Consider the following 57,671-nt stretch of genomic DNA (forward strand, 5'->3'; position numbering starts at 1 on the left):
GGCCCCATCACCGGAAACGCCGCCACGGGGACACCGCATGCCAAAGCTTCCAGCAGCACGTTGCCGAACGTGTCCGTCAGCGACGGGAAGACAAATACATCGGCATCGGAATAGTGTCGTGCCAGGTCTTCACCGGTTTTGGCTCCGGTGAAATGAACACCAGGATAGTCACGTCGCAATGTTTCCAGTTGCGGCCCACCCCCGACGACCACCTTGGACCCCGGCAAATTCAGGTCCAGAAAAGCCTTGATGTTCTTTTCAACCGAAACACGGCCGACATACATGAATACCGGCTGCGGCAGATCTGCTGGGAGGACTGTCCCCTCGTACGGCTTGAACAGATCCTCATCAACCCCGCGGGACCAACGCATCAGGTTTGCAAATCCGCGAGCCCGCAGGTCGTTTTCCAGCGACCCGGTCGCCACCATGCACCCGCATCCCGAATTGTGGAACCTGCGCAACCATCTGTAGGACCACGACAGGGGAACAGGAAGGCGTGCCGATACGTATTCCGGAAAGCGCGTGTGATAACTGGTCGTGAATGGCAGCCCTGCCTTGCACGCGACGCTGGCGGCCAAAATGCCAAGCGGGCCTTCTGTCGCGATGTGCAGGTGCTCGCAGTCGAATTCCCGGATCTTGCGCCGGACAATACCCCGATGTGTCAACGAAAGACGGATTTCCGGATAGGTCGGACATGGGAGCGTTCTGAAAGCTTGCGGCGACAGAACCTCGATCCTTGTGCCGATTGCCGCAAGCTCTTCCGCGGTACGCTCAAGAGACCTGACAACGCCATTGATTTGGGGATGCCAGGCATCCGTCACGATCAGGATGGAACTCATGCTGCGACCGGCGCTTCCTTGGCTTTGGCCGGTGCAATCCCGTCCTGGGTCTTGTCCACCCATCGGATCACCTCAAACGTCCCGTCGTGGTGTTCGGCGACAGCTGTACAGCTTTCCACCCAATCACCGGTATTGATGTAGTGAATACCATTCATATCCCGATTGGCAGCGTGGTGAATATGGCCGCATATGACGCCATCAACACCCTTCCGGCGCGCTTCACCGGAAAGCGCCTCCTCGAAACGGCCGATGAAACTGACGGCGTTCTTGACCTTGAGCTTCGCCCAAGCTGACAAGGACCAGTAGGTCAGGCCTATACGGCGGCGCAGGAAATTGATCCACGTATTGATTCCGAGCGCGGTCACATAGGCCTTGTCACCAAAAAAGGCGAGCCATTTGGCATGCCGGATGACGACATCGAACTGGTCACCGTGAATAACGAGGTAGCGTTTGCCGTTGGCGGCTTCATGCACAAAGCTGTCCGCCACTTCCACACCACCAAAGTGAGTTCCGATGAAGTTACGCAGGAATTCATCGTGATTGCCGGGAATGTAGTGAATCCGCGCACCCTTGCGGCCCTTGCGCAATATTTTCTGCACGACATCATTGTGAAGCTGCGGCCAGTACCAGGACCGTTTCAGGCGCCAGCCGTCGACAATGTCGCCGACCAGATAAATGGTCTCGGCGTCATGATCTTTCAGAAATCCCAGCAGCAATTCGGCCTGACAGCCGCGAGTGCCAAGGTGAACGTCTGAAATGAACAGGGCCCGGTAGTGACGCGACGTCTCTGCAGCAGACATGGTATTTCTCCACATTCCCTTCAGAAGCGCTATAGACGCGATTCAGGTATCAATATTATGACAGGTAAGATGACTTGCCGTGGAGTTCCCGAACTCCACACCCGATTGATCAATATTCCTGCCGGTCGGCGCACATCTGGTTCGACGGCAAAAGTGGAGACAAGCTATGGATCTGGGTCTGAACGGTAAAAAAGCGATCGTGTGTGCATCAAGCCGCGGCCTGGGCAGAGGCTGCGCCGAAGCCCTTGCCGAAGCCGGTTGTGACATAGTCCTCAACGGCCGCAACGAAGCGGTTCTGGAAGAAACGCGCACAGCCCTGACGGAAAAGTACGGCGTCTCCGTTGTGAGTGTGCCCGCGGATGTATCGACGCCGGAAGGACAACAGGCTCTCCTGTCAGCCTGTCCGGAGCCGGATATTCTCGTCAACAACAATGGTGGACCACCGAGACGCGACTACACGGAACTTGACCGCAAATCACTGCTGGAAGGTGCGGTCCAGAATTTCGTGACGCCGATCGAACTTATCCAGGCAGTCACACCTGCCATGAAGGCGCGCGGCTTCGGGCGGATTGTCAACATCACCTCGCTGTCGGTGAAAATGCCGATCGAAGGGCTGGACCTCTCGAGCGGAGCAAGGGCCGGCCTGACGGCATTTCTGGCCGGCGTCTGCCGCCAGCTTGCCCCATCCGGTATCACCATCAACAATCTCCTGCCGGGCAAGATGGATACGGATCGGCTGAAGGGTGGATTTGATCGTGCCGCCCAGCAAACCGGAACAAGCCTGGAGGAGATTCGCGCTCAGCAGGCAGCCGAAATTCCCGCGCAGCGCTTCGGCAATGCAGCCGAATTCGGACAGGCATGCGCATTCCTGTGCTCTCGGCATGCCGGTTATATCACCGGCCAGAACATCCTCATGGATGGCGGGCTCTACCCAGCCGCGTTTTGAACGTTGCCAGAAAAACAAAGAGGGCCGGGAAACTCCCGGCCCTTTTGCGTGTTTCATCACCGTATCAGAACTTGTAGCGAAGCGATGCGGAGAGAATGTTCACGTTGCTGTCGACATCGGCCTTGTAGGTGCCGAATGCAGCATTGAAGTCCTGATGGCTCGAGTCGATGTTGATACCCGTCGATTCCGTGATGATATGGGTAAAGCCAAGATCGAAAGCGATGTGCTTGCTGAAATTGTAGCTTGCACCCGCAGATAGCCACCATCGATTGTTGTCCGGCAGGCGGGTTGACCGAATGGCCTCGTCAATCGGCGAGATTTCATAACCCAGACCTGCACGGAATGTCAGTTTGTCGTTGTAGTCGTATTCGCCACCGACGGAGAAGAACCAGCCGTCATCATAGTTGAAATGAAGCGTGGTGAGCGTCGAACCGGTAATGGACGAGGTCGCGACAGGAGATTTCAGGCGGCTCCAGTTGGTCCACTCGACCGTGCCGAGCAGGCGAATCTTGTCGGTTATCTTCTGCTTGGCGGAAATGTTCACCATATCCGGCGTTACCACGCCAAGATTGATGCCCGCCCTCGTGCCGCCCGCGAAAAGCTGCCCACTCAGGTCATGCCCGACACCTGACCGGTAGCCGATACCGATCTCTGTGCCCTCGATCGGCTTGATTGTGACACCTGCCGTCACGCCGACACCGAACCCGTCTCCCGAGATTTCGTTGGATCTGGGAAAGCCTGCGCCGGACGTCGCGTCCGCCGACTTCAGGCTGACATCCAGATATTGGACCTGGAAACCGACCGCGACGGCAAACATGTCGTTGATCTTGTAGGCAACGTTGGGATTGACGTTGATCGAGAACACTCTTGAAGAGCGGGAATAGAACTGGGCCGCCCAGTTCTGGTTCGGTTTTGTCGTCAGTCCGAACGGTGAGTTGATACCGACACCGAAGACCCACTTGTCATCGGGTCTGTAGGAAATGTAGGTCGCCGGCACGAAGGCGTCCAAACCGATATCACCACTACCGATCGAGGATGTTCCGACCGCGCCGCCGGTCAGCGTGCCGTTGATTTCGGAATTCGGAATGATCAGCGATCCATGTGCCTCCATGCTCCAGCCCTGCTGAGCACCGATCAGTGAGGCCGGGTTCCAGTACATCGCCGAAATCGTCTCGCCCGACGTTCCGTATCCCGCGAAGGATGTCCCCTGAAAATATGCACTCTGCTCGCGGATCGCGAAGGCCCCCGCGTGTGCCCCACTTGCCGCTATGGAAAGAGCAATAGCAGTGGAAGCAAACAGAAACGTCTTTTTATTAGCCCATGTCATGGTGTTTTCTCCCATCCCCCTCCAAATGGAGGAAATCATTTTTCGAAGGATAGGATTTCCAAGACAGGGTTCAGTTGCAAGCTAAGAAATTACCGTCTTGAGGCGATGTGTTTTCATGTTGCAGTGCAAAATATTCTACTGTTTCGACAAACACGCTTCGGGAATTCGGTAAAAGTAGGTAAATAGGTCTTGTTCCAGGGGTCTATGTCATGGGAACGACACAGCCTCGCAAAAATGCACAAAAAATAGGCAAACGACAACGGGTTTCCTTTAACGTCACTAATTCCGTGAACGTTGCTGCATTGCCACACATACCCCAACGGCAGAGGCCCTGCCAGATCACACCTAGGCGCTGACACACTGTCAATTAATCGGACAGCCCGTTAAACTCGTGCCCCGGTGACCGGTGCAGACCGACAGGAATTATCGCTCGCTGTCTGACCCGCCGGGAACAAACAGGGCATGCCAGCAACGATGTTGACACACCGGTTGCGCGATCGGCGGCAAGAAATCCCGGATCAGGTGTTGCCATCACGTGCCGACATGAATCGGCGCATTGCGACATCGCTCCAGGGAGCCAGCCGCTGGCGGGCCGCAACATTGCTCTCGTAGATTCGCTTGCTGAGCGCGTCCTTTTCAGCAAATTCCAGAAGAACAGCCACCGAGGTCGTGCGCAAGGCCTGAAGAACGTCGTCGGGATAGGGTTTGATTGTGACGCCATCTTCGTCCTGAAGCAGTTTCAGGCTACCGGCGTTTTCCCAGTCGCTTTCAGCCAGGGCACGGCCGTTCTCCGCACGGCATGCTTCCAGAACAATTGCGCGCAACTCGTCCGGGAGACCATCAAGGGCAACCTTGTTGAAAAGCGCTTCCCCGGTCCCATTCGGTTCGTGAAAACCGGGCGAATAGTAGTTTTTGGCGACCTTGTGGAAACCCATGGCCCGGTCGGACCACGGCCCGAGGAACTCGGTGGCATCAAGCACACCGGACTGCAGTGCCTGAAACAGTTCGGCCGGCGGCAAGCCGACGGGTGTTGCGCCCAGGCGGCGCATCACCTCCCCGCCAAGACCAGGCATGCGGATCTTCAGACCGGTCAGGTCATCCAGTCCGTTGATGTCTTTCTTGTACCAGCCCCCCATCTGCACACCTGTATTGCCTGCCATGACAGGTTTCACACCAAAGGGCTCGTAAAGCTCGTCCCAGAGCGCCTGCCCGCCGCCTCTTTCGATCCAGGTGATATGTTCATGAGGCAGCAACCCGAACGGAATTGCGGTGAAGAACACGGACGCGGGGATCTTGCCTTGCCAGAAGAACGAGGCCGTATGCCCCATTTGGGCCGTGCCCGCTGAAACCGCATCAAACACGCCAAGCGCTGGCACAAGTTCACCGGCTGTGTAAAGACGAATGCGGAACCGGCCAGCGGACATTCTCGCCACCTGGTCCACAATCCTTTGCGCGGTCACGCCGGGCCCAGGCAGGTTCTTCGGCCAGGACGTCACCATCTTCCATTCGATCGTTGTCTTTTCCTGCGCAAGAGCCGGAGCTGTCAGCAAAGCCCCGCCGGCAACCGCAGATGCTCCCAGCAAGGTTCTCCGGCTCACGATCTTGTCGCTTTTCAGGCCCTTGTCAGACATCTCATTTGCTCCAGATTTGGTGGAAATGGTGAACAGGACCATGGCCGGCCCCGATATCAAGCCGGTCAGCAGCGGCAATAGCCCCGTGGACATATCGCTTGGCGCCGAAAATCGCGTCTTCAAGCTTGTTCCCTGTTGCAAGCCCTGCGGCAATCGCCGAGGACAATGTACAGCCGGTCCCGTGCGTGTTCTGCGTTGCGATCCTTTTCTCGCGCAGCCAGATCGCATTTCCGCCGGTATCCAGGAAAAGGTCCGTGCTGTCCTCGCCGGTCCCGTGTCCACCTTTCAAGAGAACCGATCTGGCACCAAGCCGCAAAAGCTGTTCGGCCTGCGACAACATCTCGGTCTCGCTGCCGGCAACGGGCGCTTCCAGCATGCACGCCGCTTCGTGCAGATTCGGCGTAATGACATCGGCGAGCGGAACCAGCACGGAAAGAAGGCTTGCAACGGCGCTTTCGGCAAGCAGAGGGTCGCCTGACGCCGCGACCATCACCGGGTCCAGCACGACGGGTCCTGTTGCATGGGCTCTCAGCCCGGCAGCCACAGCCTCAATGATCGCAGATCCGGAAAGCATGCCGATCTTCGTCGCATTGACCTTGAGGTCGGAATAGACCGCATCCATCTGCGCCCGAACAAACTCCGGCGGCACGTCCTGTATGGCACTGACGCCACGTGTGTTCTGTGCCGTCAGTGCGGTCAAGACGCTCGCACCATAAACACCGTTGGCGGAGAATGTCTTGAGATCTGCCTGAATTCCGGCGCCGCCACCGGAATCCGACCCTGCGATGGTTACCGCGATAGCAGTCATGGGATCCTCCTGAATTGAAACATCCATTAAAGACACGGCTCAGACCGACTTCAGCCTGATCTCGACATCGCGGGATGTCATCGTATAGAGCGCGTCCAGCAGCTCCGGCACGAGACTTCCCGGACCACCTGCCCGCTCCGCTGCCATTTCACCGGCAATATTGAAGACCGAAAGACCGGCGGCGGCGGCCAGGGCAATGTCACTTTCCAAACTCGCAAAGGCCGCCAGCACCGCACCACCGGCACAGCCCGTTGCTGTAACTCTTGCCAGCAGCGGATGGCCGTTTTGCAGGCGAAAGTCCTCACCCTGGCTTTCGATCTTGTCTTCAGCGCCGGTCACGGCGAGAACGGTACCGGATCCGATCAGTGCCTCGACATCCGACCGCTGCGGGCACAGCGCAGCCAATTCGGGTTCGTTCAGTCGCACAAGTTCGGGTTTGAATGCCATGAGCTCGCGCGCATAGGCGCATCGGACGGGAGACCGGTTGACAAAGACCGGATCGACACTGACGGGACGACCGGCGGCCCGGGCCGCCTCGATCGCGATCGGAATGGCCTCTCGCCTGGCTGAATCCAACGTGCCGAGATTGACAAGCAGCGCATCCGAACTCGACGCAAATCCGGCCACCTCCTCGCTGGAGATTGTCATTGAGGGAACGGCACCAATTGCCAGCAGCACATTCGCGGTAAATGTTTGCGCGACGGCATTGGTGATGGTGTGAACGCGCGGCGTTTTTTGGCGGACCCTTTGGAGAAGGTCGAAAACGACCTCTGCGGACAACGACTGCGTGGACGCGGCAACGGACAGGCTCATGCAACTCCTCCGAACTCGGAAGTTTCAATTCGAAGGGATGAAAGGAAGGTTTGAGGCCCTGCGCCTCTAAGATCTTCATCTCAAATCCCTCCGCCGGTACCAACCGGATCAGGTTCAAGGAGTTGGTCTTTTGCCTCTCAGCCCGATCGGTCTTCGTCGGGCACCCCCATGAGATAGTCTGACTGCTATCAAGCCCGGTTTCCGAATGCAAGTCCCGAACCGTCCCTAACTTGTTTCGGCAATTGACTGCGGCGGGAAGATGGGCGATGTCCTTGGGTATTCCTTTTACGAGCAAATCGCCGGAGTGACGCATGGTTCCGTTTTTCGTGATGATCAAATGTCAACTGGGCAAGACCTACCAGGTTGCCAATGCCATCGCAGACGCGGAAATTGCCTCCGAGGTCTATTCGACCAGTGGCGACTATGACCTGCTGGTAAAATTCTATGTCGACAACGACGCCGATATCGGTCATTTCGTCAATGAAAAGGTTCATCCGATCGGCGGAATCCAGGACACAAAAACCATTATTACCTTCAAGGCTTTCTAAGGCACCCCAATTCCTCTCCACACGGGAGCTGACAAATGCGATTTCTGACCTCATCAGCGCTTGCAGCAAGCTTGAGTATCATGACACTTTCCGTTTCCGGCCAGGCAACCGCGCAGGGCATGCCGCCCGAACAGATCAAGCAGATCCTTGATGTGACCAAGGCGAACTGGGTGGCATTCCGCGACTGGGAGGGCAAGCAGCTGATTTACTTCACCCATCTGGAATCGTGGAAATGCGGCATCGACTTTGTCTTTTATGGACTGAACGATGGACAGCTCGACCAGATGTGGGAGCTGGACGAGTGCGATCCCGACAATCCCAACGCCGTTCTGAAGGACAAGCCCTATATCGAGCTTCCTGCCGGATCGACCCAGTCAATCAGTGTCCAGCTGGTCTATCCTGATGGATCGAAAAGCTCCGTCGAGACCTACCAGTACAAGCCGTAGCAGATCATTCAATCCGACGCTTGTTCTCCCGGTTTGACATGGCCGGGACCCGGATCCGTCAAGTTGGATGATGCCTTGAAACACCAGGGTTGATGATCATCAGGCCCTGACCTTCAGATAAAATACAGAGGCTCGCGCTTGTTTGCAGTCTCGCTGTTCCCGCGTGAGCCGGGCACAAACAACAGCATTTGATGATCCCGGATCAGGTCCGGGAAAGCACCACGCGATTTTCGACGCCAGGGAAAACACCCGGGGCCGCTTGATTTCAAACCAGTCGGTGCAGACAACGGCCGAATTCGGCTCAGGATCGTGACGGCGTCGAGGCCCGCCGCGATTTGGTGCGGTCGAGACCGAGCTTGTGCTCTCGGTAGATGACGAAGACGCCCGCCGCGATAACGATCAGGGCGCCGGCGATCACCTGCGGAACCGGCACTTCGGAGAAGACCACCCAGCCGACAATGATCGCCCAGAGCATGTTGACGTAATCAAACGGCGCGATCGTCGAGGCATCGGCAAAGCGGTAGCTCTGTGTCAGCAGGATCTGTCCGACGCCTCCGGCGAGGCCGATCAGCAGCAGAAGACCAGCTGTTTTCAGGTCGGGCACGATCCACGCCTGACCGGGCAGCAGAAATCCGAGTGGTAGTGTCACCAAGGACAGGACCGTGGCAGACGCTGCAAACCAGGTGACGATGGTAGACGTCCTCTCCGTCTCGCACAATTTACGCACCGTAATCATCGCCAGCGCCGCACAGCCGGCTGCCATGATGCCCAACAGAGCCCCGTACGTCGACGCGCTGTCCAGTTCGTCTTCACCCAGATGCGGCGACAGGACGATCAATATGCCGAGAAATCCGACGCCGACCGCACTCCAGCGGTAGATCCTGACCTGCTCTCCGAGCAGAAAGAATGCCAGCACCACGACGAAGAGTGGCGTTGCAAAACCGATCGCCGTCGCATCCGGCAGTGGCAGCAGGTAAAGCGCGGTGAACGAACAGACCATGGCCGTGAGGCCGACGGCAGCCCGCGTCAGATGGCCTTTCGGATTTTTGGTTTGAAACGCAAGTCCGAGTTCACCCCGCAATCCGACCATGAGCAGCACCGGAAAGAGCCCGAAGAAATTCCGTGCGAAAACAAGTTGGCCGATCGGCACGTCTTCCGCGGCGATCTTCAAGGCTGTCGCCATGATAAAAAAAGTAAAAGTGGAGCTGAGTTTCAGCGCGATGCCCAAAAGGGGCGCGTGTCGTGTCATACCGACGGGCGCAGGCTTGCCGGGACTGCGGGAACTCAGGCTTTTGAACGCCATGACAAGGATCCGGGGCCGGCGCAAAAAGGCAATACTCTCCTGACGCACCGGACCGAAGGATCGGGAAGAGCTACAAAACACCCAGCCTGCAACCGGATACATCAATCGAACACGGTAAATCCGTCAGGGAGCGGAAAGCTTGGGGCTGGTCGAAATCACGATTGGGAAACGCAATATCTCGCGAAGCACGCGTTATTGCAATCCTGCACTCCGGATTTCTTACTCGCCAGCTCCCGTTTCTGCCGCCAATTCCCCTCGCATCATCATCGCTTCACGTTCCGCAATGGCCTGTTCGAAGCCTTTAAGACGCTTGTAGATGGACAACAGTTCAACGATCGTTGGCCAGGAATTGACAAGGAACTGGAATGAGTTGGACACTTGGCTGAAAGCTGTCAGAATTTGCTGGACAATCCCCCATGTCACCTTCTTTGCGACGTATGTCGGAATGAGAAGGAAATATGCAAAGACGTTGTCTGCCTGAAGGTAGAAACCCCTGAACAGGTTGAAATACATGTAATTGAAATACAGGCGGAAATAGTTCTTCCGGACGAAGCCGAACAGCTCGGTAAGCTTTACCGGGTCCGCCCTGTGTTCATGATCCTCGCCGTAGACAAGTTCCTTACGATAGGCAGCTTCGACGCGCTGATTGTGGAATTCAAGACCCGGTAGCTTTACACCGACTGCGGCGAGAACAACGGTTCCGGTGATTGACCAGAAAATGGCCGCACTCAACAACGGTGCCGGTATCTCGCCAATAAAGGGGAGTTCCACCACGTGCGACGACAATGCGAGCAGGATCGGCAGGAAGGCGATCAGGGTCATCAGGGAATCGATCAGGGCGACGCCCAAACCCTCCATGATTGCTGCAAACCGCATTGTATCTTCCTGGATACGCTGGGAGGCACCTTCGATTTGCCGGACGTTATTCCATTTGGCGACATAGTAGTCGTTCATCGCCGTGCGCCAGCGAAAAATGTAATGACTGATAAAGAACCGCTTCAAGATATAGAGGATGACCCAGACCGACGTGATCTGGAAGAAGATAAACAGCAGCGCGTAGAACTCGTCGGCTGAAACAACGCGAGCACTTTCGTCCAGTGCTGTTTGTACCGTATCAAAAAAAGGTCGGCGCCAGTTGTTGATCGCGACGGCAACCTGCACGTCGTAATAGGTCATGAATATGATCAGCGAAGATCCCCAAATGGACCAGACTTGCCAGGTATGCGCCTTCGAATACCACCACCAGAAAGCACCGAATGCGGCCGTAAACAGTCCATAATACACGTAAAACCATAAGAACTCGGGCGTGGTAAAATGCCCGAGACCAATAATTGGCTGCTGCCCTTCCGGTGTTGCGCCGAAGCCGAGCGAACCGCCGAGGTCTGAAGCAAATCCGTACCAGACAGCGACTGCCACTGCGGTCCAGGCAATCGCAGACAGGAAAAAGAGTTTCGGGTTGGGAAAAAATGACTGAAACAAGAGTTGAAACCTGCTGCCTGGAACGAATGAGTCGCGCGCTTTTAGCGTAATACGTCAATTTGGGGCAAGAAGATGCCAATTAAAACGATATTCTCAAACAAACCACAGACACGAATTTGCGAGGCAGCAAGGCTGCGCACAAAAAAGGCGTCCCGTTGGACGCCTTTTCCATTGGTGTGAATTTCCTACTTCGCGGCCTCAATCGCCTCCCAGACCCTGAGCGGCGTCGCCGGCATGTCGATCAGCTCGGTCACACCTGCGCCGTCCTCAAGCGCCTTCTGAACGGCATTCATCACTGCAGCACAGCCACCGATTGTCCCGGCTTCTCCGGCTCCCTTGATGCCCATGGCGTTGGTCGTTGAGGGAACGTTCCGGGTCTCGAAGTGAATGTCGGGCAGATCTGCGGCCCTCAGCAGACGGTAGTCCAGCAGCGAGGCCGTCAGAAGCTGACCGTCTTCATCATAGATCGTCTGCTCGCACAGTGCCTGGCTGACGGCATTGGCCGCACCGCCGATCACCTGACCTTCCAGCAGGAGCGGGTTCACGGTGACACCGAAATCATCGACGATGACATAATTGACCAGATCGACGTCGCCCGTTCCCGGATCAACCTCGACTTCGCAAATATGCGTGCCGTTGGGATAGGTTGCCTCGTCCTGGCGGACTTCTTCGCGCGCAGACAGTTTTTCGCCGGCGGCAACAACGATCTCGGACAGCGCGACCTGCTGGTCCGTTCCGACAACGCGCACGATACCGCTCTCAAGCTCCAGGTCGTCGACACCGGCCTCCAGCTTGTCCGCCGCCAGTTCCTTGACCTTCTTCACCAGGCTGTCACTGGCATCGCGAACAGACGGCAGGCCGAGGGGAATTGACCGGGAACCGCCGGTCCCGCCGCCGTTCTCAACGCGATCCGTGTCACCCTGGATAACCTCGACCTCGTCGATCGTCACTCCGAACTTCTCGGCGACAACCTGACTATAAGCGGTGGCATGGCCCTGGCCGTTGGTCTGCGTCCCGATCAGCAGCGTCAGATTGCCCTCCTGGTTGAGTTCAACAGTCGCTTCCTCGCCTCCAGGGAATGCACAGGCTTCAATGTAGGAGCACAGTCCGATCCCGCGGAACTTGCCGGCTTTTGCGCTTTCTTCCTGTCGGGACTTGAAGTCGGCCCAGCCGGCAACTTCCAGAGCCTTGTCGAGGTGGCCCGAATAATCACCGGTATCGTAGAGGCGCCCGGTTTGCGTGGTATAGGGCAGCTGCTCCGGTTTGATGAAATTCCGCTTCCGGATTTCGATCGGCCCAAGACCCGTCTCCTCACCGGCCTTGTCCATCAGCCTTTCGATCAGGTAGGCAGCCTCAGGACGCCCTGCCCCACGAAAGGCGTCGGTCGGTACGGTGTGCATGTAGACGCCCTCGGTCTTCGCAAACACCGCAGGGATGTCGTAAAGCCCCGAGGACATGGCCGTTCCAACCCAGGGAATGAACGGAGCGAACTGGCTGAGATACGCCCCCATGGCTGCCTTCACATGCACCCTTAGTCCAAGGATCCTGTTGTCCTTGTCCAACGCAAGATCTGCGCGGCTCAGATTGTCCCGGCCGTGTGCGTCGGTGATGAAATGTTCCATTCGCTCGCCCGCCCAGCGGACGGGCGTTCCGAGCTGCCTTGCCGCAATCATCAAGAGAGGGTATTCCCGGTAGCAGAATGCCTTAGTACCGAAACCGCCGCCGACTTCAGGCGTGATCACCTGGATCTTGTCCTTTTCCAGATCAAGCACCTTGCAGATAACATCGCGCATCCCGTGCCCGCCCTGCGTGCCCAGCGTCAACTTGTAGCGCTCCGCATCCGGACTGAATTCTGCGACGCAACCACGCAATTCCATGTAGTTGGCGACAATGCGGTTGTTGACGATTTCGATGGTGACGGTCTTGTCAGCAGCCGCGAAAGCCGCATCGGTCCTTGCTTCGCCTCCATGGCCGAAGGTGAACGCGACGTTGCTGCCATGCTCCGGCCAGACTTTCACCGCATCAGGCGCCAGGGCCTCTTCGATTCCGATCACGGCTTCGAGCGGTTCGTAGTCCACCTCAAGCATTTCGGCCGCATTTCTCGCCGTGTTGCTATCGTCGGCGACAATGAAGGCAATGGCATCGCCGACATGCCGCACTTCGTCCTTGCAAAGCAAGGGCTGCGGCGGCAGCCAGTGGTCGGTTCCGTCGATCTGCTTCAACCGGGCCATTGTCGGCAGCGTAAAGCCCTCGACATCACCGCCAGTCAGCACAAGATGAACGCCTTCCAGCGCACTGACGTCGGATGCGTTTTCGACACTTATCTTGGCGTGGGCCATTGCCGAATACACCATGACGCCGTGAAGACAGCCTTCAGGCCGATAATCGCCGGTGTAAATTCCCTGACCGGTGATGAGCGGTTGATCTTCCTTGCGGCGCAAAGGCGCGCCGACACCGAATTTCGGAGTGACCATCTTGTTCATAAATCTGGACCTGTGTTTTGGGAGGAGTTTCCCTGGAAATCAGAAGACCGAATGCAACGGATATGCATCCAAGTTGGCCCCGAAGACCACTGTAACCAGTGGATCTGTTGTGTTTTGTGCCTCGAAACCGCCGTGCTGCCAAGTGAAATATAACCGGTTCGGCGGATAAGGCAAACATTGCAGTGACAGCTTTCCTTCCGGTCAAAATGGGCATAGCCTATGCCGATTACCACCTATTGAATGACCGAACGGGCACGCGTGCGCACTCGTATCGTGTATCTGTCCCTGCAACCGTTCGTTCCGGGAAACAACATTGAAACCCGATTGAAAAACAGGCCCGGACCGGGGCGCCTGCCGCCAGAGGACTTCATTTGCTGAAACGTGTCGAGAAGAAAATTGTGGCCATGACGGTCGATCTTCCGTCCAACACCATTGGTGCGCTGTGGGTATTACTGGCGGCATTCGGATTTTCCATCATGGTGGCTTTGATCAAGTTCGTTGGCCGGGATCTGAGCGTCTTTCAGATCCTCTTCGTCCGACAGGCCGTCATGCTCGCCATTGTCGCCCCGACGATCATACGCGGCCTGCCGACCTCACTGGTCACGAAGCGGCCGGGGCTTCAACTCGCTCGTGTTCTCATCGCTGCAACGGCCATGTTGTGTGGTTTCACCGCCGTCATCGAGCTGCCGCTGGCCGATGCAACGGCGATCAGTTTCTCCCGCACCTTTTTCATCACGATTTTTGCCATCTGGTTTTTGAACGAAATCGTTGGTGTCCACCGCTGGGGCGCGACCATCGTCGGTTTTCTCGGTGTGGTACTCATGCTGCGCCCGGGTGCAGACGGCATCGTCGATCCCCACGCCCTGCTCGCGATTGCCGGCGCAGCCGGTGCCGGCATGGTCATGATCGTTGTCCGTATCCTGACGCGAACAGACCCGCCGGTGACCATCCTCACCTACCAGGCGTTCGGGGTCGGTCTGATCATGCTTGTGCCGGCGGTTCTGACCTGGCAGGCACCAAGCTTGCACCAGTGGCTGCTTCTCCTGCTGGTCGGCATTGTTTCCTGGGCAGCACAGCTTGCAAACATCAAGGGCTACAAGGCAGGCGAAGCAACCGCCATTGCCTCCCTGGACTACACCCGGCTTCTCTACGCGACCATATTGGGCGCGCTTGTCTTCGGCCACTGGCCGAGCGTGGAAACCCTCGCCGGCGCCACCATCATCATTGCTGCGTCAATCTATACTGTTCGCCGCGAAATCAAGCGCGGCCGCGAACTGGCGCGCGCCGCAGAAGGTCGCGGGGAATCCCACTGAGGCGCGGGATCCGAAAAGAACGACATCGTGTGTTGCGCACGTTGGAGAATGTTCAGGCGCTTTGCGCTTCGGATTGCGCGCGCTTCTGCGCCTCTTCCTCGACCAGTTCCTTCTTGGAAAGTTTGCCGACCATCGTCTTGGGAAGTTCATCCCGGAACTCGAATTCACGTGGCATTTCAATGGAAGACAGATGTTCTTTCAGGAATGTCTTCATGTCTTCACCTGTCATGGAATGGCCCTCCTTAAGCTTGATGAAAGCCTTGGGAGACTGACCGCGATATTCGTCCGGGATCGCGATGACGATCGTCTCGTCCACCGCTTCGTTCTGGTAGATCGCTTCCTCGATGACACGCGGATAGACGTTGTAACCCGAACACAGGATCAGGTCCTTGATCCGGTCGACCAGATAAATGAAGCCTTCGTCATCCTGATAGCCGACATCGCCCGTATGCAGATAGCCCTCGGCGGTAATCGTGTCCGCCGTGGCGTCATCCCGCTTCCAGTAACCCTTCATGATCTGCGGTCCGTGAAGCAGAAGTTCGCCCTTCTCGCCTGCGGCGACCTCGGTCGTCCGGTCTTCGATGCTGACAAACCGGGCGCTGGTGCCCGGCACAAGACGGCCGATGGAACCCGCGCGCCGGTTCTCGTCGAGCGGGTTGACCGCCGCGACCGGTGAGGATTCGGTAAGGCCATAGCCTTCAACCAACACGCAGCCCGTCAACTTCTCGAAACTCTGCTTGACCTCGACCGGCAACGGCGCACCACCTGAGAGACACAGCGAAATGCTCGACAGGTCGTAATTCGCAGTCATCGGAGAATTGTTGATCGCGGTATAAAGCGTTGGCACGCCCGGAAACAGTGTCACCTGCTTGCGCTTGACGGCTTCAAGCAGTGCTTTCAGTTCAAAGCGTGGCTGCAGGACCATTTCTGCACCCAAGATAATCGAAAGGTTCTGGGCAACGGTCATGGCGAAGACGTGAAAGAACGGCAACACGCACAGCATCTTTTCTTCACCGAGACGCGCTTTTTCGAAGACGCAGCGCATTTGCTCGATATTGGCCGACAGATTCTGATGCGTCAGCATTGCACCCTTGGGAACACCGGTCGTGCCACCGGTATACTGAAGCACGGCGATATCGTCATGGGGATCGATCTCGACCGGCTTCGGACTGTTCCCCCTGGTCTGTAGCTCATCGAACCACACATGCGCCTCATCGCGTGGAATGTCCGCCAGTTCCTTGCGCTTGAAGAGGCTGAAAAGCACCTTCTTGATCGTGGGAAGACAAAACGTCATCGGGCACACGATGATCTTGTCGAGGATCTTTTCCTTCCGGACTTCCTCGACCTTGTCGTAGATCACTTTCAGATCCATCGTCACCATGATGCGCACATCGGCATCGCGCGCCTGAAAGGCAATTTCACGTTCGACATAGAGCGGATTGAAGTTGGCGACCGTGCCGCCGATCTTCAAAATCGCGAAGTAGAAGATCGTGTAATAGGGCGTATTTGGAAGGCAAAGTCCTACATGCACGCCCGGTCCGACACCCATGGCCTGAAGGCCCGCGGCCGTGCTGTCCACAAGGGCACCGAGTTCGGAATAGGTCCAGACCTTGCCCATGAAATCGGCGGCCGGCCGGTCGCCGAACTGTGCGACGGTGCTTTCCAGATATTCGTGTACCGGACGGGCGTCAAATGCCGCGTTCCATTCCTCCGCAGTCGTCATAACGTTCTCCAACGCGTTATTTTCGCTTCAATCTCTGGCAGATGAAATCCGGTCTCGTGCGAACTCCCAATATGTCCGCCCGAAACGATTTCCTCCTCACCGGCACCAGGTAGATTGAATGCGCCACCTCTTCGGGTCCCTTCTGACATGACGCAACCTTCCGTTCACGTCAACTCGCGACGTAACGACATCTCTTCATTTTTTTGCAATCGCGAACCATAAGATGAAGATAAGTCCACAGCACCGGATAGCAATACCGGCGAGAAATCAGAAACTTATCAAGAGCCACGAAATTGATCTCCGATTTAGCGTTTCGGCCAGTTCCAACGAGGCAATTCTTCCGCATCGACAACCGTTTCCCCCAGTTCCTTGCGCAACTCGTAGCGCACGCAGCCGGAGAGTTTTGCAAGTGTGCCAACCAGATCATGCGCGTGGGACACCACAATGACCTGGGTCTTTTCCGCAGCTCTCGCAATCAGCCGGGCCAGAGGTTCCAGCAGGTCAGGATGGAGGCTGGTTTCGGGTTCGTTCAAGACGATCAGGGGAGCCGGACGCGGTGACAAAAGAGCTGCCGTCAGCAACAGATACCGCAACGTGCCATCCGAAAGCTCGCTCGACCGAAGCGGCCGCAACAACCCCCTTTGCGTCATGAACAGTTCGAAGTAACCCTCATTGACGGTCACGTTGATCGAGGCGCCGGGAAATGCATCGTCGATTGCTTCGCCCAGCGCGACTTCGTCACCGATTTCCAAAATGGTCTGCAGTGCAGCGGCAAGATCACCGCCATCAGCGCTCAAAACAGGTGTTCTTGTTCCTATTCTGGGAAAACGGGCGGGTGCATCCCGATCTGTCCGAAGATGATCGTAGAACCGCCAGGCACGCATGCGCTCACGCATTACAAGAAGTTCCAGTCCGTCCTTCGGATCTGCGGCATGGGTCATCATGCTGTCGAAACGGGCAAGATTCTGGTAGACGGGTATCCGTTGCCCCTGGCTGTTCAGGACCCTCGCCGTCGGTCCGTTTCTGCCGGCGATCTCGTTCGAGCGCGACAGGGCCTCGCCTGCCCACAGGGCTTCTGCCTTGATCTCCGGGTCCATCGAAAACAGCGAGCGTCCTGCATCCGCCGGCAGTCCAAGATCGATTGCATAGCCATAATCTTCATCCGCGAACCCGAGCTTCAGGCTTACCACGTTCTTGCGAATGGTACCCTGCACAGGCACCTCGCCACTCTTCATCCTTCTTGAAAAGGCTTCCGGCCCAGCCCACAAGGTGGACTGCAGTCCACCTTCGGCGGCCAGCGATGCAATCGCCTGCCCCTGCGCCACCTCCGCAAGCAGGCGGATCGAGCGGTAAAGACTGGATTTGCCGCTGCCGTTTGCACCGGTCACCAGCGTGATCCGATCCAACGGCAGAACAAGATCCCTCAAGGATCGGTATCCGGAGACGGCAAGGGTAAGGATCATCTGAACCGGTGGCTCCGTGAATGGATTTCAGCTACCATTGCGCGCATGTTCTGCAGTATCCTCCGATGGGTGACGGATAGATGTATAATCCCAGAGAAGCCACTGAAGACAGACATACACACAATCTGGCGATTCTGTGTTTTGCAGGCTTTGTGTGCCTTTTAGCGGTCTATTTCCATTATGACAGCGGATTGAAATACTGGCTGCTGGAATTCTTCGGCGAAAAGACCCCGGGAACGGTCCTGAGCATTCAGGATATGAACCACGAACAGCTGACCCTGAAAGAAGCTCTTCACAAGTCTCCGCGCAACACATTGAAAAACAGCACTCACAGGTTTACGCACGATGTGCTTGTTGTCGAAGTAACTCAGCCGGGAAACGCACCGCAAGTCCTGACTTTCTGGGTTCCCGGGCAGTGGTCGGCCGGTTTGCACTCAGATCAGACCTCGATCACTTACCTTCCCGTCAATCCCAGGATTGCCTATCCGACAGACCTGCTGGAGAACTTTTCCTTCGACGGAAAGCTGCTTGTCTGGTCATTGATCGCCGGAGCGGTGATCCTGTTTCTTGCCATGAGAACAGCGCAAAGCTGGAACAGGTTCAGAAACGGGATGCGCCACTACTGATTGATTTCAAGAGCACATCAGGAACCCTGATCAACAAGCTCGAACTTGTCGACGTCGAAGACGCCCAGATCGGTTATCTTCAGATGCGGAATGACCGGAAGTGGCAGGAACGCGACCTGAAGGAACGGTTCCTCGAGCGTACAGCCGAGCAACCTGGCAGCAGCACGCAGGGATTCAAGGTCGGATCTGACAGTCTCGAACGGCTCCAGGCTCATCAGCCCGGCGAGAGGCAATGCGAGTTCGGCCTTGACGCCCTCCGTGTCCGCGACTGCGAACCCGCCATTCATTGCTACAACCCGATTCACGGCATGAGACATTGCTGCATCATTGGCTCCGACAACACAAATATTGTGGCTGTCATGTCCAACAGAACTTGCGATTGCGCCGCTTGTCATGCCGAAACCATGGACAAAACCGCGGCCGACATGACCAAGCCCCCTGTGCCGTTCGACGACAGCAACTTTCAAAACATCCTGTTCCAGGTCGACCAGTGTCTTGCCCCCGGAGACGGGAAGTCTCTTCACCAGATGTTCGGTAATGATTTTTCCAGGCAGAACACCAATGACGGACGTGTCACTGTTGCGCGCCGGGACGTCGAAAGTACCGGGTGTGACCGGTTCAAGTTTGACGCTGTTCAGCCCGACCGGTGCAACAGACCCGCGGCTGGAAAAGGCGGCGTCGTTCGCAAGTACGCCACCGGCGAGCACCTGTTCGATGCCGCATCCCTCGAAATCGTTCAACAGAACGATATCGGCGCGTTTTCCAGGTGCGATTGCGCCGCGGTCCTTCAGACCGAAAGCGTTGGCCGCAGACCAGCTGGCGGCCCGATAGGCATCAAGAGGACGGATACCCTTTGCAATCAGGCGCCGGATCATGCTGTCGAGATGGCCTTCTTCTGCAATATCGAGCGGGTTGCGGTCGTCGGTACAAAGAGCGATGAACGCGGAAACATCCGGTGTCAGGATCGGAGCAAGGGCTTCCAGATCCTTTGATACCGAGCCCTCGCGCATCAGGATTGTCATGCCTTTGGAAAGCTTTTCCAACGCCTCTTCTGCAGTGGTCGCCTCATGGTCAGTCCGGATCCCCGCGGCGAGATAACCGTTCAGACCGAGGCCGGACAAAAGCGGCGCATGGCCATCGATATGTCCATCCTGGAATGCCGCAAGCTTCGCCAGAACCTTGGGATCGCGTGCCAGCACGCCCGGAAAATTCATGAATTCTGCAAGGCCGATCACATTCGGATGATCGCGGAATGGCAAGAGATCATCAACTTCAAGGCAGGCTCCGGCCGTTTCAAAGGACGTTGCCGGGACGCACGAAGACAGGTTGATCCTGAGATCCATGACGGTTTCAAGAGAAGCATCAAGGAAATACCGGATCCCTTCCGCACCAAGCACATTGGCGATTTCGTGGGGATCGCAAATGGCGGTGGTAACACCGTGCGGCAAAACACAACGGTCGAATTCCAGGGGCGTGACCAGTGACGATTCAACATGCAGGTGTGTGTCGATAAAACCGGGAACGGCTGTCAGTCCCGCTCCAGGCAGTGCTACAGCACCTTCGTAGCTGCCATAGGTCCCGACAATACGGTCCCCGGTGACGGCAATGTCCGTTTCGCGGCTACTGCCGTCCATCACATTGAAAAGCGTGACATTCTTTATGACCAGGTCCGCCGGCGCTTCGCCCGCCCCGGTGGCGATAGCCCGCGCAAGAAAAGCTTCGTCTTTTTTGACCGGCATCAACGTTCACTCCGATTCCCTTTTGAAACTCGACAATACGACTCCTGTGACCTCCGGCAATGGGCCTCAATGAAAAACGCATGGTTGCATCCGGGAATTCACTGGAGATCAATATGCCCATACGGAACTTTTTCTGTTATTGTCGAGACACCGATTTCTGCACATTTGTCAGCGCCTTACTGTTCCCCGAGGCAAAAAACGTACTGGCCAACTAAAATAAGAATTGACAGATCGGTTCTGTAGGCGAATAATTTCATCAAAATTAATTATTATGGTACCGCCGGTTCAGCGAGACTTGTGCCTTGGGAGGGGCAATGAACGTGGAGGAGACCCGCACATCTGGCCGAGGCTCGAATTCCGCGCAGTTGCGGCGCTATAACGAGCGTATCGTCCTGCAGATCCTGCGGCGCGCCGGCGAAGCATCCAAGGCGGAATTGGCCCGCGCGGTTCAACTGACCAACGCCGCAATCGGTGCGATCATCCAGGACCTGATCGAGGAAGACCTCATATTCGAGGCGGGCAAGCGCCATGACGGCAGCAGAGGTCAACCGGCCACGATACTGAAACTTGCACCAGACGGAGCCTTTTCATTCGGCGTCCGCCTTGACAGGACGAACCTCGAAACCGTCCTCATGGACTTCTCGGGCCATATTATCGACCGCCGTATTCACGACATGATTCTACCCGCACCGGAACAGGCGCTGGAAATCCTGAAGGAAGACCTGGAAAGTCTGCGCGCATTGTTGAGCGAGGAACTGCGGGAACGCATAACGGGCATCGGCCTGGCTCAACCGTTCAATCTCGACGCCTGGCTTCACGAACTCGGGTTGCCGGAGGCGGATTTCAAGAAATGGAACGACTTTGATCTTGCCGCCGCGCTGGAAGAGGCGACGGGGTTGCCGGTCTTCGGCGAAAACGACGGGACCGCAGCCGCGGTTGCCGAATTGTTTTACGGACACGGCCGGCAGAACGACGATTTTCTGTATCTGTTCCTGGGGCCGGCCATCGGCGGTGGCCTCGTCCTGAAGGGCGATGTCATTCGCGGCTTGTCGGGAAACGCGGGCGATGTTGCATTCATGCCGGTACCGCCGAGCGGTCTTTCGACCGCGCCGAAACCAAAGCAACCCTGGGATCTGCTGCTGACAAGGGCTTCGCTGGTTTCATTGGCAAGGCACCTGTCTCCGGAAAATTTTGCGCAGCTCAGCAGGTCCGACCTGCAGGCAGCGGTGGAAGCGAATGATGCAAGATATCAGGAATGGCTCGAAGACTGTGCCTCGGCGGTCGGGCTCGCTTTGCGCTCGGCCTATGCGCTTCTCGACATTTCGCTCGTGGTTGTGGACGGCGACCTGAGAGGGGCTTTCCCCGAAGCATTCCAGCAGGCGCTTCAAAAAGCCGTGGAACAGGCCGCTCCAGAAAAGCGCAAGTCTCCGGAAATCGTATTCGGCAGCTTTGCTCATGATGCCGGCGCGGTCGGCGCAGCGAGCCTGCCTCAGTTTTTCAACTTCTCGCCGAGGGCAACAATCCTGACGGGCGGGAAGGACAAGGGACCTGCCGGAGCTGGCAGCTCGGAAAACCGAGCCAGCTTTCCGGCAAGGGCAGCACGGTTGGGGTCACATCTGGCCACACCTGACCGTTCCGATTGACAAAGGCCAGGGAGGAAAAACGCAAATGATCCGCAAATTACTCGCGACATGCTCGGTTCTTGCAGCCATGGGAGTTGCTCCTGCGGCCGCGGCAGACATTACCGCCTGCCTGATCACCAAGACCGACACCAACCCGTTCTTCGTGAAGATGAAGGAAGGCGCGACAGCCAAGGCTGAAGAACTCGGCATTGAGCTGAAATCCTTTGCAGGAAAGGTCGACGGTGACCATGAAACCCAGGTGGCCGCGATCGAAACCTGCATCGCCGACGGAGCCAAAGGTATCCTGCTGACCGCATCCGATACCTCGTCAATCGTGCCGGCCGTGCAACAGGCACGGGACAACGGTCTTCTCGTGATCGCTCTCGATACACCGCTTAGCCCGATCGACGCAGCCGACGCCACTTTCGCGACGGACAACTTCCTGGCTGGTGAACTGATCGGCAAGTGGGCTGCCGGTGCACTCGGCGACAAGGCAGCAGACGCGAAAATCGGCATGCTCGATCTTGCGATCAGCCAGCCGACCGTCGGCGTACTGCGTGATCAGGGTTTCCTTCAGGGCTTCGGTATCGATCTGGGAGACCCGAACAAGTGGGGCGATGAAACCGATTCACGCATCGTCGGCAACGACGTCACGCAGGGCAACGAGGAAGGTGGCCGTCGTGCGATGGAGAACCTGCTTGCCAAGGATCCGATGATCAACGTGGTCTACACGATCAACGAACCGGCCGCGGCCGGAGCTTATGAAGCGTTGAAGTCAATCGGCCGTGAAAACGACGTACTGATCGTTTCCGTGGATGGTGGCTGCCCCGGCGTACAGAACGTCAAGGACGGCGTCATCGGCGCGACTTCACAGCAGTATCCGCTTCTGATGGCCTCTCTCGGTATTGAAGCCATCAAGACCTGGGCGGACAATGGTGCAAAACCTGAGCCGACAGCCGGCAAGGACTTCTTTGACACAGGTGTTGCACTTGTCACCGACCAGCCGGTTGACGGCGTCGATTCCATTGACACCGCAAAGGGCACGGATCTCTGCTGGGGTTAATTCCTGACAGAAAACGGCAAAAAGGGGCGTGGCAATCCTTGCCCCTTTTTTTTAAGCGGCATAGAGGGAAACGGGCATGACCTCAGAAACGAAAACAGCGGGCGAATCGGCGGACTACGAGGCAGCCGCAGACTCCAGTCCGCAAGCTGTGGCCTCCTTTGATGAGCATCATCATGGGTTGGGGCACAAGATCCAGCACACTTTGCACCAGACGCCGTCATTGGTTCCCCTGATTGTTCTGGTCCTATCCATCATCGCATTCGGCATAATGCTCGGATCGAAGTTCTTTTCTCCCTTTGCACTCACGTTGATCCTTCAGCAGGTCCAGATCGTGGGTATCGTCGCTGCGGCCCAGAGCATCGTGATCCTGACGGCCGGCATCGATCTCTCCGTCGGCGCGATCATGGTCCTCTCGTCCGTCGTGATGGGTCAGTTCACCTTCAGGTACGGCTTGCCGGTCGAAGTTGCGGTTGCCTGCGGCCTTCTTTGCGGGACGATATGCGGCTACATCAACGGCTTTCTCGTCGCCGTTGTAAAACTGCCGCCATTCATCGTCACGCTCGGCATGTGGCAGATTGTGCTTGCGACCAATTTTCTCTATTCGGCCAACGAAACAATCCGCTCGCAGGATATTGCCAACACAGCTCCCTTGTTGCAGCTGTTCGGGAACAAGGTGAATATCGGCGGCGCAATCTTTACCTATGGCGTCATATTCCTGGTGCTGCTCGTATTGGTGCTGGCATATGCCCTGCGACAGACTGCCTGGGGGCGGCACGTATATGCTGTTGGTGATGACCCGGAAGCCGCCCAGCTTTCCGGCGTGCAGGTGAAGAAGGTCCTGATCTCCGTCTACATGCTCTCCGGTCTCATCTGCGCATTTGCCGGCTGGGCCATGATCGGCCGTATCGGTTCGGTCTCGCCGACCTCGGGTCAACTTGCCAATATTGAATCCATAACCGCCGTCGTGATCGGTGGAATCTCGCTGTTTGGTGGCCGCGGTTCGATTCTCGGCAGCCTGTTCGGAGCCCTGATCGTCGGCGTCTTCACGCTCGGCCTTCGATTGCTTGGAGCAGATGCCCAGTGGACGTATCTGCTCATCGGACTGCTCATCATCGCTGCCGTCGCAGTCGACCAATGGATCAGAAAGGTATCGGTGTGATGGAACCCGTTTTGCAAGCCCGTAGCCTGGTCAAGCGTTACGGCCGCGTGGTCGCCATGGATCATGCTGATCTTGAACTCTATCCGGGCGAAATCCTCGCGGTCATCGGCGACAACGGAGCAGGTAAATCCACCCTGATCAAGGCCTTGAGCGGTGCTGTCATACCAGACGAAGGTGACATTCTGCTCGACGGCAAGACGGTCAACTTTACCTCACCGATCCAGGCACGGGATGCCGGCATCGAAACCGTGTATCAGACATTGGCCATGTCCCCTGCCCTGTCGATCGCCGACAACATGTTCATGGGCCGGGAACTGCGCAAGCCAGGCATCATGGGCGCGTGGTTACGGCAACTCGACCGCAAGAAAATGGAAGAAATCGCCCGGCAGAAACTCAGCGAGCTTGGTCTTCTCACCATCCAGAACATCAACCAGGCGGTTGAAACCCTGTCGGGAGGACAGCGTCAGGGCGTTGCAGTGGCAAGAGCTGCAACTTTCGGGTCAAAGGTGGTTATCATGGATGAGCCGACGGCAGCCCTTGGTGTCAAGGAAAGCCGACGCGTGCTTGACCTGATCATGGATGTGAGGGCACGCGGTTTGCCGATCGTGCTCATCAGTCACAACATGCCGCATGTGTTTGAGGTTGCCGACCGGATCCACATCCACCGGCTCGGTCGTCGTGCCTGCGTCATCAGGCCATCTGATTTTTCCATGTCCGACGCGGTCGCGATCATGACCGGCGCCATGGATCCACCTGAAGATCTTGCGGCATGAATGATTGTCTGAGAACAAATCCAAGGTGGTCCGGCACTGCCGGGCCATTTTCCAATCAGCAATGAACAGTCTGGGATCCTGATGTATGTGATCTGCGGTGAAGCGCTCTTCGACCTCTTTGGCGAGGCAGGTGCGGAAGACGGTGTTACCTTTGACGCAAGAATTGGCGGGTCGCCATTCAACGTGGCCATGGGCCTTGCCCGTCTGGGTGAGACGGCCGGGTTCTTTGGCGGAATATCCAACGACGCGCTTGGTGTAAAACTTGTCGACAAATTCCGTAAGGAAGGTGTTTTGGACGATTACATCCTGAGAACGGATTACCTGACAACGCTCAGTCTGGTCCAGAAGGATGCAAACGGCCACCCGGCCTATACGTTCTATGGTGCAAATGCCGCTGACCGCATGGTCACGACAGAAGATCTACCTGTGTTCAGGGAGCCTCCGTTCTTTTTGCATATCGGTTCTTATACCGCACTGGTCGATCCCATCGCCGGTGCACTGAAAGCCTTGATCGAACGTGAGCGTCGGAACACACTGATTTCGTTCGATCCCAATATCCGTCCGACAGTGGAACCCGACATGGCCCTTTGGCGCCGGAACACGGAAGGTCTGGCGCCACTCGCCGATGTCATCAAGGTCAGCGATGAGGATCTCGCCCTGATCGCACCGGATGAACCGATCGCCGACATTGCGCGCCGCTGGCTGTCGAGCGGAACGGCACTCGTCATTGTCACCCGTGGCGGAGAAGGTGCGAGCGCATATTCTGCAGGTTTCGAAACCACTTGCCCCGGCATCAAGGTAAAGGTTGAGGACACGGTGGGTGCGGGCGACACGTTTCAGGCCGCATTGCTTTCCGGCATGAAAAAACTCAAAGTCACCGACAGGAAATCGCTGGCGGAGCTTGAAGAGCAGCGTGTCGGGCGTCTTCTTGAATTCGCCATGCAGGCAGCCGCCATCACCTGCTCGCGCCGCGGAGCCGACCTTCCGGTGATCGCTGAACTGGAAAAAGAATGGGCAGCTCTCATTTGAGGGGCTGACAAGTGAATTAAATCGATTTAAAAGCCTCTCGAAACCAGCCGGGCCGTCGGCAGTCCGGGAAACAGTTAGCCTGTTGGAAGGATAGTCTCATGGCGGTACGCGTCATTGAAGTTCAGGAATTCGACCTTGTCGTGTTCGGCGCGTCCGGTGACCTTGCGCATCGCAAGCTTCTGCCGGCTCTCTACCACCGCGACGCAGATGGACAGATGCCTGAGAACGCACGCATCATCTGCAGTGCGCGCCGTGACTATACCGACGATGACTATTGTGACTGGGCCAGGACGGCACTCCAGGAACATGTGAAGGATCTCGAGGAAGATCATCTTGCCCGGTTTCTGAAACGCCTGCGTTACGTCAAGATCGATGTCGCGACTGCTCAGGGTTTTGAAGACCTGAAAAAAGTGCTGGATGAACGCGAAGACGTTATTCGGGGGTTTTATCTGGCTGTCGGCCCTGATCTGTTCGGAACCATCTGCGAGAACCTTGGCAGAGTGGGAGCGGTCAATGATCATGCCCGTGTCGTCATGGAAAAGCCGATCGGCAAGGACGGTGCTTCGGCCAAGGCCCTCAATGACACGGTCGGTGCGGTCTTCAAGGAAGAACAGATCTTCCGTATCGACCACTATCTGGGCAAGGAAACCGTTCAGAACCTGATGGCACTCAGGTTTGCCAATGCCCTGTTCGAACCGCTCTGGAACGCTGCACATATCGATCATGTTCAGATCACTGTGGCGGAATCCCTCGGTGTCGGTGGGCGCGCCGGCTACTACGATACGGCTGGCGCCTTGAGAGACATGGTCCAGAACCATATCCTGCAGCTGTTGTGTCTTGTGGCCATGGAACCACCGGAGTCGATGAACGCGGACAGCGTCCGGGATGAAAAACTGAAGGTGCTGAAGGCCCTGTCTCCAATCGGCAACCACAATCTCGACAAGTTGACCGTGCGGGGTCAATACCGTGCCGGGGCGTCTGCCGGCGGTGCGGTTCCCGGATATCTTGAAGAGCTTGGCAACGACGAAAGCCGGACGGAAACCTTTGTCGCATTGAAGGCTGAAATCGCAAATTGGCGGTGGTCCGGGGTTCCGTTTTATCTGCGGACCGGCAAACGGCTTGCGCAGCGTGTATCGGAAATCGTCGTGCAATTCCGCCCTATTCCCCATTCCATCTTCGGCACGGAAGCGGGAAAGATCACGGCCAATCGCCTGATCATCCGCCTTCAGCCGGATGAAGGTGTCCAGATGCAGATCATGATCAAGGACCCGGGCCCGGGCGGGATGCGGCTGAGACAGGTTCCGCTCGACATGAGTTTTGCCGATGCCTTCAAGGTGCGCAATCCGGACGCCTATGAGCGTTTGATCATGGATGTGATCCGGGGCAACCAGACACTGTTCATGCGCCGGGATGAAGTCGATGCGGCCTGGTCCTGGATCGACCCGATCCTGGCCGCCTGGGCAACGTCCAAGGAAACGCCGAAGGGCTATACTGCAGGCACCTGGGGCCCGTCCGCCTCCATTGCGCTCGTGGAACGCGATGGACGCACCTGGTCTGAAGACGACGCCGAATAAACAGATTTCACAGGCTTGGGGCCTGTGAAATTTCTGCCATTTAAATCGATTGAATAGAGTTATCGGGCGAAAGCGCGAAATTTGCCCGAAAGCGATGACCCAGCCGTTACCGGCAAGGAAAGGACTTGAAGCATGACTATCCAGGATCGCATCGGCGATGTCACGGAACGGATCGTCAGACGCAGTCACGACAGCCGTTCTCTTTATCTGGACCGGATCGGCAAGGCTGCCGACAAGGGCCCTCAACGTTCGCGGCTTTCCTGCGGCAACCTTGCGCACGGTTTTGCCGCATGTGGGTTATCCGACAAGCAGGCCTTGTCGGGTGATGTGGTACCCAACCTGGGGATCATCACTTCCTACAATGACATGCTGTCGGCCCACCAACCATACGAGACCTATCCGGCGCTCATCCGCGAAGCCGCGCACGAAGTTGGTGCCGTAGCACAGGTTGCAGGCGGTGTCCCCGCCATGTGTGACGGCGTCACACAGGGTCAGGACGGCATGGAATTGTCCCTGTTTTCGCGCGATGTGATCGCCATGTCCGCCGCTGTGGGTCTGTCGCACCAGATGTTCGATGCCGCCGTTTTCCTCGGGATTTGCGACAAGATCGTTCCCGGTCTCGCGATTGCCGCGCTTTCCTTCGGGCACCTGCCGGCCGTGTTCGTTCCGGCAGGTCCGATGACAACCGGTATTTCGAATGACGACAAGGCAAAGGTGCGGCAACTCTATGCGGAAGGAAAAGTCGGCCGGGACGCCCTGCTGGAAAGCGAGTCCAAGGCCTATCACTCGCCAGGTACCTGCACATTCTACGGCACGGCAAACTCCAACCAGATGCTGATGGAAATCATGGGGCTGCACATGCCGGGCGCCTCGTTCGTCAATCCGGGCACCCCGCTCCGCGATGCGCTGACCAGGGAGGCCACAAGACGCGCACTGGCAATTTCTGCTCTCGGCAACGAGTTTACTCCAGCGGGCGAAATCATCAACGAAAAGGCCATTGTCAACGGTGTTGTCGGCCTGCATGCGACGGGCGGCTCGACTAACCACACGATGCATCTGGTTGCGATCGCCGCAACTGCGGGCATCAAGCTGACTTGGGATGATATTTCCGAACTTTCGGATGTTGTTCCGCTCCTCGCCCGGGTCTATCCGAACGGCAAGGCGGACGTAAACCACTTCCAGGCAGCCGGTGGCCTTGCATTCCTGATCCGCGAACTCCTGTCGGATGGATACCTGCACAAGGACGTCAAAACGGTCCACGGCACGGATCTTTCAGGATACACGGTTGAGGCCAAACTCGACCAGGATGGAAACATCGTGCGTGAACAGGTACCGGCTGTGTCAGGGGACGAAACCGTTCTGGCTCCGCTGTCAAAGGCCTTCCAGCCGACTGGAGGCTTGAAAATGTTGACCGGCAATTTCGGCAAGGCGGTCATCAAGATTTCCGCGGTCGCCAAGGAGCGGCACGTCATTGAAGCCCCTGCTCGTGTCTTTCATTCGCAGGACGATTTCCTGACGGCCTTCAACAACAAGGAACTGAAGGGCGATATTGCCGCGGTGGTTCGCTTCCAGGGTCCAAAGGCCATGGGAATGCCTGAACTTCACAAACTCACGCCCTGTCTCGGCATTCTCCAGGACCGCGGCCACAAGGTGGCCCTTATTACCGATGGCAGAATGTCTGGCGCATCAGGCAAGGTTCCGGCAGCAATCCACGTCACGCCGGAGGCAGCGAACGGCGGTCCGATAGCGAAGATCAAAGATGGTGACATGATCCGCATCAATGCCGTCACCGGCGAACTCATGGTTCTTGTAGACGACGCCGAATTCAACGCCAGACCGCTTGCGACCGCAGACCTCAGTGAGCATCAGTTCGGTGTCGGGAGGGACCTCTTTGCTGCATTTCGGGCAAATGTTGGCGCAGCAGACGATGGCGCGCACGTGTTTGGTGTGTAAAGCCAATACTATTCGGGAGAAAACAATGGCTCAGGACATTCAGAAAATCGAAGCAGTGATGTGCGCTGCACCTGTTATCCCGGTACTGGTTGTCGAGGACCCCAGGAAGGCCGTACCGATGGCTGAAGCCCTCGTCAGAGGTGGTCTGCCTGCTATCGAAATCACTTTGCGTACACCGCATGCTCTGGAAGCAATCGACGCCGTAAACGAGCATGTGGATGGAGCGATTGTCGGCGCCGGAACAGTCTTGAACGGCAAGCAATATGATGCAGCAGTCTCGGCCGGGGCTCGTTTTGTTGTTTCTCCGGGAGCGACAAAGTCCCTGCTGGACGCAGCCGACGAGCACAGTGTGCCGCTCCTGCCGGGTGCGGCTACGGCCTCCGAGGTGATGTATCTTCTGGAACGCGGATATGAACGCCTGAAATTCTTTCCGGCTGAACAGGCGGGCGGCACGTCTTATCTGAAGTCGCTGTCCTCCCCCCTTGCAGCGGCCAAATTCTGCCCGACAGGCGGTGTCAGTCTCGACAAGGCACCGGACTATCTTGCACTTCCGAATGTTCTGTGCGTGGGCGGTTCCTGGATCGCCGATGCCAAGGCGATTGCTGCCGAGGACTGGGCCGGCATCGAGGAACGCGCGCGCGCGGCCGCCGGGCTCAACGATTAAAGAAAGGTAGTTGGCAAATTTGCACGAGGCATCTGCTTGTCAGGCGTCCTCGGTTTCCTGAGCCATTAGGTCTTGGTCTTCACCGCTCTCATCGCTCCCGCTCTCCTCCAGGGTCCTGTTCCAAAGGAGGCGTAGACCGGCAGACTTGTCGTTGCGCCAGGCAAATTCCGCGACAACCGGCTTGTCGAATTTTTTCATCGAAATGAGAACTTCTTCGGGAAGCGCAGTTAGCCCCTCGGCCTTGACCTTGCACCCGTTCTTGGCTGCATCCACAATGATACCGGTAATCTCGGTGATACCTTCCAGGTCAGCAATCGTCACGGGAATCTTGACGTCGTTTCGTTTCTCGCGACGCTTGTCGGTGACTGAGCTTTCGTGCGTTGTAAAAACAACGGCTGCGTCTTTGCCCTTGACCGATGTCACGTGTGCCTTGGAAAGCTTGCGCGACCCTTCAAGGCGGATCCCGACATTCTTGTATAACTCGCTGACATGTTCCGACGTCAGGCAACAGCCCCATTCACTTACATTCGTAACCACCGCATCAATGATTGCGAGTGTATCGAAATCGACAACGAGCACGTTTTCCCGAACATCCGGATTTCCCTGAAGATGAGCCAGATCATGAGAAGTTTTCGCTGCGCACATTGGGTCTGATTGCCTGAAATGTGAATTCATTGGAATTTCTACGTACCCTTCGGCACGACTTGATAGACGCTACGTCAAAACTCCTAATATCTTATCAATTCCGGACCCAATACAACCACCGCATGAGACACGCGCCATGCAGAATTCAGTTATGCCCCGTCTGCCACCTCGACCAGCCGGCAAGTCGGAAAATCTTTTTCCCTCCGTCAAGTTGCTGTGCTAATTGATGCCTACCTTGCCCAATGACGAAAATTCAACCGGTTAAATCGATTTAAAAGAGGTACTCCAATGGCTCTCGAAGCAGCGTTTGTTTCACTCGGCGAACAGGCCGACAAGATGAGCAACACGACCCTGCGCGAGTTGTTCGCGGATGACCCTGACCGTTTCGAAAAGTTTTCCGCCCGCACGGGCGACCTGCTACTCGACTATTCCAAAACCAAAATAGACCTCAAGACCCTGGACCTCCTGTTTGAGCTCGCACGGGCTGCAGACCTGGAACAGCGGCGATCTGCAATGTTTGCAGGTGAGAAGATCAACACGACCGAAGAGCGGGCAGTGCTCCACACTGCGCTCCGCAACCGGTCCGATCGTCCGGTCCTTGTCGATGGACATGATGTCATGCCAGATGTTCGCGCGGTGCTGGACGCGATGGCAGATTTTTCCGAGGCGGTTCGTTCCGGAGAGTTGGTGTCGTCATCGGGCGCCCCCTTTACCGACGTCGTCAACATAGGTATCGGCGGGTCCGACCTCGGACCAGTCATGGCAACACTGGCGCTTGCTCCCTACCATGACGGTCCGGAGCTTCACTATGTTTCCAATGTCGACGGCGCACATATTGCAGATACGCTGGAAAAACTCGATCCTGCGACGACCCTGATCATCGTCGCATCCAAAACTTTTACGACCATCGAAACCATGACCAATGCCGCAACAGCACGAAGGTGGATTGCGGACACCCTCGGCGAAGAAGCGGTCGGCCAGCACTTTGCAGCCGTTTCAACCGCGCTGGACAAGGTGGCGGCCTTCGGCATTGACCGGAGCCGCGTCTTTGGTTTCTGGGACTGGGTCGGCGGTCGCTATTCGATCTGGTCCGCCATCGGCCTGCCCCTGATGATTGCGATCGGACCGGATGCATTCAATGATTTCCTGGAGGGCGCACACGCAATCGACCTGCATTTTCAGGAAGCGCCGCTTGATCAAAACCTGCCGGTGCTGATGGCGTTGATCGGCGTGTGGCACCGGGATGTCGTCGGATATTCGGCGCGCGCTGTCCTTCCCTACGACCAGCGCCTCGCGCGGCTGCCGGCATATCTGCAACAGCTCGACATGGAATCGAATGGAAAACGGGTCAGGCTCGACGGCAGCCCGGTCGACAGGGAGACCGGCCCGCTCGTCTGGGGAGAACCCGGCACGAACGGGCAACATGCCTTCTACCAGCTACTCCACCAGGGAACGACGGTTATTCCGTGCGAATTCCTCATTGCAGCACATGGTCATGAGAGCGACTTGCAGCAACATCATGATCTGCTGATGGCCAACTGCCTGGCGCAATCCGAAGCTCTGATGCTCGGTCGGACCCTTGAGGAGGCGACGGCGTTGCTAACAGCATCGGGTCATTCCAAGGAAGACGTCGAGCGACTTGCCCCGCACAAGGTGTTTCCCGGTGACCGTCCGTCACTCACGCTCGTTTATGACAGGCTTACTCCCTTCGCGCTTGGCCGCCTGATAGCTCTCTACGAGCATCGTGTCTTCGTCGAAGGCGTCATCTGGGGAATAAATTCATTCGATCAGTGGGGTGTGGAACTGGGCAAGGAACTGGCCACGGCGCTTCTGCCCATGGTGAAGGGCCAGGCTTCGGCAGACAAAAAAGACGCCTCGACCCGCGGATTGCTCGCCATTTTGAAAGGGTGATCCTGTCCCGATGGACAAAAATAGGACGGGAGCACCGAAGCAACGGAAGCGACCGTCATATTTTTGCCTAACGCGGGCTATCTGTTTCACATCACTGAACAACTCGGGTCTCACCGCCCTGAGCTCTTTTGCACGTTGTGGGAATTGATAGATTGCCCCGTCGGGCAAAGCAGCTTACCCTTGGTGAGATTTAAAACTATTGAACGTGCCGCTGAATGTGGTTCTGAAGGGAGTTATCTTTCATGAAGAAGTTTGTTCTGCTCGCAGCGATCGGCGTTGCGTTGGCCGGATGCCAATCTGACAGCCAGACTGACCGGGCCCTCGTTGGCGGTGGCCTGGGTGCAGCAACCGGTGCCGCTATCGGCGCTGCAGCAACCGGTGATGTCGGAGGAGCGCTCGTCGGTGGCGTTATCGGCGCAGCTGGTGGTGCGATTGTTGGATCTGCCACAACACCGAAAAACTGTGTCGCTTACGACCGTTACGGCAACCCGTACCGTGTGGCGTGCCCGTAACAAGGCCCGACACACTGTTCGAAGCGCGATCCGGGAATGATCAACCGGTAGGATGAAAAATATGAAAAAACTTCTGTTTGTTGCCGTGGCAGCTGCCTTTCTAGCCGGCTGTCAGTCCGACAGTCAGACTGATCGCGCGCTCGTAGGCGGCGGCTTGGGTGCTGCAACCGGCGCAATAATCGGCGCAGCAGCCGGAGGCGGAGCGGGCCCCGCTCTCGCTGGCGCAGCAATTGGTGCGGCAGGCGGTGCAATCGTTGGTGCCGCCACCACGCCGAAGAACTGTGTCGCCTATGACCGGTACGGCAACCCCTATCGGGTTGTTTGCCCCTGATCGAATACAGCCCCAAAAGCTCCGATCTTAACGTGCCGTTTAGGTTACGGATTCAATAATGAGTTGATTGGGTTTTGAGCGTTTTGGCTGCTTGTCCAAAGCGAAGGCGTTGAAAATGATTCATTTTCAGCGCGTTCGCCACAGGCAAATGGCGGGAATAGCCAATTCCTGAGGATGCCGGAATGGACCTGCCCGGTAGCGCGGGCGTGCAGGACAAAATGATTTCCGTCCCCCACGTCTTGCCTTACCGAGAGTTTCAGAAACCGTCACCGAATTTCACTCATTTTTGAGGTTATGACCTAGATGAAAAAAGTCATATTGGTGGCTGCAGTCGCCACATTGCTTGCCGGGTGCAGCTCCAGCCGGCAGACAGATCGCGCATTGATTGGCGGCGGCCTTGGGCTGGCAACTGGCGCAGTTGTTGGCGCTGCCGTTGGAGCCGGAGCGGCACCTGTTCTTGCAGGGGCTGCAATCGGCGCAGGCGCTGGAGCTGTTATCGGCGCGGCGACCACGCCGAATTGATTGGCTCCCCTGCCAGTATGGAGTTTCCGGCCGCTGGTGCAAATTCCGGAAATCGAAACTGGATAACCCTGGCGCGGTAAGAAACTGTTAACCATAAATCTTCACCTTTGGCGAAGCTCATTCCTTTGCCAAGGGACCGTGATGAAACCGATTCTAGCAGCAACGGCCCTCGCCTTCCTTCTTGCCGGCTGCGTCAATACCGAAAGCCAGCGGGACAGAATGCTCATCGGGGCCGGCCTCGGGGCAGCAACCGGTGCAACGATCGGCGCCGTTGCCGGGTCGACGGTCAACGCGACGCTAGCCGGTGCAGCACTGGGTGCTGTCGGTGGCGGCTTGGTTGGTATCGTCACAACGCCGCGCAACTGCATAGCGCAGGATCAGAACGGCACCCCCTACAAGGTGCGCTGCCCTTAAATATGCGCTGCCCTTGAGTTTTCGCACATGTCAGCTTTATCCGGCATTCGGACTTGTCGTCAGATAAAGCGGTAGTGCCGCTGCTCCCAAGTGAGGTTTTTTGTCGGCTTCAGCGCGTATGAAGGTCGGGTGCGGACCGAAATGATCCTCCCCGAGAGACTTGCTTGCAGACAGCCTCTCGATCAGCTCTGAGAAAATTGCATCCGGCAATCGCCCACCCAGTACGATTGCGTCCGGCGACATGGTCCGGGTTATGACAAGGCTGAGCCATTTGAGTTGTTGTTCAACCCGGTCAACCCAGTTCAAAATGCTTTCGTGCTGCAGGTCTGCCTTGCTGATGTGTTCCAGATTGTCGGCAGCAAGCCCGGCCTCTTTTATGGTCGCCAAAAGATCCGATCCTGAAGGTCGCGGTTGCGACTTGGGAAAAAGCCCCCCGAATTCGGCAGCCGACGCGCTTTTTCCCAGATACAGCGATTGGTCAATGACCGCGGCACCACCGATACCGTGAGACAACCAGACGTAATTGAAGTTACGCACGGACCGACAGCTTCCGAACAGAAGCTCAGCAAGACAGGCACATTTTGCGTCGTTCAGCTGATGCACCGGCATATCGAAATAGGGCGCAAAATCCTTGCTCGCATCGATCTCCGGCCATTCGGAAAAATACTGTGTCTGCCGAACGATGCCCGGCTTGCTGGTATGTTGTCCGGGATAACTGATGCCGCACCCGATGAAACGATCCGGCTGCAGTCCAAGCTGCCTGGTCTGCCGGTCAACAGATGCACCGATCAGCTCCATGAGTTGAGAAAACCCGCGATCGGTAATCGATGACGTCTCTTCCGAGAGGACTTCCCCCAAGGCATTGACAATACAGGTGTAGTACCTCTCCGGGTCGATAAACACACCGGCAGACAGCAGTCCCATGGGACGAAGCTGAAGCAATTTTGACGGATAGCCGCGCCGACCTGCGCGGTTCGGGTCCGCTTCCTCGACAACAAGCCCGTCATCCAGAAGCTGATTGACAATCCGGGTTACGGTTGATGGCTGCACATCCAGCAGATCCGCCAGCTTCAACCTGGAAACCGGCCCCTGAGAGCGAAGCAGCTGGATAAGGCGCCGCGCGCTCGGTTTCTGCAGTGTATTCAATTTATGCTCCTGGTCTCCGTGCAGCCTAATAAATTGCACCACGCAAATAAACCTTGATTTTTTAATTTGCGCTTCGCAATATAATGCTTGCTCAGCGTATCCGCCGGGCACGACCTTGTGAGGGAGGAACGAATGAACCCGAAGAAAACTTTGCTGAAACTTGGTGTTGCCCTGACCGCGACGCTGTCGGCCACGATGGCCTTTGCTGACGGTACGGTCACCGTCTACACCGCTGCGCCACAGAATTTTGTCGATGAACTTGTACCGATGTTTGAGGAAGCCTCCGGTACGAAGGTCGAGGTTATCAAGGCGGGTTCCGGAGAACTCCTGAACCGGCTGACAGCCGAATCCGCCTCCCCGATTGCCGATGTTTTGTGGAGCGTCGACGGCACCGTGGTGGATTTCAATCCGGATTTGTTCACGGCATATGTATCGCCAGAGCAGGCTTCAGTTGATCCTTCTCTGATAAAAAGCGAACTCTGGTCGCCATTTACGGCTGTTGTCATGGCATTTGCCGTCAACAAGGACGCTCTTGGCGACAAGCCTGTGCCGGCAAGCTGGTCGGATCTGGCCAAACCTGAATATGACGATCTGATATCTTCGGCCCGCGCGGACAAGTCCGGCTCGGCCTATATCCAGTTTGCAACGGTTCTGCAGGCATTTGGTGACGAACAATCAGGATGGGATGTCTATAACGGCATGCTTTCCAATTTTGTCCTGTCCGACAGTTCCGGCGCCGTTCCCCGCTTTGTGAATGACGGCGAACTGCCGATCGGAGTAACACTTGAGGATGCAGCTCTTCGATACAAGGAGGGTGGAGGACCTGTCGAAATCGTCTATCCGGCCGAAGGTACAGCCATTTCTCCGGATGCAATTGCACTGGTTTCCGGCTCTCCCAATTCCGACGCCGGCAAGAAGTTCATCGACTTCATCCTGTCTGCCGAGGCGCAGAAAGTAGTCGCCGCTCAGGGACGCCGCCCGGTTCGCACAGATGTTCCCTCCAATGAGAGCCTTGTCCCCCTGGGTGACATCAAGGCTGTCGACTATGATTTCCAGTGGGCAGCCAAGGAGCGCAAACGCCTCGTGGAAGCCTGGGGCGAAGCTGTTCTCGACTACCAGTAAGCAAGCGATGCGGCCGGGTTCCCCGGCCGCACTACCACCGGACAATTTGGGAGGGGCAACGACGATGGCATCCGTTGATATCGTCAATATCAGAAAATCTTACGGGCCCGTCCTGGCCCTGTCAGACATCGATATTCAGATCGAATCCGGAGCGTTTTTTACGTTGCTCGGCCCAAGTGGCTGCGGAAAAACGACGCTGTTGCGCACAATTGCGGGATTTCACTTTCAGGACTCCGGCACAATCCTCGTCAATGGCCGGGAAATTCAGAACATGCCCGCGCACAAGCGCGGCGTTGGAATGGTCTTTCAGGATTACGCGGTTTTTCCGCATCTGAGCGTCACCGACAACGTGGCCTTCGGTCTCAAGAGAAAAAAGATTTCTTCCGCCCTGATCAAGCCGAAGGTGGCCGAAGCTCTCAGGATTGTTCAACTTGAGGAACTCGCCCACCGCATGCCTCACGAGTTGAGCGGCGGGCAGCAGCAGCGCGTCGGGCTCGCCCGCGCAATCGCGGTCGACCCTACCGTCCTTCTGATGGACGAACCCCTCTCCAATCTGGATGCCAAGCTTCGCGTGGACCTCAGGGGAGAATTACGCCGCATCCAGAAAGACATGGGCATGACAACCATTTACGTGACCCATGACCAGGAAGAGGCTCTTGCCATGTCAGACGTCGTTTGCGTCATGTTCGGCGGGATCATTCAGCAGGCAGCCTCCCCTTTCGAAATCTACCGCAATCCGGCAAACCGTTTCGTCGCCAATTTTGTCGGTGCCAACAATTTCCTTGCAGGAAACATTGATAGTCAAGGCGATGCGATCCTGACCACGTCCGACCTGAAGGTGCGTTCGATTGAAGGAGGCATTTCAGACACGAAGATCGCCGTTTCGGTTCGCCCTGAAGCGGTGAATGTCTCTCGGGGTTCACACGCTGCCAGTGACGACATGCTGACCTTTGACGGCAACATTCGGCAAATCAGCTTCATAGGGCGAGAACTCGAAGTCCATGGCAAGACCCATCTCGGAGACGACGTTCGCGCTATTTTGCGGCCGACATCAGATCTTCTTGGTCTGGCCGAAGGCGATCCGGTCACCTTCGCCTTCAACCGTGATGAAGCAATCCTGTTCGAAAATGGAGAAACGGGCCGGAGGTTGTCATGACAATGACCACCTCAAACCCTCTCTTGAAACCTGTCTATATTTTTGGTCCTGTACGCTTCGATTTCTGGACCGCAATGACGCTGCTCGTCATTGCTGTGCTTTTTGTCCTTCTGATACTGCCGATAGCAAGCGTGTTTTTCGTCAGTTTTCTGGATGAGGACACCGGCGCGTTTACGCTTGCAAACTACGTGGAGGTGTTCACTCGGAACTACTACGTGAAGGGTTTGCGAAACACGCTCACAGTGGGTCTTCTGGGTACACTTGGTGCTTGCCTGATCGGCGTTCCGCTGGCGTTTTTCACCGCAAGGTTTCGAATACGCGGCAAGGCGCTGATCTCGACGCTTGCAATTCTGGTACTGGTCGCCCCACCTTTCATCGGCGCCTATGCCTGGATCATGATGCTTGGCGCAAATGGCTTCATAACCAACTTCTTCAAGGGCCTTGGTCTCAACCTGCCGACGATCTATGGCGCTCACGGGATCATCCTGGTCTTTACGCTCAAATTCTTCCCGTTCGTGTTTCTCATGACGAAAACCGCGCTCGGTTCCGTCAACAAGTCGTTTGAAGATGCGGCTGAAAACCTCGGCTGCAACGCCTTGCAGCGGTTCTTCCACGTAACCCTGCCCCTGGTATTTCCGGCGGTAAGCACCGGTGCGATCATCTGTTTCGTGCTGTCGATAGCCGACTTCGGGACGCCTGCAATTTTGGGCCGAGGTTTCCGCACTTTGTCGACGATCGCATATTCCGCCTACACATCCGAACTCGGTGGCAAACCCACGATGGCCGTCACGGTTTCACTGGTCATGATGGCGATCTCCATACTGGCTCTTTTCATTCAGCGCCGGTTCTTGTCAAAGCGGCGCTATGCATCCGCCCTCACCAACCGGCCAGTCATCCAGCAGCTGAAAGGCTGGCGCAACTGGGGTGCACACGCCTTCTGCTATGCCGTTGTCATAACCGCGATGTTTCCGACACTCGTGGTCGTCTACACGTCGATCCTTGAAACCAATGGTCCGGTCTTCACCGGCGAATATGGTCTTTCCAGCTATCGGCGGGTGCTGCTGGATGCGCCGGAAGCGATCTTCAACAGTTTCCGGTTTTCTCTGATCGCTGTGGCCGTGATTGCTGTTTTCTCCGGATTGATCTCGTACCTGATCGTTCGGCGGGAAAACGCGGTTTCCGGGACCATCGACGTCCTCATGATGGTTCCCTACCTCGTCCCCGGCGTCGTGATGGCCATCGGCTTTGTGACGACGTTTCGATCAGGCTGGTATGACCTCACTGGTACCGGCTTGATCATCGTCATGATCCTGTTCATTCGACGATTGCCGTATGGCGTCCGGTCAACCACGACCAACCTTCGACAGATCAAGCCGTCTTTGGAAGAAGCCGCGGTCAATCTTGGAGCGTCTCCGCTGCGGGCCTTCGTATCGGTAACGGTTCCGCTGATCCTCCCCGGTCTGATTGTCGGCTCCCTGATGAGTTTCATAACCGCGATCAACGAGCTTTCCTCCACCCTGATCCTCTACAACTCCAAAACAGTAACCATGCCCGTGAAGATCTACATATCGGTGCTCGACGGCGAATTTGGCCTCGCTGCGGCTTTGTCCACGATCCTGCTCGTTTGCTCGGGACTTTGTGTCTATGCGGTCTTCCTGCTCGCTGACGATCGGGAATCGTCATTTGTCTAGTCAACTTCAGCCAAGCACCGGCATACCAATGCAGATTTCATCGCTCACCTATTCGAGAGACCGAACCGGCCGACAGGCGGGAGACGACAGTCTTTTGATCTTGCCGGGTACCTGCGGAGTGTTCGACGGGGCTTCAAGCGGTGCGACTTCCCCCGGAGTTTCTCCCGGCCAGGCGGCGTCCCGAGCCGCGGCATCCGTCCTAGGTGAGTTTGCCGCCACAAGAACCATGACGGATGTCCCGGCTTCGGAAATCTTCTCCGCAATCAGGGAAAGGATTTGCCGGACGGAAAGAATGCTTGGCAACACTTTCCGCGCGTCGACTACCATGGCGGCAGCATTTTTCGACGCAGAAACAATCCGGCTGCTTGTTGTCGGAGACAGCGGTATACGAATAAACGGCGACCAGGTTTACAGGTGGCTGAAACCCGTCGACGACCTCTCAACGACAGCGCGGATTGAGGTGTTCAACCTGTTGAAGGGCAATGGCGGTTCATCTGATGAAGTCGAGGCTCAAACACGAAAAATTTCGTTTCAGGGTTTGGACAATGGTGTGAGTGAAGGCATTCTTGAGGAAGAGGACGCCGCCAGGATATGCACCCTTGTATCGGACAAATACGCTGACATCGTCCCCCCTCGGCATACGGAAGCAATCCTGCGCACGGGCATAAGGAGCCAATACCTTTATGCCAACAGACCGAACCATCCGCTCGGGTACTCGTCACTGAATTGCGATCCCATTCTGATGGATGATGTCATCGATGTCAGCAAACCGATTGCAGAGGTCGAAACACTCGAATTCTTCACTGACGGTTATTTCGATCTCCCTGGAGAAGTGTCTGTTTCCGCCTGGGAAAAAGCCTTCGACAAATGCGAGACGGTCGATTTTCACAAGACGGAAAGCTTTCCCAGCATCAAGGGATCGACTTCGAAGGAATTTGCAGATGACCGCTCCGTGATTGTTGTCAGAAACTCCTGACGCGGCGTCGACGTACCTCAGACGCATGATCCGGCTCGAAGGCTGCCTTCAGACCGCGGTGAGACCAACACCGTCGCCCGATCGGCGGTCAATTCAACGCCGGCCGGCAAAGGCCTGTTGCGCCTGGTGCCGGGATCGGTGGCAGGTCACGGCACAGCACAAATCCAGCGCATATGATGAACACCGCACGCCAATCAAGGCTCGTTTGCATGGACGGATCACTCCGTCCTGTGAGCGGCAAGTGCCATATTTCTTCGGTCCGCCTAGATCGGGGCCTCGATCAGAAATGGACCATCGGTTCGCGCTGCCTGTTCCAACGCCTCGGCAAATTTCTCTTCACTGTCGGCGCGCACTGCCGGTACGCCATGGCCTTTCGCCAGCGCCACCCAATCAAGCAGCGGGTCTTCTATGTCGAACATGGCGCGTGCGTTGCGTCCCGGTTTCGGAGCGCCCTGAGCCTGGAGTTCGGCATGGAGGATCTGATAGCCTCGATTCGCAATGATCACGAATGTGATATTCATTTTTTCGCGGGCAGCGGTCCAGAGACACTGAAGCTGATACATTGCTGATCCATCGCCAGAAACCGCAAAAACCGGCCGGTCCGGGCAAGCCACCGACGCGCCAAGCGCGTTGGGAAGACATTGGCCAATGGAGCCACCGGTATTGTTGAGCCGGTCATGGCTTGCAGCGAAATTCACATGAGGCCAGATTCCGGGCCCGGCGGTAACCGCCTCATTCACCATCACGGCGCCGTCGGGGATGGCGCTGGCCAGGCAGCGCCCGATTCCCTCTGATGTCAGAGACCCTGTCTCCAAGGCCGGTTTTTTGCCCTTGATCCTGGAAACATGTTCACTGCCGTCGACACCTACAGCCTCGGCCATGGTCTGAAGCGTCCACATTGTATCCCAATCGCTGTAACACAATCTGTCCAGGACGCATCCGGCGGGATCGGGCGTTGAGGGCTTGCCCGGATAGGCGAAGAAATTCACCGGCGGATCTTCACCAACAAGAACAATGCGGGACAGGTCGGAAAGAAACTCGATTGTGTGATCGGGGCTGTAAGGCAACATTTCGAAGGCAACGGCATTCTCGCCGAGGGCGATGCGCGGTGCAAAGAATGGCGCCAGCAGGCGGCAACCGGTCCGCGCGGCAATTTGCCCGGCCAACTTCGCCCCCTGCCCGTAAAGCCCGGGTCCGCTCACCAGAAGCGCGGCTCCCGGCAGAGTAAGAGCCTCCGCCGATGCGGCAACGCGATCCGCATCCGGACGGTGCTTCGCGACGGGCGGCAGAGCTGTCAGCGCACCTGCTCCACTTTCGCCCCAGGCGCAGTCGGCCGGTAGGATAACGGTCGCAATCTGGCCACCGCGTGCAACCCGGATGGCGTCCGCGCCCGCGCCCGCAACCGTGGAACTGTCTGTTGCCCGCCGCACCCATTGAGAAACCGATGCGACAACACCGTCGAGATCTGCCTGCAAGGGGGCATCATGTTTCAGATGATAGCCTGCGTGATCTCCAACAATATTGACAATGCCGGAATGCCCTTTGCGCGCGTTGTGCAGATTGGCCCAGCCGTTGCCGAAACCCGGCCCCAGATGCAGGAGCGTGCCGGCAACGTTCCCGCTCATTCGGGCATAGCCATCCGCGGCGCCGGTCACACCTCCCTCAAACAGGCAGAGAATGCACCGCATTTCCGGATGGGTATCGAGGGCGGCCACGAAATGCATTTCAGACGTGCCTGGGTTGGCAAAGCAAACCGAAACATCCGATGCCAACATTGTTTCGACCAGCGCTTCTGCACCATTCATCCAGACACCTCCCTTAAAAACTCCGGCAATATTAAGCAGTTGAACGAGCTTGTCTATATCGGCCGCCACCGTGTTGCCGGCAGCGTGTCCAATGATCGGTTGGCCTCGTGCTTCCGCACAATCCTCGCGGAGGCAGGGAATGATGATGCGGATCAAAAAAACGGCCGGTCACCAGGGACCGGCCGTTAAATCTCGAACGCTTTGATATGCCGGATCAGGCAGCCTGGCTTTGACCATTCTGCTCAAGAGCGGTCGCCGGATCGACATAGTCGTAACCGAGCGCATCAGCGACGGCCTCGCAGGTCACCTGCCCGCCGATCACATTCAGGCCTGGCAGGAAGTGCGGATCATCGAGAAGCGCCTGTTTCGCTCCCTTGTCGGCCAGTGCCAGTGCAAACGGAAGCGTCGCATTGTTAAGAGCATAGGTAGAGGTTTTCGGCACGGCGCCCGGCATGTTGGCGACGCAGTAATGAACAACTTCGTCGATAATGTATGTCGGATCGGAATGGGTTGTTGCCTTGGAGGTTTCAAAGCATCCACCCTGATCGATAGCAACATCAACCAGAACAGAGCCCGGCTTCATGCGGCTGACCAGATCCTTCGACACAAGTTTCGGTGCGGCGGCACCGGCGACCAGCACGGCACCAACGACCATGTCCGCCTCAAGAACATGTTTTTCAAGCGCGGATCTGGTCGAGTAAACCGTTTTCAGTGCAGGGCCAAAGGTTTGCGCAAGCTGACCGAGAACCGCAGTGTTCCGATCGAGAACGGTAACATCTGCACCGAGACCGATTGCCATGGTGATAGCGTGAGAGCCGACAACACCACCGCCAATCACGACAACCTTTGCCGGTTCAACACCCGGAACGCCACCGACCAGCGTACCGGAGCCGCCATGGGCCTTCTCCAGCGCCTTGGCACCGGCAATCACGGACAGACGACCGGCAACCTGTGACATCGGTACCAGCAACGGCAGGCCACCCCTGGAATCGACAACCGTTTCGTACGCGATGCAGGTGGCACCGGACTTCACCAGGTCTGCGGTCTGATCGGCGTCCGGCGCCAGATGCAGGTAGGTAAAGAGGATGTGGTCGGGACGCAGCATGGCGCGCTCGACAGCCTGCGGCTCCTTCACCTTCACGATCATCTGTGCGGCGTCGAAGACCTCCTTCGCGGTCGAAAGAATTTTCGCACCGGCGGCTTCATAGTCAGCGTCGTTTGCACCGATGCCGGCGCCAGCATTTGTTTCAACGACCACTTCGTGGCCGTGTGCGATCATTTCGTGAACACTGTCCGGCGTCAGGCCGACACGGTATTCATGGTTCTTGATTTCCTTGGGCACACCAATACGCATAACCACGTCTCCTCTGGAAGCGATTTGATTGCCTCCAAGTCTACGCTTTCCGCGGTCGAATGTGCTTGCGTTCCGAGGGGTTGAACAGGCATTTGGCACAATATTGTTGCGTCAATCTGGATTTTTCTCGAATATAGTGCCGCAAAGCTCCGATAAACCTGCAATATGTGCGGTGCAACATAATGAAACTTGATCGTCTGGACAGGAAAATCCTCGACGCCTTGCAAAAAGATGGCCGGATCGCGAATGCGGATCTGGCGGAAATTGTGGGACTGTCGGCCTCTGCCTGCCTTCGCCGTGTCCGTGCACTTGAGGAAGTCGGCATCATCGAGAACTACGTGGCTCTTCTCGACCAGCGCAAGCTGGGGCGGAGGATGGATGTCTTTGTCGAGATCTCGCTGACCGGACAATCCAAGGAGACCCTTGAGAGTTTCGAACGTGCCGTCGCACGCTCGGATGAAATCATGGAATGTTTCCTGATGGCGGGCGACGCCGACTATATCCTGCGCCTCAGCGCAGCTGATCCGATTGATTTCGAACGAATCCACAGGGATCACCTGTCCCAGTTGCCCGGCGTTCTCAGAATGAAGTCGTCATTCGCCATCCGCCCGATTGTGAAGCGAACCGCAATCCCTCTTCAGGCTGAATTCTGACCCTGAAACCAGAATCGTGCCATTCAAGTTAGGAAGGTTGATACGGATCTTTGCAGTCTCGACGGCGGAGGAAGTCGGCTATATAGTCCGCATCCGTCAATTGCCTGGCTTTTCAAGGAACCTTCCTCGGTGTCCCACACGATTACCCGCTTTCTCGACACAACTTATCAACTTGGCGAATGCCCGACCTGGGATGACAGGCACGACCGGCTGCTTTGGGTCGATATTCAGGGGCGCTCGATCCAGTCGATGGACTGGGAGAGCCGCAACATCACCACATGGTACTTCGACAACGAGGTCGGATCGTTCGGCCTGACCGACGATGACCGTCTGGTGGTCGGTGTCTGGGACAAGATCCTGCTGTTCGATCCGAGTACGGAAAAAAGCGAGGTCCTTGCCGAAGTCCAGGCGGACCAACCTGGAACGCGCCTCAATGACGGCAAGATCGGTCCGGACGGCGCCTTCTGGATCGGCACCATGGACACCGCCTCCCCGCGCGAACCGATCGCCGGTCTTTACAGGATCGACGGCCGTGGTGAAGTCGAGGAAATTCGCGACGAACTGCAATGTTCAAACGGTCTCGCCTGGAGCGCAGACGGCACTTACATGTATCACGCCGATTCAACGCCGGGCTGGATCGAGTGCTACGCCTTCGATCCGGCGACGGGCGCACTCGGCTCGAAAATGCTTTTTGCCCAGCAGACCAACGAAACCGGACGCCCGGACGGAGCAACCGTGGATGCAGACGGCAATTACTGGAGCGCCGGTGTTTCTGCGGGGCTGCTCAACTGCTTTGCGCACGACGGAAATCTTCTGGAAGCCATCAGGATGCCGGTCCCCAAGCCGACAATGCCCTGCTTTTGTGGCCCTGACCTCGACCAGTTGATCGTCACCACAATCAAGCAGCCCACCGACCCGACGGCCATCGAACCGGACACGCTGTCGGGCGGATTGTTCCTGGTGGAAGGTCATGGAAAAAAGGGGCTGAAGGCGGAACGGTTTAAGACTTGAGTCGAGCGAATTGTTGTTTCAAGCGCCACCAGTAAAAGGTAACTACGGCTAGGAGCAGAACAGTCCCCACGGTCGCAGGGCCCACTGGATTTCTTGAAGCCTCAATCTGCTCAGGTAGATCGCTGTAAAGATTATAGTCTGGCAGCAGATCATATTGCAGGTAGATGAGTCCCCAATAGAGCGGAAACGCTGCGACAAGAATTCTCAAAGGTAGTTTGCCAGGTCGCATAGTGAAGAATCCTGCAAGCGTCATCGCAAAAATCAGCGCTGAGAGACAATATCCGATCAGGAACCACAACCCGAATAGCGGACCCAAGAACACAGCCAAAGATATTGCATGAAATCTGCTTCGGTGAGGGTTTTCCTGAAAGAAGTCTGTCTGCAAAACCTCCAGTGCGCCAATTATGGCGCCCAACAATGTGACTACCAGCATTGCAGAATAGAAGACAGAAAGCGCCGCTCTCCACCCCGCAGATGAGTTTGCTTCGTCGTTTTTCATAGGTAAATGTTATTTTCGCAGCATTTGACGCACAAGATTATGTATATGCAAATTTTCAGCAATTTTCAGCCCAACCACAAATGTTTTGGGAGAACTCAAATCCGCAAAAGCCGTGGGAATCCAGCGGTCTAATCATTCTGTGTCAAGACGCTTTGAAAATGGATGACACCTGTTTGGTTCGGCAATCGGTCGACTTGGTCTCTCCTTAAGAAACCATGGTCCGCTAATTCGCGGATGGTGGCGTTTCGCATTTTTTGATCTTGGGTACATCGCGGCTGACGCGTGTTGCCGACCACCTGCAATTTTCCACCAGGAGGGCACCTTCCGCACCGGGAAGATTGTCAGTGACAAACACCGTGCTGGCGGAAAATCCGAATTTGTCACTCGTCGTGCTCGCCGGGAAAATACGGATCAACTCCTTGTATGGAAACCTGGATTGGCAGGCTTCCAGATAGCCACTTGTAAAGTCACCGGCAGGACTTGCCATTACCAAGCCGTTATATAGAGACGCTTTGTTGCCAAGGCTGGGATCATCTATCTCTGTTGCAATGTGCAGGACGTTTCCGTCCTGCACAAAGTGCAACTCAAGCGCCCGGCCAAATGTAGACGGCGCACCGTTCATCACACGATCGCAAGCAACAAAGCCTTCATAGCTGCCCGTCCACGAAAACGCTTCGCCCGCATTGGCGGAATTCGACAGAGCCAGAAAGAGGCCTGCTGCGAGCGCCTTGTGCATGTGAACTCTCCGTCGCTGCTCAACGTACCGGATGCCGGCAAACTTCAAACCGCTCGTCCAGCCCGAAGCTATGCAAGCCTAATACCGGCAGCCCTTGATTTTCACCGGCTGCCAGACTGTGCGTGCCGGCTGCACCTGCACCCGGCGGTTGACAGTCTTGTAGACGGCCGGTTGCCTGATCACATGGTTGGAGGCCGGTTGCAGCATCACCTTCTCCTTCACCATGCTGTAGATCGCAGGATGCCGGACGGCGACTTTTGACGCTGCCTGGACCTTTACCCGTTCGCTGACCGCCTGATAGACCGGCGGGTGCTTGACCTTGCACAGCGTCTTGCGGCCCTTGATCATCCGGTATTCCCAGCCGATGCTGGCCTGTTTCACCAGAACATGGCGCTGGCGGGTCTGGTAGACGGCAGGCGTCTTGCGATAGGACACCCGCTCCGGCTGCACCAGAACCCGTCGTTTCTGATAGCCGTATACTGCGGCTTTCTTGACGACCCTGTTGCTGGCGGCCCTGACCAGTACACGCTCCTGCACGGTCTTGTAGACTGCGGGCACAGTTGCCTGCTGATAGCAGGCGATTGCCTTGCCGCCTGCCATTGCCGAAGTGATTAGAAATGGAGTAATTGCCAGCGCGAAAACCGCGCTCCAGGAAATGTAACGCATGAACTTGTCCCCCGGGGTCGGGACGCACTAAAGGGTCCGAACCCTTGTCTGGTGCAGGAAAATGACCTGCAACCTGACTTTAGGGAAATTTACCAAGGCATTAAAGCGAAAATGTTAATTTTCGTTAAGAAGTTGCCGTTTTCAGTTCTTCGGCGACAGCCTGCTCCCTGGTGCCCGTCTCGTAATCCGTATCCTCGTTGATGATGTGGCGGGCCTCTTCCGGCACCCATTCGCCCCAACGCGGCTGCAGTTGATGATCGACGGAAACCCGGTCATCAAACACAAAACACTCGCCCTTCCACAGGCTCTGGTCTTCCGGCACCTTTTCCAGGTAGTTCAATATGCCGCCTTCCAGATGATAGACCTCGTCAAAACCGTTCTTCAGCATCCAGGCAGTCGCCTTCTCACAGCGGATGCCGCCGGTACAGAACATGGCGACTTTCGGTTTTTTCTTCAGGTTCTCCTGCTCGTGCACCCAGTCGGGAAACTCGCGAAAGGACTGTGTTTCCGGATTGAGCGCATTCTCGAATGTTCCAAATGCGAATTCATAGTCATTCCGGGTATCGATGACGACAACATCAGGCTCCGAAATCAGGTCGTTCCAGTCTTCCGGTTTGACATATTCACCGACGATTTCATTCGGATCGATACCGTCGACTGCCAGACGCACGATCTCCTGCTTCAGACGCACCTTCATCCTTTTGAAAACGTGGCGATGCGTCCAGGCTTCCTTGTGTTTCAGCCCTTCCAGACGCGGGTCGGCGCGCAAGTGCGCAAGCACGGCCTGAACTCCGGATTCCGGGCCGCAAATCGTTCCGTTGATGCCTTCGGCGGCAAGCAGCAGGCTGCCGCGCACGTCGTGTTCAACGCAAAAGGACTTGAGAGGATCGCGCATCTCCTCAAAGTCATCGAGGGGTGTGAAGAGATAAAGGGCGGCAACCAGAAAATCGTTCATCGGGCTTGTTCTTTTTTTGTGGCATACGCCCCGACATGGAGGCGTCCCGGTCCATTCGGGACCGACTGGCGCCTTCTATACAGCGATAGAGCCCCGTCTGAAAAGTCCGCAGTAATTCTGACACCGATCGAACGGGTGCAAAGACACGCAGAGACATTGCGCGAACACGGTCCCAGGCGTCTGATCAAACGACCGCAAAGACGCCTTCAGAGTGTGACAACAGCTTTGATCAGGGTGTCGCGGTCGTTTGCAAGAAGTTGAAACTGGTCGGCAATCTCATGGATCGGAATGGTCCGGGAACACAAGGCGTCCGTGTCGATCAACCCCTCGCGGATGGCCTGCATTACGGTCTCGAAGTCTTCTGCCGTAGCATTGCGGCTCCCGATGATCTGCGCTTCGCGCTTGTGAAACTCCGGGTCATCAAAGCGGATCTGGTCCTTGACCACACTCACCAGCACGTACCGGCTGCCATGCGCAAGCAGCGGGAAACCGGCTTCGATCGCCCGAGCACTGCCGGTTGCGTCAAATACGACGTCAAAACCGTCCGTCAGCGATCCTGCGAGAATATCGTCTCCGACGAGATGAAGATTGTCGAAACCGAATTTGGACGAAGCCTGCCGCAACCGTGCTTCGCTGAGATCGAGAAGGTGAACGTCAGCGCCCCGGATTCGCGCAAACAGGGCTGTTCCGATTCCGATCGGGCCGGCGCCCGTCACCAGAACTCGCTCGCCCTCCAGGGCCCCCGCTCTCCTGACGGCATGCGCGCCGATCGCAAGAAACTCCACCATGGCGGCTTGCAGTTCGCTCAGGCCGTTTGCTCGATAAAGGTTGCCGGATGGCACCGCGATCCTTGCACACATGCCCCCTTCCCGGTGAACACCCAGAACTTCAATGCGCTCACAGCAGTTGGGCTTGCCCTTCTTGCAGGCACGGCATTCCCCGCACGACAGGTACGGATTTATGACGACCAGTTCCCCGGCCTTCCATTCTCCAGACGCTTCCGCAATTCGTCCACTGAGCTCGTGACCGATGACGCGGGGATATTCCAGATAGGGATGCTTGCCTTCGAAAATGTGGTAGTCCGTGCCGCAAATACCAACCGCGCATATGTCGACAAGAACCCAGCCGTCTGGCGTTTCAACTGGCAGATCGCGCGTTTGAAGCTGAAAAACACCCGGCTCGACGACAACACCGCTGGCCATCTTGACCGTGCCTGCATCTACTGTTGCCGTTTCAAGCGTCATTGCACCATTTCCCTGCCGCGCGGAACCCAGTCGCCCGGCAATTCGCCCTTGATGATAAGGCTGAGCACATCATCCTTTGTAACATCTTCGATCCCGTGCGAGCCGACGTTCCGGCCCTTGTTCATCACGACCACACGATCACACAATTCGAAAACATCGTGCATGTCATGACTGACAAGCAGTATTCCTATTCCCGTGGATCGCAGCTTCTTGACCAGATCCGCGACCATCGCCGTTTCCGATGGTCCCAGCGCTGCGGTCGGTTCGTCCATAATCAGTATTTTCACATTGAAGTAAATCGCCCGGGCAATCGCGATGACCTGACGTTGCCCGCCCGAGAGCCTGGAGACAGGATCGTCAAGGTTCTTGAAATTCGGGTTGAGCTTGCGCAAGACGCTTATCGCTTCGCCCATCATCTTCCGGTCATCCAGGTTACCGAGTTTCGTCTTCAGTTCGCGCCCCAGAAAGAGATTTGCAGGCGCATTGAGATGATCTGCAAGCGCAAGTGTCTGATAAATAGTCTCTATACCAAGGTCTCGGGCTTGATGCGGATTCTGGATATCCGCGATTTCCCCATTCACCCTGATTGTGCCTTCATTGGCAATCATCGCCCCCGACAATATCCGCATCAGGCACGACTTGCCCGCACCATTGTGCCCGAGCACACCAACCACCTCACCGGCATGAAGATCCAGCGAGACCCGGTCAACGGCGCGAATACCACCAAAGTGCTTTTCAATGCCGGTCATCTGCACCAGTGGTGCCGATTCGCCTTGCTGTACCATCGCGAAGCGCCCCTTTATGAAAAAAACACCGGGAACCCGAGGAAGAAATGAGCTCCCGGCAAGTTAGGACCTGTCAGTAAAGGACGTTCTGAACCTCTGGCTGGTCGATGTTTTCCTTTGTGGCCAACACGACGCCCGTATCGATGAATTCGGAGACGTTTTCGCCGTTCAGAAGTTTCATGATCGCCTGAACGCCCAATTCACCCATCTGGAACGAGCCCTGAACCGCAGTCCCCGCAAGTGTTCCGTCTCTCACGAAATCCTGAAGGTCGGCGTTCCCGTCGAACCCGAGGGCCGTGATGCTGCCGGCCTTGCCGGCTTGAACGATTGCGCGTCCCATACCGATTGCTGTCGGCTCGTTGGCGCCGAAAATGCCCACCAGATCATCATTGGCCGCAAGCACATCCGTTGTCTGGTTGAGCGCGGTCGCCATTTGGGACTGCGAGTAGAACGGACCGACGATTTCAATATCGGACTTTTCGTTTATCCGCTTGACGAAACATCCCACACGACCGACTTCCGATCCGACACCGGCAACATAGGACATGACGGCAACCTTGCCGGACGTACCGACTTCAGACAGCATCTTGTCGGCGACAAGCTGACCGGCCGCACAATTGTCGGTCGACAGGAACGCCTGGAAAAATTCCTTGCCGTTTTCGGCAAGGCCGGAGTCGATGATGACAACTGGTATCTGAGCTTCAAACGCTTTCTTGACCGCCGGCACCAGTGCTTCGGGATCGGAAGGCGCAAGCACAATGCCCGAGACGCCGCGGTTGACGGCGTTTTCAACAAGGTTCACCTGATCTGCAATCGCAGATTCCGAAGCCGGCCCGTTGAAGGTCATGGAATGCGCTTCCTGGCCTTCGACCGCGGCGCTGGCGCCTTTGTTCACGTTTTGCCAGAAGTTGGAATTGGTCGTCTTCACGATGACTGCAATCTCACCTGCATGTGCTGTGGCGGCTGTGAGCGCGAGCGCACTTGCCATTACCATGGTCGAAATCAGCTTCTTCATGATGTTCTCCTCCGTTTGAAGACTTGCTGTGATAGCTATCCGGCTTGTCAGCGCCGGTTGCGGATCTGATCGATGTAGACCGCCACAATGACGATCACGCCGATCACGATTTGCTGGATGAATGCTGAAACGCCCGCCATGTTCAGCCCGTTGCGCAGAACGCCGATGATGAACGCACCAATCATGGTGCCGGAGATGTTTCCGACGCCGCCCATGAGCGACGCGCCACCAATCACGGCGGCCGCGATCGCATCGAGCTCGTACATCACCCCTTCGTTGGGCTGCACCGTTACAAGCCTGGACATCAGGACGTTGCCCGCCAGACCGGCAAGGGCACCGGAAAGCGTGTAGGCAAAGATCTTGGTGCGGTCGACGAGCACGCCGGAAAGCCGCGCGGCCTCCTCGTTCGAGCCGGTCGCATAGATATGTCTGCCGATCTGGCGCCGGTTCAGAAGATAGGCAGCTGCGATCGCAACGGCTGCCAGCAGGATTGCCGGATAGGGAATTCCGGGAAAAACGACTTTCGGAAAGATGCCCCCCGTCTTTTCGACGATCCTGAACAGCGACCCGTTTCCCAGGATGCCGAAGGCCTCCCCCAGCCTGGAAATCGGAGCCGCACCGGTAAGCTGGAGCGCGACACCACGGGCAATCAGCATCATGCCCAGCGTCGCGACAAAAGGGGTGATCCGCATTTTGGTGACGACAAAACCATTGACGAGGCCGCATGCAGCACCGGCAACAATTCCAAGCGCCATCGCCGGGGCAGTCGGGACACCCGCCTTCACTGCAAGCCCTGTAACAACTCCGGACAGTGCCAGAACCGATCCGACACTGAGGTCGATACCGCCGGTAATGATGACCAGGGTCATGCCGATGCCCAGCAGACCGATCACCGAGGTCTGAAGCAGGACCGTCAGGCCGTTGTTGACCGTCAGGAAAGCGTCGTTGCCGAACGAGAATGCGATCACAAGCGCCACAAGCGTGAGCAAGGCCGACAGCTTGTGGAACGAGCCGGTTGAAAGCCTGAAACCCGTCGGCAACGGTAATGCCTCCCTTTCAAGATTCGCCATGCATCCTCCCGGGCGAAAATGATTTTAATTATTAAATACAAATTGGCAGCACTCATCTCCTTCGTCAATTGTTTTTTATTAAATTGTACAAAAAGTGGGAATTGTTATCCGAACTGAATATGCTAATTTCACGGGCATGGCTCGAACTGACGACCGATTCCGAAGCGCTTACAATAAGTTGCTGGACATTTGCACCAACATGGAAGTTGGCGGACAATTGCCGGCGGAAGTCGTGTTGGCCGAGCGAATGGAGGTGAGCCGCACAATTGTACGCTCCGCTCTGCACAAGCTGGATGCCGAAAATCTAATTCTCTGGGAAGGCAGACGGAAAACGCTTGTGAAGCGGCCGGACAAACGGCACCGCCTGTCACAATCTGAAAGTCTGCCGACCGGAGAAGAGCTGGAAAGGCGGTTCCTGGAGTGGATCTTGCATTTTGATGTTCCTGCCGGAACATCCCTCAATATTGCGCAATTGTCGCGGCAATTCGGTGTTCCGGCCCACAGCCTGCAGGCGTTCCTGTCCGGATTGAGCCGCTTCGGTCTGGTTGAACGACGGGCGAAAGGCGGTTGGATCCTTTCAGGTTTTACGGCCGAGTTTGCTGTCGAATTGTCCGATTTCCGTCTTGTGCTGGAAATGAACGCCGTCCGGCACCTCTTGTCGCTGCCGGAGGACCATCAGATCTGGGGCAAATTGAAGGAAATAAGGAAAGAACATGAAGACCTTCGGCGGGATCTGAAGGATCGCTACCACGACTTTTCGACACTGGATGAAAAATTCCATACGACCATAAACAGTGTTGTAAAAAACAGATTTGTACTCGAAGCGCAGAAGCTGATCTCGCTCATATTTCACTATCACTACATGTGGGACAAACGCGACGAACAGGAACGCAACGCGGCAGCAATCGAAGAGCATCTCGATTGGATCGACGCCATGCTTGCGCAAGACAGGGCCAGGTCGGAGGAAGCCGCCCTCAATCACCTTCGTCGTTCCAAGGAAACACTGCTGGCATCCCTGAAGAACCACAAGCTTGGGTGACGGCCTCGCAGCAGTCACAGGAACCTGGCGCCATGTTCATTGCGCGACAGAGACGCTACGAAGCCGTCTTTTCGACGATCGCTTCAAGGCGTGGTGCCGAGAAATCCGGATTTTCTTGTCGTAACCAGGAAAGGAAGGATGCGATCCTGCGATTGACCTTGTCGCAATGGTTTTGTGCAATATCGGACAGCCTGTGGTCCAGAAACGGGTTCCTGAACCGGTCGAGGGTGGTTTTCACATAGGCTTCAGCCTCCGCTTCCCTCGCATGTAATTGAAACCCGGGAATGACTTCGCGGGCATATACGTCTTCCAGATCTGCAGCGACGGCCTGATCACCAAGCATATCGCGAACGAATTCGTGTTCCGGTACTTCATTGTTCATCCAACGGGACACGAGATAGGTATGTCCAAGGTTGAGAATGAACAGCTTGAGCGTTTCAACCTGCTCCAGATCGGCAACCACACGAACGCTTGGGTGTGTGCATGGCAACACCAGTCCGGGCTGATCCTCGATCGCCCACAGCGCATAAGGTTCGGCAACAGCTCCCGCAGGCTCAAGGGGTTCGGAAACGATCCGGTCGACAAGTGAGTTGACCCAGATGACATCAGTATCCAGCCAACGCCGGAATTCGGCCGGGTAGCATTCTGCAATACCAATGACGAGTTCGCGCAGCACCGCGCCGTTTTGAGGGACAAGTTCAGTGGGCATGATCTGGATCGGCTCGCCGTGATTGCTGAACCGTCTGAAAAGCAGCCAGGTCAGCTTTGCCGGATAGGACATGTCCTGTGAATATTGCCTCTGACTGTCGGCTTCGGAGGGCCTGAAACCGGCGTCCGCCGTGTTCGACAGGATTATGCGAGCCTCACCGGACACGATCTCGTTCACGATCTCCAGATCATGCGGCAAGGACAGCGCCCTGCTTACGCTGGATACGCGGATCTCGCGGTCGACAAGTTGTCCCTGATCCACTCCTCTGATTCTGATCTCGAAACCGTCCTTGGCCGCAAGCGCGGCAAGACGTCCGGAACGGCTCCTGTCACCACTGCTCTGGACAACGGTTATGGGTCCCAGTGCGTTGCCCCGTTGAAGCGCCTCCGACACGAAGAGATCGGCATGCGCCTGAAGGAAACGGCTTGTGCCGAATTGAACAAGCGGGGTTATGGACATCTCGCCTCCGGATTGGAAAATTGTTTTTTATTAATTTAAACTGAATTGGTCAATTGAATTCACGCTTTCCGCAAATCCAGTCTCCAATGTCGCAAGTTTCGCCTGGGTCGGGTGCACTCACGCACATTTTGCAGGCATCGTCACGGCACGAAATTACCTGTTGACTATTCAATGTTCAATTTGACTCGGACAATGAGCGCTTCATCTTAGTTAAAACTGGAAAAGATAATAGAAAATCGATATTATTAGACATGGCTATCAAAATGCATACGGATCCGGCGCAAGAGCCATCCGCGACACAGCGCGCATATCTTGCTATCCGGCGAATGATCCTGATCGGTGATTTGCCACCAGGCGAAAAGCTGAAGATCGAAAAACTGCGTTCCATCCTCGAGATGGGAGGATCCCCGATCCGCGAAGCCCTGACGTTGCTTGTCTCCGACCTGCTTGTGGAACGCCTTGATCAACGGGGATTCCGGACCGCTGAAATCAGTCCGTCCAATTTTGCCGAGATCCTGAACCTGAGATGCCACCTGGAAGAAATGGCGCTCCGAGAGAGCCTTTCAAACGCTGACCACGCCTGGGAAGACAAGCTTGTCATCACCCATCACCGGATGATGCGCGAGCCCCGAACAAACGTCGAACGCTTCGAGGAACTCCACAAGACCTTTCACATGAACCTTCTGAATGCCTGCCATTCACCGGTACTCCTGAAGTTCTGCAATCAGCTCTATGATTTGAATATTCGCTACCGCTATCTGGCCGGCCGGGCAATCGACTATTCCAAACGCGATATCGGCAAGGAACATACCGATATCATGAATGCCGCGGTTGACAGGGATGCGGACGCCGCTTGCCGGATGCTGCTTGACCATTACCGCAACACAGGCGCGTTCCTGGAAAAGCACTTTTCCACGGAAGCCGCCGAATAGGTCAGACAGGTAGTACAGGGACCACATGCGTCTCGAAGCAATATAGTGCGACAGCGCCAATCCGGACTTTGATTGAAAGCGCAGAGAAGGTCGGCTTCGAGCCCTTCTCCCACGTCCACGAAACAAGACCGATGGCTGCTACGTAGCCGCGACGGAATGGTCTTTCTGGGATGATGGTCTGGTTGCCGCGATCACTGATCCGCCATGTGTTGAACCAGCGCGGTCAATTGCTTGTCGCCGAAACCTTCGTCCCAAGCAGCCTTAGTCCGCTTGTACATAAGCTGCATGAATTCTGCCGGGGCATCCAGAGACTCAAAGGTTTTCAAGGCATCTTCTTGTGCCATAGCATAGACCTTCATTGATGCTTCTGCATTGTCATAGTCTTCGGCGGGAACAGTCCTGGCAAAGAGATTGTGATAGTCATTGACCAATTTGAGTGTTGCGGGAAGCTGGTCCGAAAAGACTTGCAGGGAAATACCTGCCTTTTGGCAGACAAGCGCGCCAAAGATCATTCCGAACATGAACCCTTGGCGCACGGTGAACAACCCGGCAAACAGCGCGGCAAGAGCAGATGGTCGCTCGCCGACATTGGCCGATTTTCCACCTAAAACTCGAATGATGTCACCGTATCGTTCCCATGTACCGGCGTTCCCGACCGTCAGAATTGTTGTGTCCTCTTTGCCAACTCCGGACGGATAGGCATTGATCATGCCCAACATGTATTCGGCGCCCCTCTCGCCAAGAATCGAAACCAGCGCATCTGCATCGGATGTTTCGCCGGTGCTCATGTCGCAGATGGTCTTGCCCCCAAGGGAAGTGCTTAACTCTTCCACCAACGCCACTGTTTCCTTGTGACTCTTTATGCAGACAATTGCAAAGTTGCTAGCGCCGACAGCTTCGTCCGCCGAGGTGCAGACCTTTGCACCTGCATTGGCCAGCGCCTCCGACTTGCCGGGCGTACGGTTCCAGACGTGGACGTCGTAACCTGCCTCCAGCAGACATCGCGCCAGCGCAGACCCCATTGAGCCGAGATCCAGCACAGCAAGTTTCGTCAATCTTTCCTCCATCAGCAGGTAACGGCTATACTGCCCAGCATGCAACGGAACGGAGATTTTTCTTAGTTGTAAATTTTTCTTTGTTGTTAGATCATCTAACGTATGGATTGGCATACGCTCCCCTCGCTGACGTCGCTCAGGGCTTTTGCCGCCGCCGCAGAGTATCGAAACCTGACAAAGGCTGCAGCAGCTTTGAATGTCACGCATTCCGCAATCAGCCAACAAATTCGCGGCCTTGAGCGGCGACTCGGAACCCGGCTTGTCACGCGCACCCAACACGGAATCTCATTGACCTCGCAGGGCGAACACCTTTCCAAAGGGGTGCTTGAGGCCTTTGCCGCAATGGCCGCCTTGACCGAAACTCTGTCAAATGCGGAAACGATGAGACCCATTCTGGTGTCCGCCACGCCGATGTTTGCCAGTGCCTTCCTGATGCCCCGCCTGTCTGGTTACATGGACAATAACCCAAATATCGAGCTAAGGATCGAGTCGACGATCGAGGCGGTTGACCTGAAGCCCGGAGGTGTTGATCTGGCGATCCGCTATGGAACCGGGCATTGGCCCGGGCTTCAATCGCAGCTTTTGCTACCAGGCTGTTTGACGGTTGTCGCTGCAAGGGAGTTGATTGGTGATCGAACGTTCTCCGACCCCTCTGACCTTTTGGACTTTCCATTGCTGCAGGAGCATGCCTCGGTCGAGTTTGACTTGTGGCTGGAGAAAGTGGGCATCTCGCCGAGTGCAAAACGAAAGGTCATCCGATTACCGGGTAATATGCTGCTGGATGGCATTCGTAGGGGTGACGGTATTGGTGCGACGGTACCCGCATTCATTTCAGATGAACTGAAGTCTGGGAAACTCGTGGCATTGTTCGACGATCCCATTCCTGAAATCGGCTACTATCTGGCCACGCTCCCCGGGACGTGTCGACCGGCCTTGGTGCATTTCATGCGATGGCTTTCTCAGTCCACTACCGAATACGAGAAAACCCTGTACAGATGGAAGACGGCCCATTTGCTCTGAGCACAGCAAAACGGTCATTGGCCCAACGGCATAGTGCGCGTTACAGACCTTCAGACACATTTCGGCGAACGGCAGCCGTACGCAGCCCGGACAGGCCGGACAGGCCGGAATCCT

53 protein-coding genes and 1 riboswitch (1 of these 54 only partly in view) are annotated in these 57,671 nt (G+C 56.5%); of the genes, 27 read left to right on the forward strand and 26 right to left on the reverse strand.

Annotated features, from left to right (window positions below; all coding sequences use genetic code 11):
• Window positions 1-839, reverse strand: the 5' portion of a protein-coding gene (locus tag LA5095_RS16440; RefSeq protein ID WP_055116679.1) for a glycosyltransferase family 4 protein. It extends 211 nt beyond the left edge of the window; only the first 839 of its 1,050 coding nucleotides appear in the window; the start codon lies at window positions 837-839; its stop codon lies off the left edge, out of view.
• A complete protein-coding gene (locus LA5095_RS16445) occupies window positions 836-1,639 on the reverse strand; it encodes a UDP-2,3-diacylglucosamine diphosphatase (RefSeq protein WP_055117014.1) in 804 nt (267 codons plus the stop codon). Before LA5095_RS16445 ends, LA5095_RS16440 begins: the two co-directional genes overlap by 4 nt.
• Window positions 1,640-1,805: 166 nt before the next feature.
• Between LA5095_RS16445 and LA5095_RS16450 the strand changes: the two genes are divergently transcribed.
• Window positions 1,806-2,585, forward strand: a complete 780-nt coding sequence (locus tag LA5095_RS16450) for an SDR family oxidoreductase (protein ID WP_055116680.1) — start codon at window positions 1,806-1,808, stop codon at window positions 2,583-2,585.
• Between the two features lie 64 nt (window positions 2,586-2,649).
• Here the strand turns inward: LA5095_RS16450 and LA5095_RS16455 are convergent, their stop codons facing one another.
• The 4 genes from LA5095_RS16455 to LA5095_RS16470 form a co-directional block, all read right to left on the reverse strand.
• On the reverse strand, window positions 2,650-3,912 hold the full coding sequence (locus tag LA5095_RS16455; protein WP_055117016.1) for an OmpP1/FadL family transporter: 1,263 nt from the start codon (window positions 3,910-3,912) through the stop codon (window positions 2,650-2,652).
• Between the two features lie 518 nt (window positions 3,913-4,430).
• Window positions 4,431-5,543, reverse strand: a complete 1,113-nt coding sequence (locus LA5095_RS16460) for a TRAP transporter substrate-binding protein (RefSeq protein WP_055116682.1) — start codon at window positions 5,541-5,543, stop codon at window positions 4,431-4,433.
• 1 nt (window position 5,544) lies between these two features.
• The gene (gene thiD / locus LA5095_RS16465; protein WP_055117018.1) at window positions 5,545-6,351 is read right to left on the reverse strand and encodes a bifunctional hydroxymethylpyrimidine kinase/phosphomethylpyrimidine kinase; all 807 of its coding nucleotides are present in this window, start codon (window positions 6,349-6,351) and stop codon (window positions 5,545-5,547) included.
• 39 nt (window positions 6,352-6,390) lie between these two features.
• Window positions 6,391-7,164 (reverse strand): hydroxyethylthiazole kinase, encoded by a 774-nt coding sequence (locus LA5095_RS16470; protein ID WP_055116684.1) that lies wholly within the window; start codon window positions 7,162-7,164, stop codon window positions 6,391-6,393.
• 67 nt (window positions 7,165-7,231) lie between these two features.
• A riboswitch (TPP riboswitch) is annotated at window positions 7,232-7,342 on the reverse strand.
• Window positions 7,343-7,475: 133 nt separating this feature from the next.
• On the opposite strand from LA5095_RS16470, the gene LA5095_RS16475 reads away from it, so the two are divergent.
• Together LA5095_RS16475 and LA5095_RS16480 are read left to right on the forward strand one after the other, a co-directional pair.
• Complete coding sequence (locus LA5095_RS16475; RefSeq protein WP_029063142.1) at window positions 7,476-7,712, forward strand: Lrp/AsnC ligand binding domain-containing protein; 237 nt, start codon at window positions 7,476-7,478, stop codon at window positions 7,710-7,712.
• 35 nt (window positions 7,713-7,747) lie between these two features.
• Window positions 7,748-8,158 carry a hypothetical protein gene (locus LA5095_RS16480; protein WP_055116685.1) on the forward strand — a complete coding sequence of 137 codons (411 nt, stop codon included), beginning with the start codon at window positions 7,748-7,750 and terminating at the stop codon, window positions 8,156-8,158.
• Window positions 8,159-8,459: 301 nt separating this feature from the next.
• Here LA5095_RS16480 and LA5095_RS16485 read toward each other — a convergent pair whose 3' ends face one another.
• The 3 genes from LA5095_RS16485 to LA5095_RS16495 all read right to left on the reverse strand — a co-directional run bounded on the left by LA5095_RS16485 (window position 8,460) and on the right by LA5095_RS16495 (window position 13,423).
• Window positions 8,460-9,461: a DMT family transporter gene (locus LA5095_RS16485; RefSeq protein ID WP_104704124.1), complete on the reverse strand. Its 1,002-nt coding sequence runs from the start codon at window positions 9,459-9,461 to the stop codon at window positions 8,460-8,462.
• 219 nt (window positions 9,462-9,680) lie between these two features.
• Window positions 9,681-10,940, reverse strand: coding sequence for a peptide antibiotic transporter SbmA (sbmA, locus tag LA5095_RS16490; RefSeq protein WP_055116688.1), 1,260 nt, complete (start codon window positions 10,938-10,940; stop codon window positions 9,681-9,683).
• 185 nt (window positions 10,941-11,125) lie between these two features.
• Window positions 11,126-13,423, reverse strand: coding sequence for a xanthine dehydrogenase family protein molybdopterin-binding subunit (locus LA5095_RS16495; protein ID WP_055116690.1), 2,298 nt, complete (start codon window positions 13,421-13,423; stop codon window positions 11,126-11,128).
• A 404-nt stretch (window positions 13,424-13,827) separates the two neighbouring features.
• Between LA5095_RS16495 and LA5095_RS16500 the strand changes: the two genes are divergently transcribed.
• Window positions 13,828-14,736: a DMT family transporter gene (locus tag LA5095_RS16500; protein ID WP_082442464.1), complete on the forward strand. Its 909-nt coding sequence runs from the start codon at window positions 13,828-13,830 to the stop codon at window positions 14,734-14,736.
• A gap of 52 nt (window positions 14,737-14,788) precedes the next feature.
• Here LA5095_RS16500 and LA5095_RS16505 read toward each other — a convergent pair whose 3' ends face one another.
• Complete coding sequence (locus tag LA5095_RS16505; protein ID WP_055116694.1) at window positions 14,789-16,459, reverse strand: long-chain-fatty-acid--CoA ligase; 1,671 nt, start codon at window positions 16,457-16,459, stop codon at window positions 14,789-14,791.
• Between the two features lie 305 nt (window positions 16,460-16,764).
• Entirely contained in the window at window positions 16,765-17,922 is a 1,158-nt protein-coding gene (locus LA5095_RS16510) for an AAA family ATPase (protein ID WP_055116696.1), read from the reverse strand.
• A gap of 80 nt (window positions 17,923-18,002) precedes the next feature.
• Between LA5095_RS16510 and LA5095_RS16515 the strand changes: the two genes are divergently transcribed.
• Window positions 18,003-18,548: a hypothetical protein gene (locus LA5095_RS16515; RefSeq protein ID WP_055116698.1), complete on the forward strand. Its 546-nt coding sequence runs from the start codon at window positions 18,003-18,005 to the stop codon at window positions 18,546-18,548.
• Between the two features lie 17 nt (window positions 18,549-18,565).
• On the opposite strand, the gene ade is transcribed toward LA5095_RS16515, so the two are convergent.
• Complete coding sequence (gene ade / locus LA5095_RS16520; protein WP_055116700.1) at window positions 18,566-20,287, reverse strand: adenine deaminase; 1,722 nt, start codon at window positions 20,285-20,287, stop codon at window positions 18,566-18,568.
• A gap of 314 nt (window positions 20,288-20,601) precedes the next feature.
• Between ade and LA5095_RS16525 the strand changes: the two genes are divergently transcribed.
• The 8 genes from LA5095_RS16525 (at window position 20,602) to eda (ending at window position 30,124) form a co-directional block, all read left to right on the forward strand.
• The gene (locus LA5095_RS16525; protein ID WP_055116702.1) at window positions 20,602-21,930 is read left to right on the forward strand and encodes an ROK family transcriptional regulator; all 1,329 of its coding nucleotides are present in this window, start codon (window positions 20,602-20,604) and stop codon (window positions 21,928-21,930) included.
• A 25-nt stretch (window positions 21,931-21,955) separates the two neighbouring features.
• Window positions 21,956-22,972 (forward strand): sugar ABC transporter substrate-binding protein, encoded by a 1,017-nt coding sequence (locus LA5095_RS16530; RefSeq protein WP_029063150.1) that lies wholly within the window; start codon window positions 21,956-21,958, stop codon window positions 22,970-22,972.
• 76 nt (window positions 22,973-23,048) lie between these two features.
• On the forward strand, window positions 23,049-24,131 hold the full coding sequence (locus tag LA5095_RS16535) for an ABC transporter permease (RefSeq protein WP_055116704.1): 1,083 nt from the start codon (window positions 23,049-23,051) through the stop codon (window positions 24,129-24,131).
• A complete protein-coding gene (locus tag LA5095_RS16540; protein ID WP_173937376.1) occupies window positions 24,107-24,904 on the forward strand; it encodes an ATP-binding cassette domain-containing protein in 798 nt (265 codons plus the stop codon). The genes LA5095_RS16535 and LA5095_RS16540 overlap by 25 nt, the downstream gene beginning before the upstream one ends.
• Window positions 24,905-24,985: 81 nt before the next feature.
• Window positions 24,986-25,933 (forward strand): carbohydrate kinase family protein, encoded by a 948-nt coding sequence (locus LA5095_RS16545; RefSeq protein WP_055116706.1) that lies wholly within the window; start codon window positions 24,986-24,988, stop codon window positions 25,931-25,933.
• 98 nt (window positions 25,934-26,031) lie between these two features.
• A complete protein-coding gene (zwf, locus tag LA5095_RS16550) occupies window positions 26,032-27,507 on the forward strand; it encodes a glucose-6-phosphate dehydrogenase (RefSeq protein ID WP_055116708.1) in 1,476 nt (491 codons plus the stop codon).
• Between the two features lie 132 nt (window positions 27,508-27,639).
• Window positions 27,640-29,460, forward strand: a complete 1,821-nt coding sequence (gene edd, locus LA5095_RS16555) for a phosphogluconate dehydratase (RefSeq protein ID WP_055116710.1) — start codon at window positions 27,640-27,642, stop codon at window positions 29,458-29,460.
• A gap of 25 nt (window positions 29,461-29,485) precedes the next feature.
• Window positions 29,486-30,124 (forward strand): bifunctional 4-hydroxy-2-oxoglutarate aldolase/2-dehydro-3-deoxy-phosphogluconate aldolase, encoded by a 639-nt coding sequence (gene eda / locus LA5095_RS16560; protein ID WP_055116712.1) that lies wholly within the window; start codon window positions 29,486-29,488, stop codon window positions 30,122-30,124.
• A gap of 39 nt (window positions 30,125-30,163) precedes the next feature.
• Here eda and LA5095_RS16565 read toward each other — a convergent pair whose 3' ends face one another.
• Window positions 30,164-30,769: a PilZ domain-containing protein gene (locus tag LA5095_RS16565; protein WP_208992720.1), complete on the reverse strand. Its 606-nt coding sequence runs from the start codon at window positions 30,767-30,769 to the stop codon at window positions 30,164-30,166.
• Window positions 30,770-31,057: 288 nt separating this feature from the next.
• Here LA5095_RS16565 and pgi point away from each other — a divergent pair, with 288 nt between their 5' ends.
• The 5 genes from pgi to LA5095_RS16590 all read left to right on the forward strand — a co-directional run bounded on the left by pgi (window position 31,058) and on the right by LA5095_RS16590 (window position 34,459).
• Window positions 31,058-32,680 (forward strand): glucose-6-phosphate isomerase, encoded by a 1,623-nt coding sequence (pgi, locus tag LA5095_RS16570; RefSeq protein ID WP_055116714.1) that lies wholly within the window; start codon window positions 31,058-31,060, stop codon window positions 32,678-32,680.
• Between the two features lie 242 nt (window positions 32,681-32,922).
• Window positions 32,923-33,192, forward strand: a complete 270-nt coding sequence (locus LA5095_RS16575; RefSeq protein ID WP_029063159.1) for a YMGG-like glycine zipper-containing protein — start codon at window positions 32,923-32,925, stop codon at window positions 33,190-33,192.
• 61 nt (window positions 33,193-33,253) lie between these two features.
• Complete coding sequence (locus LA5095_RS16580) at window positions 33,254-33,523, forward strand: YMGG-like glycine zipper-containing protein (RefSeq protein WP_029063160.1); 270 nt, start codon at window positions 33,254-33,256, stop codon at window positions 33,521-33,523.
• A 303-nt stretch (window positions 33,524-33,826) separates the two neighbouring features.
• A complete protein-coding gene (locus LA5095_RS16585; RefSeq protein ID WP_051644892.1) occupies window positions 33,827-34,045 on the forward strand; it encodes a YMGG-like glycine zipper-containing protein in 219 nt (72 codons plus the stop codon).
• A gap of 141 nt (window positions 34,046-34,186) precedes the next feature.
• Complete coding sequence (locus LA5095_RS16590; RefSeq protein WP_029063161.1) at window positions 34,187-34,459, forward strand: YMGG-like glycine zipper-containing protein; 273 nt, start codon at window positions 34,187-34,189, stop codon at window positions 34,457-34,459.
• A 36-nt stretch (window positions 34,460-34,495) separates the two neighbouring features.
• Here LA5095_RS16590 and LA5095_RS16595 read toward each other — a convergent pair whose 3' ends face one another.
• On the reverse strand, window positions 34,496-35,605 hold the full coding sequence (locus tag LA5095_RS16595; RefSeq protein ID WP_104704043.1) for an ROK family transcriptional regulator: 1,110 nt from the start codon (window positions 35,603-35,605) through the stop codon (window positions 34,496-34,498).
• A 132-nt stretch (window positions 35,606-35,737) separates the two neighbouring features.
• Between LA5095_RS16595 and LA5095_RS16600 the strand changes: the two genes are divergently transcribed.
• From LA5095_RS16600 to LA5095_RS16615, 4 genes are all read left to right on the forward strand, one after another.
• Window positions 35,738-36,727 carry an extracellular solute-binding protein gene (locus tag LA5095_RS16600; RefSeq protein ID WP_055117028.1) on the forward strand — a complete coding sequence of 330 codons (990 nt, stop codon included), beginning with the start codon at window positions 35,738-35,740 and terminating at the stop codon, window positions 36,725-36,727.
• Between the two features lie 64 nt (window positions 36,728-36,791).
• Complete coding sequence (locus LA5095_RS16605) at window positions 36,792-37,883, forward strand: ABC transporter ATP-binding protein (RefSeq protein WP_055116716.1); 1,092 nt, start codon at window positions 36,792-36,794, stop codon at window positions 37,881-37,883.
• The gene (locus LA5095_RS16610) at window positions 37,880-39,574 is read left to right on the forward strand and encodes an ABC transporter permease (protein ID WP_235808760.1); all 1,695 of its coding nucleotides are present in this window, start codon (window positions 37,880-37,882) and stop codon (window positions 39,572-39,574) included. Before LA5095_RS16605 ends, LA5095_RS16610 begins: the two co-directional genes overlap by 4 nt.
• Window positions 39,567-40,550 (forward strand): hypothetical protein, encoded by a 984-nt coding sequence (locus tag LA5095_RS16615; protein WP_144436015.1) that lies wholly within the window; start codon window positions 39,567-39,569, stop codon window positions 40,548-40,550. The genes LA5095_RS16610 and LA5095_RS16615 overlap by 8 nt, the downstream gene beginning before the upstream one ends.
• 263 nt (window positions 40,551-40,813) lie before the next feature.
• Here LA5095_RS16615 and LA5095_RS16620 read toward each other — a convergent pair whose 3' ends face one another.
• The gene (locus LA5095_RS16620) at window positions 40,814-42,355 is read right to left on the reverse strand and encodes an acetolactate synthase large subunit (RefSeq protein WP_055117032.1); all 1,542 of its coding nucleotides are present in this window, start codon (window positions 42,353-42,355) and stop codon (window positions 40,814-40,816) included.
• Between the two features lie 214 nt (window positions 42,356-42,569).
• Window positions 42,570-43,709 (reverse strand): alanine dehydrogenase, encoded by a 1,140-nt coding sequence (gene ald, locus LA5095_RS16625; RefSeq protein ID WP_055116720.1) that lies wholly within the window; start codon window positions 43,707-43,709, stop codon window positions 42,570-42,572.
• A 182-nt stretch (window positions 43,710-43,891) separates the two neighbouring features.
• Between ald and LA5095_RS16630 the strand changes: the two genes are divergently transcribed.
• Window positions 43,892-44,362, forward strand: a complete 471-nt coding sequence (locus LA5095_RS16630; RefSeq protein WP_029063169.1) for an Lrp/AsnC family transcriptional regulator — start codon at window positions 43,892-43,894, stop codon at window positions 44,360-44,362.
• A 129-nt stretch (window positions 44,363-44,491) separates the two neighbouring features.
• The gene (locus LA5095_RS16635) at window positions 44,492-45,373 is read left to right on the forward strand and encodes an SMP-30/gluconolactonase/LRE family protein (RefSeq protein WP_055116722.1); all 882 of its coding nucleotides are present in this window, start codon (window positions 44,492-44,494) and stop codon (window positions 45,371-45,373) included.
• On the opposite strand, the gene LA5095_RS16640 is transcribed toward LA5095_RS16635, so the two are convergent.
• The 8 genes from LA5095_RS16640 to LA5095_RS16675 form a co-directional block, all read right to left on the reverse strand.
• A complete protein-coding gene (locus LA5095_RS16640; protein WP_055116724.1) occupies window positions 45,363-45,872 on the reverse strand; it encodes a hypothetical protein in 510 nt (169 codons plus the stop codon). The genes LA5095_RS16635 and LA5095_RS16640 overlap by 11 nt on opposite strands.
• A gap of 223 nt (window positions 45,873-46,095) precedes the next feature.
• On the reverse strand, window positions 46,096-46,608 hold the full coding sequence (locus LA5095_RS16645; RefSeq protein WP_055116726.1) for a hypothetical protein: 513 nt from the start codon (window positions 46,606-46,608) through the stop codon (window positions 46,096-46,098).
• Window positions 46,609-46,686: 78 nt separating this feature from the next.
• Entirely contained in the window at window positions 46,687-47,274 is a 588-nt protein-coding gene (locus tag LA5095_RS16650; protein WP_055116728.1) for a hypothetical protein, read from the reverse strand.
• A 124-nt stretch (window positions 47,275-47,398) separates the two neighbouring features.
• Window positions 47,399-48,229, reverse strand: a complete 831-nt coding sequence (gene trhO, locus LA5095_RS16655) for an oxygen-dependent tRNA uridine(34) hydroxylase TrhO (RefSeq protein ID WP_055116729.1) — start codon at window positions 48,227-48,229, stop codon at window positions 47,399-47,401.
• 206 nt (window positions 48,230-48,435) lie between these two features.
• Window positions 48,436-49,431 carry a zinc-binding alcohol dehydrogenase family protein gene (locus LA5095_RS16660; protein ID WP_055117034.1) on the reverse strand — a complete coding sequence of 332 codons (996 nt, stop codon included), beginning with the start codon at window positions 49,429-49,431 and terminating at the stop codon, window positions 48,436-48,438.
• A gap of 38 nt (window positions 49,432-49,469) precedes the next feature.
• A complete protein-coding gene (locus LA5095_RS16665) occupies window positions 49,470-50,258 on the reverse strand; it encodes an ATP-binding cassette domain-containing protein (protein WP_055116731.1) in 789 nt (262 codons plus the stop codon).
• Between the two features lie 73 nt (window positions 50,259-50,331).
• The gene (locus LA5095_RS16670) at window positions 50,332-51,273 is read right to left on the reverse strand and encodes an ABC transporter substrate-binding protein (RefSeq protein ID WP_055116733.1); all 942 of its coding nucleotides are present in this window, start codon (window positions 51,271-51,273) and stop codon (window positions 50,332-50,334) included.
• A 47-nt stretch (window positions 51,274-51,320) separates the two neighbouring features.
• Window positions 51,321-52,343 carry an ABC transporter permease gene (locus LA5095_RS16675; RefSeq protein ID WP_055116735.1) on the reverse strand — a complete coding sequence of 341 codons (1,023 nt, stop codon included), beginning with the start codon at window positions 52,341-52,343 and terminating at the stop codon, window positions 51,321-51,323.
• Between the two features lie 199 nt (window positions 52,344-52,542).
• Between LA5095_RS16675 and LA5095_RS16680 the strand changes: the two genes are divergently transcribed.
• Window positions 52,543-53,382, forward strand: a complete 840-nt coding sequence (locus tag LA5095_RS16680) for a GntR family transcriptional regulator (RefSeq protein WP_082442445.1) — start codon at window positions 52,543-52,545, stop codon at window positions 53,380-53,382.
• Window positions 53,383-53,437: 55 nt separating this feature from the next.
• On the opposite strand, the gene LA5095_RS16685 is transcribed toward LA5095_RS16680, so the two are convergent.
• Window positions 53,438-54,550, reverse strand: a complete 1,113-nt coding sequence (locus LA5095_RS16685; protein WP_055116738.1) for a mannitol dehydrogenase family protein — start codon at window positions 54,548-54,550, stop codon at window positions 53,438-53,440.
• A 251-nt stretch (window positions 54,551-54,801) separates the two neighbouring features.
• On the opposite strand from LA5095_RS16685, the gene LA5095_RS16690 reads away from it, so the two are divergent.
• Entirely contained in the window at window positions 54,802-55,482 is a 681-nt protein-coding gene (locus tag LA5095_RS16690; protein WP_055116739.1) for a GntR family transcriptional regulator, read from the forward strand.
• A 191-nt stretch (window positions 55,483-55,673) separates the two neighbouring features.
• On the opposite strand, the gene LA5095_RS16695 is transcribed toward LA5095_RS16690, so the two are convergent.
• Entirely contained in the window at window positions 55,674-56,813 is a 1,140-nt protein-coding gene (locus tag LA5095_RS16695) for an NAD(P)-dependent oxidoreductase (RefSeq protein WP_082442446.1), read from the reverse strand.
• Here LA5095_RS16695 and LA5095_RS16700 point away from each other — a divergent pair.
• Window positions 56,709-57,557, forward strand: a complete 849-nt coding sequence (locus LA5095_RS16700; protein WP_368681474.1) for a LysR family transcriptional regulator — start codon at window positions 56,709-56,711, stop codon at window positions 57,555-57,557. The two genes, LA5095_RS16695 and LA5095_RS16700, sit on opposite strands and share 105 nt — an antisense overlap.
• The last annotated feature ends 114 nt before the right edge of the window (window positions 57,558-57,671 follow it).

It is taken from the genome of Roseibium album (assembly GCF_001404515.1).
Classification (GTDB): domain Bacteria; phylum Pseudomonadota; class Alphaproteobacteria; order Rhizobiales; family Stappiaceae; genus Roseibium; species Roseibium album.

Bases quoted from the DNA above. Each gene is read 5' to 3' on its own strand.
- LA5095_RS16445 (WP_055117014.1), bottom strand. From the start codon at position 1,639: ATGTCTGCTGCAGAGACGTCGCGTCACTACCGGGCCCTGTTCATTTCA.
- LA5095_RS16450 (WP_055116680.1), top strand. From the start codon at position 1,806: ATGGATCTGGGTCTGAACGGTAAAAAAGCGATCGTGTGTGCATCAAGC.
- LA5095_RS16455 (WP_055117016.1), bottom strand. From the start codon at position 3,912: ATGACATGGGCTAATAAAAAGACGTTTCTGTTTGCTTCCACTGCTATT.
- LA5095_RS16460 (WP_055116682.1), bottom strand. From the start codon at position 5,543: ATGTCTGACAAGGGCCTGAAAAGCGACAAGATCGTGAGCCGGAGAACC.
- thiD (WP_055117018.1), bottom strand. From the start codon at position 6,351: ATGACTGCTATCGCGGTAACCATCGCAGGGTCGGATTCCGGTGGCGGC.
- LA5095_RS16470 (WP_055116684.1), bottom strand. From the start codon at position 7,164: ATGAGCCTGTCCGTTGCCGCGTCCACGCAGTCGTTGTCCGCAGAGGTC.
- LA5095_RS16475 (WP_029063142.1), top strand. From the start codon at position 7,476: ATGGTTCCGTTTTTCGTGATGATCAAATGTCAACTGGGCAAGACCTAC.
- LA5095_RS16480 (WP_055116685.1), top strand. From the start codon at position 7,748: ATGCGATTTCTGACCTCATCAGCGCTTGCAGCAAGCTTGAGTATCATG.
- LA5095_RS16485 (WP_104704124.1), bottom strand. From the start codon at position 9,461: ATGGCGTTCAAAAGCCTGAGTTCCCGCAGTCCCGGCAAGCCTGCGCCC.
- LA5095_RS16495 (WP_055116690.1), bottom strand. From the start codon at position 13,423: ATGAACAAGATGGTCACTCCGAAATTCGGTGTCGGCGCGCCTTTGCGC.
- LA5095_RS16500 (WP_082442464.1), top strand. From the start codon at position 13,828: ATGACGGTCGATCTTCCGTCCAACACCATTGGTGCGCTGTGGGTATTA.
- LA5095_RS16505 (WP_055116694.1), bottom strand. From the start codon at position 16,459: ATGACGACTGCGGAGGAATGGAACGCGGCATTTGACGCCCGTCCGGTA.
- LA5095_RS16510 (WP_055116696.1), bottom strand. From the start codon at position 17,922: ATGATCCTTACCCTTGCCGTCTCCGGATACCGATCCTTGAGGGATCTT.
- LA5095_RS16515 (WP_055116698.1), top strand. From the start codon at position 18,003: ATGTATAATCCCAGAGAAGCCACTGAAGACAGACATACACACAATCTG.
- ade (WP_055116700.1), bottom strand. From the start codon at position 20,287: ATGCCGGTCAAAAAAGACGAAGCTTTTCTTGCGCGGGCTATCGCCACC.
- LA5095_RS16525 (WP_055116702.1), top strand. From the start codon at position 20,602: ATGAACGTGGAGGAGACCCGCACATCTGGCCGAGGCTCGAATTCCGCG.
- LA5095_RS16530 (WP_029063150.1), top strand. From the start codon at position 21,956: ATGATCCGCAAATTACTCGCGACATGCTCGGTTCTTGCAGCCATGGGA.
- LA5095_RS16535 (WP_055116704.1), top strand. From the start codon at position 23,049: ATGACCTCAGAAACGAAAACAGCGGGCGAATCGGCGGACTACGAGGCA.
- LA5095_RS16540 (WP_173937376.1), top strand. From the start codon at position 24,107: ATGGATCAGAAAGGTATCGGTGTGATGGAACCCGTTTTGCAAGCCCGT.
- LA5095_RS16545 (WP_055116706.1), top strand. From the start codon at position 24,986: ATGTATGTGATCTGCGGTGAAGCGCTCTTCGACCTCTTTGGCGAGGCA.
- zwf (WP_055116708.1), top strand. From the start codon at position 26,032: ATGGCGGTACGCGTCATTGAAGTTCAGGAATTCGACCTTGTCGTGTTC.
- edd (WP_055116710.1), top strand. From the start codon at position 27,640: ATGACTATCCAGGATCGCATCGGCGATGTCACGGAACGGATCGTCAGA.
- eda (WP_055116712.1), top strand. From the start codon at position 29,486: ATGGCTCAGGACATTCAGAAAATCGAAGCAGTGATGTGCGCTGCACCT.
- LA5095_RS16565 (WP_208992720.1), bottom strand. From the start codon at position 30,769: ATGTGCGCAGCGAAAACTTCTCATGATCTGGCTCATCTTCAGGGAAAT.
- pgi (WP_055116714.1), top strand. From the start codon at position 31,058: ATGGCTCTCGAAGCAGCGTTTGTTTCACTCGGCGAACAGGCCGACAAG.
- LA5095_RS16575 (WP_029063159.1), top strand. From the start codon at position 32,923: ATGAAGAAGTTTGTTCTGCTCGCAGCGATCGGCGTTGCGTTGGCCGGA.
- LA5095_RS16580 (WP_029063160.1), top strand. From the start codon at position 33,254: ATGAAAAAACTTCTGTTTGTTGCCGTGGCAGCTGCCTTTCTAGCCGGC.
- LA5095_RS16585 (WP_051644892.1), top strand. From the start codon at position 33,827: ATGAAAAAAGTCATATTGGTGGCTGCAGTCGCCACATTGCTTGCCGGG.
- LA5095_RS16590 (WP_029063161.1), top strand. From the start codon at position 34,187: ATGAAACCGATTCTAGCAGCAACGGCCCTCGCCTTCCTTCTTGCCGGC.
- LA5095_RS16600 (WP_055117028.1), top strand. From the start codon at position 35,738: ATGAACCCGAAGAAAACTTTGCTGAAACTTGGTGTTGCCCTGACCGCG.
- LA5095_RS16605 (WP_055116716.1), top strand. From the start codon at position 36,792: ATGGCATCCGTTGATATCGTCAATATCAGAAAATCTTACGGGCCCGTC.
- LA5095_RS16610 (WP_235808760.1), top strand. From the start codon at position 37,880: ATGACAATGACCACCTCAAACCCTCTCTTGAAACCTGTCTATATTTTT.
- LA5095_RS16620 (WP_055117032.1), bottom strand. From the start codon at position 42,355: ATGAATGGTGCAGAAGCGCTGGTCGAAACAATGTTGGCATCGGATGTT.
- ald (WP_055116720.1), bottom strand. From the start codon at position 43,709: ATGCGTATTGGTGTGCCCAAGGAAATCAAGAACCATGAATACCGTGTC.
- LA5095_RS16630 (WP_029063169.1), top strand. From the start codon at position 43,892: ATGAAACTTGATCGTCTGGACAGGAAAATCCTCGACGCCTTGCAAAAA.
- LA5095_RS16640 (WP_055116724.1), bottom strand. From the start codon at position 45,872: ATGAAAAACGACGAAGCAAACTCATCTGCGGGGTGGAGAGCGGCGCTT.
- LA5095_RS16645 (WP_055116726.1), bottom strand. From the start codon at position 46,608: ATGCACAAGGCGCTCGCAGCAGGCCTCTTTCTGGCTCTGTCGAATTCC.
- LA5095_RS16650 (WP_055116728.1), bottom strand. From the start codon at position 47,274: ATGCGTTACATTTCCTGGAGCGCGGTTTTCGCGCTGGCAATTACTCCA.
- trhO (WP_055116729.1), bottom strand. From the start codon at position 48,229: ATGAACGATTTTCTGGTTGCCGCCCTTTATCTCTTCACACCCCTCGAT.
- LA5095_RS16660 (WP_055117034.1), bottom strand. From the start codon at position 49,431: ATGGCCAGCGGTGTTGTCGTCGAGCCGGGTGTTTTTCAGCTTCAAACG.
- LA5095_RS16665 (WP_055116731.1), bottom strand. From the start codon at position 50,258: ATGGTACAGCAAGGCGAATCGGCACCACTGGTGCAGATGACCGGCATT.
- LA5095_RS16670 (WP_055116733.1), bottom strand. From the start codon at position 51,273: ATGAAGAAGCTGATTTCGACCATGGTAATGGCAAGTGCGCTCGCGCTC.
- LA5095_RS16675 (WP_055116735.1), bottom strand. From the start codon at position 52,343: ATGGCGAATCTTGAAAGGGAGGCATTACCGTTGCCGACGGGTTTCAGG.
- LA5095_RS16680 (WP_082442445.1), top strand. From the start codon at position 52,543: ATGGAAGTTGGCGGACAATTGCCGGCGGAAGTCGTGTTGGCCGAGCGA.
- LA5095_RS16685 (WP_055116738.1), bottom strand. From the start codon at position 54,550: ATGTCCATAACCCCGCTTGTTCAATTCGGCACAAGCCGTTTCCTTCAG.
- LA5095_RS16690 (WP_055116739.1), top strand. From the start codon at position 54,802: ATGGCTATCAAAATGCATACGGATCCGGCGCAAGAGCCATCCGCGACA.